Raw genomic sequence first — 57,671 nt, 5'->3', positions numbered from 1 at the left:
CACTATATGTACAATGATTTGTTTTTTTGTAATTTTGCAAACTATCACAAAAAAATAATTTTTGATTTTCACTATTTATCAAAGCTTCATCTAAAATGGCTGGAAAATCCTTACTTTCTTTAAATAAAAACTGATTTTTGAGTAAGGCCAAAGAAGCATTAATGAGCTCTACCTCACTTTTTGCTTGGATAAGTTTAGCATCATTTTTTCCAAAAGAAAAATACGGATAAGCAATTGTGCTAAGAATAGCAATAATCATCATACAAAAAATAAGCTCTACTAAAGTAAAAGCTTTTTTTACTTGCATTTATTGTATTTCTTCATCGATAGTGTTTATAAGTTTGTTGAGTTCTTTTTTTAAGATATAATTTTCATAGCTAAGTTTTACAAAAGCATTAATGAAATTTGCAAGTTCTATCTTACCTGTGCCTCCAGAAATTAAAGCAATCTCATCTTCAAGATGATTCGCAAATTCATTACTGCATGTTACAACAAAGTCTTTTGCATAGACATTGATTGTAACTTTTCTTTGATTATTGTTTGCCAAGAACTGCCTCTATTTTTTTGATCACATCTTCACTTTCAATATTTTTATTTTTAAGCTCTTCTTCCAAACGCGCAATTTGATTGTTTTTAGCTTCATTTTGTGCTTTTACGCTTACTAATTCATTTCTTAAATTTTCATTTATTTCACATACTTCATTATATTTAGCCAAAAGCTCATTTACTTTATCTGTCATTGTGTTGATTATTCTTTCATCATACATAATTTTTTGCCTTTATTGATTTTATATTTTAGAGTATTTTAAACACATATTGTAACAAAAAAAAATTTAATTTTGCATAGCTTTTTGTTTTAAAATTTAAATTTTTAGAAAAAATTTTGTGTAAAATTAGTAAAAATACAAGTTAGGAAAAATTATGTTTGAACTTACTAGCGAATTTAAGCCAAGTCCTGATCAAAAGCAAGCTATTGATGGTATAGTAAAAAGCATTAAAGCAGGCAATAAATACCAAACCTTGCTAGGTGTTACAGGTAGTGGAAAAACTTTCACTATGGCAAATATCATTAAAAACTTAAACATGCCTACTCTTATCATGAGCCACAATAAAAGCTTATGCGCGCAACTTTATAGTGAATTTAAAGGCTTTTTTGCAAATAATCATGTGGAGTATTTTATAAGCTATTATGATTATTATCAACCCGAGGCTTATATACCAAGAACCGATGTTTTTATAGAAAAAGACAGCTCTACTAATGAAGACTTAGAAAGATTAAGACTAAGCGCAAGTGCTTCGCTTTTAAGTTATGATGATGTTATTTGCATAGCTAGTGTTTCAGCAAATTATGGTTTGGGAAATCCAAGTGAGTATGTGGGTATGGTTTTGATTTTAGAGCTTAATATGCAAATAAATCAAAAAGAACTTTTAAAAAAACTTGTAGATATGGGTTATAAACGCAATGATAATTTCTTTGACAGAGCTGATTTTAGAGTCAATGGAGATATAGTAGATATATATCCAGCTTATTATGAGGATGAAGCTATTAGACTTGAATTTTTTGGCGATGAACTTGAGGCGATGTATCATTATAATATCTTAGAAAATAAAAAAGGTAAAGACTTAAAAAAATTTATACTTTATCCAACTAGTCAATTTAGCGTAGGTGAAGCTAGACTTAAAGAGGCTATAAAAGGTATAAAAGCTGAATTAAATAAACGCCTTGCTTATTTTGAAAATGAAAATAAACTCGTAGAAGCACAAAGACTAAAACAAAGGGTAGAATTTGACCTTGAAATGCTTCAAAGTACTGGTATGTGCAAAGGAGTTGAAAATTATGCCTTGCATTTAACAGGGCTTAAGAGTGGCGATACACCTTATACGCTTTTTGATTATTTTGCCATTAAAAATCAAGATTTTTTAGTCATTGTAGATGAATCTCATGTATCTTTACCACAATTTCGCGGAATGTTTGCAGGGGATAGAAGCAGAAAGCAAACTTTGGTTGATTATGGTTTTCGCTTGCCAAGTGCCTTAGATAATAGACCTTTGATGTTTGATGAATTTATTAATAAAAATTGTAAATTTTTATTTGTTTCAGCCACACCTGCACCTTTAGAACTAGAATTAAGCAAAGAAAATATTTTTTATCAAATCATGCGTCCAACAGGGCTTTTAGATCCTAAAATAGAAATCAAAGATAGTGAAAATCAAGTAGAAATTTTATACGATGAAGCTAAAAAAGTTATAGAGCGTAATGAAAGAGTTTTAATAACCGTTTTAACTAAAAAAATGGCTGAAGAGCTTAGTAAATACTACTTGGAACTTGGCTTAAAAGTAAAATACATGCACTCAGAAATTGATGCAATTGAGCGCAATGAAATCATCCGTGGTTTAAGAAGTGGTGCTTTTGATATTTTAATCGGGATTAATCTTTTAAGAGAAGGACTTGATTTACCTGAAGTTTCCCTTATAGCGATTATGGATGCAGACAAGGAAGGCTTTTTAAGAAGCACCACTGCACTCATTCAAACGATGGGACGCGCGGCTAGAAATGTCAATGGAAAAGTATTGCTTTTTGCTAAAAAAATCACAAAATCTATGCAAGAAGCTATCGATACTACCAATGAAAGAAGAACCCTACAAGAAGCTTATAATAAAAAGCACAACATCACACCAACCTCAGTAAAAAGAAACATAGAAGAAAGTTTAAAACATGAGCTTGAACAAGGAGAAATTTATCGTAAAGGCAAAGAACTTGAAAAAATGCCTGCGAAAGAACGCGCTAAAATAGTAAAAGAATTAAGAAAACAAATGCTAGAAGCAGCTAAAAATCTTGAGTTTGAGAAAGCAGCAATGCTTAGAGATGAAATTAATAAATTAAGAACTTTATAATCCCTTAAAATAAGGGATTATTTATTTGCTCTTTCTATATACTCTCCACGCACAGTATCAACACGGATTACTTCCCCCTCTAATACATGGAAAGGAATTTGCACTACTGCACCTGTTTCTAAAGTAGCTGGTTTTTTGTTTGAGCCTTGAGTATCACCTTTGAAATTTGGCGCTGTTTCAATAATTTTAAGTTCCATTACTTGAGGTACTTCCACACCAATTGCTTTTCCATTGTGAAATAAAACATCTACCATGGTTCCATCAAGCATCCATTTTTTAGCTTCACCCACATCTTCATCGCTAATTGCAACTTGCTCATAAGTTTGGGTATCCATAAATTGACAATTTTCACCATCATCGTATAGATATTGCATTTGTTTTTCTTCTAAATTTGGAGATTCACATTTATCCCCTGCATGGAAAGTTTTTTCCAAAACCTTACCATCGATAAAAGATTTAATTTTAATACGAACAAAAGCAGGACCTTTTCCTGGTTTTACATGTTGATATTCTACAATTTTAAAAGGAATACCATCAATTTCTATTTTTAAACCTTTTTTTAAATCTCCCATTCCATAAGAAGCCATATATTTTCCTTAATCTTAAAATTAAAAAATAATTGTAACAATTAAGGCTTATAAAAAGCCTTAAATTTCTGCATATTCTGCAAAAATACAAGCATCAATAGCTCTTAATTCCTCAAGCAAAGCTTTTGAAATTTTTGTATCAAGCAAAATTACAGCCAAAGCTTTTCCAAAGCCATTTCTACCAAGTCTAAAATCAGCTATATTGACATTATTTTTGGCTAAAATTCCGCTAACATTAGCAATAACTCCTGGTATGTCATTATTGTTTAAAATTATCATTTTCCCTTTTGGTTTAAAATCTACATCAAAACCATTTAACTCTACTATCCTTTGTTCATTTTCACCAAAAATAGTCCCTGAGATAGAAAGGTTAGAATTATCTGTAATTACTTTTATAGTGATTTTATTACTATAACCACTACTTGGTAGAATACAAGAAGAAAGTTCTACGCCCTTATCTTTAGCTACAAAATGTGCGTTAATATAATTAATATTCTCACCTAAAATTCCTCTTAAAACACTCACTGTTGCAAAAGTTAGTAAAGACTCATTATACTCGCTAATTTGTCCTTCGCTCTCAAGTTTAATAGCCTTAATAGGAGTTTTATCAAGCTGAGCAGCCAAAAAGCCCATTTTGGAAATAAGCTCAATATAAGGTGCTACAAAACTTGGTAAATCTTCAGTTTTAATCGGTAAATTTAAAGCATTAGGATAAGAAATTCCTCTTGCAGCATTTAAAGCTTGCTCGCATGCTTGGATAGCGATATTTTCTTGACTTTCTAAAGTGTTTGCACCAAGATGAGAAGTAACAGAAACATTTTCAAAGTCTAAAAATGGATGATTAGTTGCTGGTTCTTTATTAAACACATCGATACCAAGCCAAGCTATTTTACCACTTTTTAAACCTTCACACAATGCATCTTCATTATAAAGACCACCTCTGGCACAATTTATCAATCTTACCCCATCTTTCATTTTAGAAATTTCTTCAAAAGAAATCATATCTGTTGTTTCTTTTGTTTTTGGCGTATGTATGGTAATAAAATCACTTTGAGTTAAGATTACATCTAAAGAACTCACACACTCTATACCCAAATCAGTCATTTTAGAAGCTACCACATAAGGATCATAAGCTATAACTTTCATACCAAAAGCTTTTGCACGTACAGCCACTCTTGAACCTATATTACCAAAACCTATAACTCCTAAAGTTTTATTCATAAGTTCAACACCATACCACTTTTCTCTTTCCCATTTTCTTTGTATTTTTAAAAAATTATGAGCATTTACAAAAGATCTTGCAGAGCATAATAAATGATTCATAGTAAGCTCAACTGCTGCTATGGTATTAGCCGTTGGTACATTCATTACTATAATGCCTTTTTTAGAGCATTCATCTATATCAACATTATCAACCCCAACGCCTGCTCTAACTAAAGCTTTTAAATTAGAACATGCATTGATAAATTTCAAATCCACATCCGTTGAACTTCTAGTAATAGCAACATCTACATCATTTAATTTTGTTAAAAGTTTATCTTTAGGCAAATGTGCTGCTTCGATAAGCTCAACATCATCAGCTTTTCTTAAAAGTTCTACGCCTTTGTCTAATATCGCATCACATACAATAATTTTTTTCATAACCAAACCTCCTTTAATTTTGCATTTATGTTGTAAATTTTTAATTTGTCGATCAGTGTATTTAATACTTTTTCATTATTTGTATCTAAATAAATTGCCACTTCATCTTTACTCTGTGTTAAAGTGTATTTGATAAAAAAAGAATGCAGAGTTTGCTTTAAACAAAACATAGAATAAACATCATTTTTATTTACATCGAGCATATAAAATTTTTGTTTTGGCTTTACTACAGAATCATCCATATTAAAACTCATATAAAATTCATTTGCTGCTGGAGAAAAATCATTGATTTTAATATTTGAAAGTTTATCTTGCCAAGTTTGTGGTAACTCTTTTTTTATTTCATCAAAAGAATATTTAACATTTTGTGAGATAGGTAAATTCCCAATATCTACATATCTCACCATAAAAATAAAAGCAATAAATAAAATTAGGCTTAAAAAACCTAAAATACCATAAAGGGTATATTTTTTCATTTTTTATTATAAAAGTTGATCTTTGATAATATCACCTAAAGTTACTTTGTCATTATCATTGATTTCATTTAATGCTTCTCTTTCTTTCATTCTTGCAAGGCTTTTTACGCTTAAACGAATTCTATTTTTCTTTTCATCAATGAAAACAATCAAAGCTTCTATTGTATCACCTACTTTTAAACTTGAAAAATCAATATTACCTAAATCCTCTTTATGAATAAGCGCATCAACGCCTTCTTCAAGCTCTACAAAAACTCCAAAATCTTTAATATCTCTAATTTTACCAAAAATAACATCATTTACTTGGTGTTTTTGAGCATAAACTTGAACAGGACTTTTTTGTAATTCTTTAGTACTTAAAGAAATTTTTTGATTTTCTTTATCTAGTTTAATGATTTTAACTTCTACAACATCACCAACTTTATACATATCTTTACATTTATCACTTCTATTCCAAGAAGCATCTTCATTATGCAACAAACCTTCTAAATTAGCAATTTTTATAAAGGCACCAAAATTAGTCACGGAAGTAACACTGCCTTTTAGCACATCACCTACTTTATATGATTTTAAAAACTCATCAAAAGGTTTTGCTAATAAATTTTTTAAAGAAACCCTAAGCCTTCTTTCTTTAGCATTAATTTCAATCACTTCCACATCAAGCTCTTGACCTTCGTTAATATAGTCTTTTGGATTTTTAGCATTTTTATCCCAAGAAATTTCACTTATATGTAAAAATCCTTCTATATCATTTCCTAAATCTACAAAAGCACCATATGGTTCTATATTTGAAACCGTAACTTTAATAGTATCGCCAACTTCTAAACCATCTTTAATTTCATCCCAAGGATCAGGCATGGCAAGTTTTATAGATAAAGAAAGATGTTTTTTATCTTTATCATATTTAATCACTTTTACAGGAACCTTATCGCCCTCATTATACAATGAACTAGGATTTACTGGCCCTTTGTAAGAAATTTCACTATAGTGAACCAAACCATCAACACCGCCTACATCAACAAACATACCATAGGTGGTGATTTTTTTAACAATACCTTCTATAATTTCTTCTTGATTTAATACATTTGAGATAATCTCTTTGCGTTTTTTTCTTTCCTCATCTACTATTTTTTTTCTAGAAACTACTATGCTTTGAGCTTCTTTATCTATTTTGATGATTTTAACTTTGAAAGTTTTATTGATGATGTTATTTGAATCTTTAAAGCTACTTTGTGATTTTGGTAAGAAAAATTCTACTCCATTTTCATCCACAGCCACAAAGCCACCTCTATTTTTACCAATGATTTTTACATCAAACATGCTTTCATCATCTTTATAATTATCAATGAATTCTTTAACTTTTTGCTTTCTTAAAGCTTTTTTATGAGAAAGTAAAGATCTGCCACCGCGAGAACCCACTATAGCAACTTCTAATGTATCGCCTTCTTTGAAGATAAATTCGCCTTTGTCGTTTTGAATTTCTTCCATTGCTAAAATACCTTCTGATTTTTGCCCTACATTTACAAATACTTCATCGCCTTTAATCGCGACAATTATACCCTGTGTAGTTGCCTCCTCATCAGACTTAAAAGATTCTTCAAGCATTTGCTCAAAATCTTCTTCTATGATAATATCCTCTAGTCTGTTTTGAACTTTTTTGTTCACCTCGCTCATCGTGGTCCTTTGTTTTAAATTTTAATTCTTGATTATAGTATTGTTTTCTTTAAACTTAGTTAATTTTGGTGTATTCTTTGATTTTTTCCAAAACCAAGTCAATCACCCAATCTGGTGTAGAAGCACCTGCACTAATACCACATTTTTCTTTGCCACTAAACCATTCTTTTTGAATCTCTTTTTCATTTTCGATTAAATAACTATTCTCACAGTAATTTTTTGCTATTAAAAAAAGCTGCTTAGTATTAGCTGAATTTTTTCCTCCAACTATTATCATTACATCACTTTTTTTAGCAAGCTCATTGATTGCTTCTTGATTTTTAAAAGTCGCATCACATATGGTATTAAAAACACGCACTTCTTTAACTCTAAGCATTAAAAAATTCACAATCTCCATAAATTTTTCTATCTTTTTTGTAGTTTGTGATACCACTGCAATTTTAGAAGGCAATTTAATATCAAATAATTCTTTTTCATCAAGCACTACATAAGCCTTAGTACTTACATAACTTCTCACCCCTTTTACTTCAGGATGATTTTCATCTCCAAAAATTACAACTTCATAGCCTTCATTGCTCATTTGCTCACAAATTTTTTGAGGTTTAGTCACAAAGGGACAAGTTGCATCAAAAATTTCTATATCTTTTTGTTTTAATTTTTCTAAATCTTGCTTTGTAATACCATGGGTTCTAATGATAGCTTTTTTTTCTGTGCTTAATTCATTGATATCATTTAATGTTTTAACATTATAATTTTTCCAAAGTCTTGTGATTTCTTCATTATTATGGATTAAAGGGCCTATGGTAGCTGCATCTTTAATCTGTTCAGCCTTTTTAATAGCTCTTTTTACCCCAAAACAAAATCCATAGCTTTTTGCTAGTTCAATCTCCAATTTTAGCTCCTATTTGCTTTAAAATCTCAATAAAATTTGGAAAAGAAGTTTTAATACATTCACTATCATCCACTTCCATTCCACATCTTAAACCTAAAATTAAAAAACTCATCGCAATTCTATGATCTCCAAAGCTTTCTATTTTAGCACTTTTAGCTTCGCCGCCTTCTACTTCAAAACCATCTTCAAATTCTTTTACCTTTATGCCACATTTTTGCAAATTTAATACAATTGATTTGATTCTATCGCTTTCTTTTACGCGCAATTCTTTAGCATTTTTTATAATGCTTTTTCCTTTTGCACAAGCAAAAGCTATAGCCAAAGCTGGAATTTCATCAATCAACCATGCGATATTTTCACTCACATTTACCGCCTTTAAAGGCGCACTTTCAACACAAATTTCTCCAATACTTTCAAAATCTTCATTGATAACATTATAGGTGATTTTTACACCCATTTTTTCTAAAATTTTAAAGGCTTCAATGCGTGTTTTATTTAACAAAACATTTTTTAAAACTACTTTTGAATGAGGTAAAATACAAGCAGCTAAAGCAAAATAAAAGGCCGATGATGGATCATTTGGCACACATACTTCAAATGCTTTTAATTTTTCTTTTAAAGGATTTATTTTGATAAAAGTTTTTTCCTCATTTAAATATTCAATACAAGCTCCCATTTTATTAAGCATAATCTCACTATGATCTCTTGAAAGCTCAATTTCTTTAAAATAACTTTCTTTTTTGGCAAATAAAGCTGCTAAAATTAAAGCTGATTTTACCTGAGCTGAAGCAATATTACTACTAAAATCAAAACCATCCAACTTAGCTCCTTGTATACAAATAGGTGCTAAATTTGCATTAGCTCTTCCATAAATTTTAGCCCCTAAACTCATCAAAGGCTCACTTACACGTTTCATCGGCCTAGCATTTAAATAACAATCCCCACTAAGTACAAAAATTTCATCTTCAATAGCGCTTAAAAGACCTATTAAAAGTCTCATAGCTGTACCTGAATTGCCACAATCTAAAACACAATTTGGAGATTTTATATATTTTGGAGCTTTAATGTAAATTAATCCATCAATTTCTTCAACCTCAGCTCCTAAAGCTTGAATGATTGCTAAAGTATGTAAAGTATCTTGGGCTTTTAAATAATTTTTAATTTTGCAAGTTCCTTGAGTAAGCAAAGAAAAGATAGCAAAGCGATGAGATATAGACTTATCAGAAGCTATATCTTCAAGCTCTGCTCTAAAAGAGCCAATAGGACTGATTTTCATCGAAGTTTTAAACCATGCTCATCATCTAAAGCTTTGATGATTTTATCAATATATTCAAGGATAATATTATCTTCTAAGGTTTTTTCAAAATCTCTAAATACTAAATTAATAGTCAAGCTATAAAAATCGCCTAAATTCTCATCTGTATATAAATCTACCACTCTAAAACTTTCTAATCTTTCAATATCTAATTTAGCAATAGTGTGTTTGATTTTTTCATATTCAAAACCCTTAGGTATAACTATACTTAAATCCCTGCTCATAGATGGAAATTTAGAATAAGCTTTAGCGATTTTAAAGTCTTGTTTTAAACCTTCTAAATCAAGCTCACAAATATAAGTTTTAGTCAAATCTCTTTTATTTTCTATACTTAAATGCACTCTACCTACAAAACCTATGCGCTTACCGTTTTTATATACATTTGCTTGCTCATATGGGCTTAAAAATGCGTATTCTGATTTTTGCAAACTAAACTCACCTATAATGCTTTTTAATTCTGCTAAAAAAGTATAAAAATCTACAAAAACAGGTTTAGCTTTATTTGTGATTTTAGCTTCTTCTTTGTAGCCACTAAAGATCATTGCAAATTTAGCATGCTCGTTTGAAAACTCATCAAAAACACTGCCACACTCAAAAAGTTTGATTTTCTTTTTTGAATTTCTTAGATTAAAGCTTGCTGCATTTAAAAGATGATTTATCAAAGTACTTCTTAAAGTATTAAGCTCATTGGTGATAGGATTAATAAGCTTATTTTTAATGCATTTAAATCCTAATTGACTTAATTCTTCTTCATTATCTAAAACATAATGCACACTTTCAAAATATCCATTACTACTTGCTTTTAATCTTAAATTTTTAAGCTCTTGATAATCAAAATATACTTTATTTAGGCGATTTTTTTCTTTAAATTCTAAAGCTTTTGATGGGATATTATCAATGCCAATAATTCTTACTATCTCTTCACTAATATCAGCTATATTTGCTATATCACTGCGATGAAGTGGGATTTTGATATTAAATTGTTCATCATTTACTACACTTATTTCAAAGCCTAGCTTTTTAAGAATTTTTACTAAATTATTTTTATCTATAGGCATACCAATGATTTTATCAATTTCTGCACCAAAAATACCAATAATATTTGCTTCATTTTCTTTAAAAACTTGTTGACTTCCTGAAAAAACGCTCATCGCGCTAATTTTTAAACACTCATTAAATAAATACTCCATTCCCAAAGAAAGCTTAGGCTCACTACCTCTTAAAGAACGATATATAGTATCATTTTTCTTTTTATAAAAGGCTATTGCATTTGCTATAGTTTGAGGATGAGTATAACTTGCTTCTATAATGATGATTTTACTTTCATCATTGATTTTAAATTTATCTTCTTGCTCTATACCTGCTAAAGCAATCAATTCATCTTTATAATAAACTCCATATTCTCCATGTTCTTGAGTTTTAATTTCTAAGATAATCTTTTCATCGATTTGACAATCTTGACAAAGCTTATGAAAATCATAAGCACAAAAAATCACCCCACTTGCATGAGTTGCATAAGTTAAAAGATTTTCTATGTTGTTGTTTTTATATAATTCAATCAAAGCAAGACGAATTTGTATCGTAATATTTAGCTTAAATTCTTCTTTAATCTCTAATGCTTTATAAGCAAAAAAGCCTTCAACATCGCTTTGATTTTTAACACTTAGTATTCTTCCTATACCTACGCTATTTTCACTTTCTTTTAAAGGATTTAATTCTTTTAAATTTAAATCAAGTGCTGCACTTAAATCTCTAGCGACACCATATAAACTCAAGCAATCCCCGCGATTTGGAGTAAGTTCTATTTCAATTAATTCATCATTAAAAAGTTCATAATCATTTAAGGCTTTTCCTAGAACCAATTCCCCCATGCTTTCATCTAAAACCATAATACCTTCATTGCTTTTTCCAAAACCAAGCTCACTAGAAGAGCAAATCATACCCATAGATTCAACTCCTCTAAGTTTGGCAGGTTTTATCTCAAGTCCATTTGGAAGCACTGCACCCACTAAAGATACGGCTACAAATTGATCTTTATCAACATTTTTTGCCCCACAAACAATTTGTAAAATTTCATTCCCAACATCTACTTTACAAATATTCAATTTATCTGAATTTTCATGTTTAACTTTTTCTAAAACCTTACCTACTACAACTTTTTGAGGAGCTTTAACACTTTTGAAACTATCAACCTCTAATCCTATGGAATTTAAAGTATTTACTATAGTTTGTGTTGATATTTCACTTAAGTCAATCCATTCATTTAACCAATTTCTACTAATAATCATCTAAATTGCTCCAATAATCTTAAATCACCTTCAAACATAGAACGCAAATCAGGAATTTTATGTAAAAGCATAGCAAAACGCTCTACGCCCAAACCAAAAGCATAGCCACTTACATTTTTATAGCCAACAAATTTATAAACATTAGGATCAACAACGCCACATCCTAAAACTTCAAGCCATCCTGTTTGCTTACAAACCCTACATCCACAACCTTTACAAAACACACAAGAAATATCTACCTCAGCAGATGGCTCTGTAAAAGGAAAAAAGCTAGGTCTAAAACGCACTTTTACATCACCAAACATATGTTTTAAAAAATGTTCTAGCATATCTTTTAAATTTGCAAAATTTACCTTATCACCCTCTTCTACCACAAGTCCTTCTACTTGATGAAACATAGGCGTATGGGTAATATCAAAATCTCTTCTAAAAACTGCACCTGGTGCTATCATTCTAATAGGTGGTTTTTGAGATAGCATAGTTCTAATTTGAACTGGAGAAGTTTGGGATCTAAGCAAGGTTTTATCTTCAAAATAAAAAGTATCTTGCATATCTCTTGCAGGATGATTTTGTGGTAAATTTAATGCTTCAAAATTATGAAAATCATCCTCGATCAAAGGCCCTTTTTCTATGCTGAAATTTAAAGCTGTAAAATATTCTATGATTTTATCCATAGTTTGCATGATTGGGTGCAAAGCACCTGCATTTGAAGTTTCATCAAAAAAGCTAAAATCTTGCACATCTTGCTTCATTTTTTCATTTAAAGCTTTTTCTTCTAATTCTTTTAATTTTATTTGATAAGCTTCATTAAATTCATCTCTTGCTTTATTTAAACCATTAGCAAATTCTTTTTTTTCTTCACCTTGCAAATCTTTTAACTTTGCAAATTCTAAAGTCAAAATACCTTTTTTTCCTAAAACACTTACTTTTATATTTTCAAGTTCTGCTAAAGTACTTGCAGAAGCAATTTTTTCTATCATATCTTGCAATTTTAGCTCCAACTAAATTTTTTTTAAACATTCTAATGTAAAATTATTTAAAATTAGCAAAAATAACAAAAAAAGGACTACTAAATGAGAGAAAAAACCGTATTTGAACTAATTATAGAAGGAAAAATCCCTGCTAATAAAGTTTTAGAAAGTGAAAAATTTTTAGCTTTTCATGATATCAATCCTAAAGCACCTATTCATATTTTAATCATTCCAAAAGAGCATTTTGAAAACTTTCAAGAATTAAGACCTGAATTAATGAGCGAAATGACACAATTCATTCAAGAACTAGCTACTCTTTTAGGACTTGATAAAAGCGGGTATAGATTAATCACAAATTGTGGAAAAAATAGCGGACAAGAAGTTTTCCATTTACATTTTCATATGTTAGGTGGATTTGAGCTTCCAAAAAATAAAGAAACCCAAATCAATCCTGAATCACTATTCTAAAAAGAGCTTAACTCTTTTTAGATAGCAGGACCAGCTAATTTAAATTCTGCTCCTTCTTTTACATCTTCATAGCGTTTGAAATTTTCTATAAACATTTTCGCAAGCTTTAATTTAGTTTCTTCATAAGCTTTTTTATCCTCCCAAGTATTAATAGGATTTAATAGCTTACTTTCTACACCTGCTAATTCTTTTGGAACTGCAAGATTAAATAAATCATAGTTTTCAAACTCACAATTTTGTATGCTACCATCTAAAATCGCATTAATGCAAGCTCTAGTAGCTTTTATACTCATTCTTTTGCCTACACCATAAGCTCCACCGCTCCAGCCGGTATTTACTAGATAAACATTCACATTATGCTTGCTAATTTTTTCGCCCAAAAGTTTTGCATAAACAGTTGGGTGTAATGGTAAAAATACTTCCCCAAAACAAGCCGAAAAAGTCGCAACAGGCTCAGTAATACCTCTTTCAGTACCTGCTACTTTAGCAGTATAACCACTTAGAAAATAATACATTGCTTGTTCTTTACTAAGTTTACTAACCGGAGGTAAAACGCCAAAAGCATCCGCTGAAAGGAAAATGATATTACTAGGATGACCTGCGCTAAGACTTGGCTCGTGATTTAAAATATGTTCTATCGGATAAGAAACTCTAGTATTTTCAGTTTTAGAACCATCATTAAAATCAACACTTAAATCATCTTTTAAAACTACATTTTCTAAAAGTGCATTTTGCTTTATAGCTCCATAAATTTCTGGCTCACTTTGAGGGTCAAGATTGATACATTTTGCATAACAACCTCCTTCAAAATTAAATACACCCTCATCATCCCAACCATGCTCATCATCGCCTATTAATTTTCTTTTTGGATCGGTTGAAAGAGTAGTTTTACCTGTACCACTAAGCCCAAAGAAAAGCGCTACATCACCTTTTTCTCCAACATTAGCACTACAATGCATAGAAAGTTTATTTTCTAGTGGAAGCCAATAATTCATCATAGAAAAAATTCCTTTTTTCATCTCTCCACCATACCAAGTTCCACCAATTACTGCTATATTTTTTTCTATGTTAAAAATGACAAAAACCTCTGAATTTAAACCATCTTTTTTATAATCTTCATTAATACATTTGCAAGCATTATACACCACAAAATCAGGTTTAAACTCACTAAGTTCTTCTTCTTTTGGACGAATAAACATATTTTTTACAAAATGTGCTTGCCATGCAATTTGAGTTACAAAACGCACAGCTTTACGACTTTTTAACGAAGCTCCACAATATGCATCTTGGATATAAATATCACTATTACTAAGTTGTTTTTTAGCTTTTGCTAAAAGCTTTTCAAATAATTCCTCACTAATAGGCTGATTAATCTTACCCCAAGCAATGTATTTTTGCGAAGGATCTTGTTTTACAAAATATTTATCTTTAGGACTTCTTCCAGTAAAAATTCCTGTATCTACACTAAAGGTACCATTTTTAGTACATACACCTTCATTATTGTTTTTTTCGTGCTTTAAAAGCTCATCATAACTAAGATTGTGAAAAACTTGTCCGATATTTTCTAAGCCTAAATTTTCTAAACCTTTCATCTTTACCTCCTTATTTATAAGTCATTAAAGCTTGACCTTCACTTACGCTCTCACCAGCATTTACTAAAAGTTCTGCAATTTCTCCATCTTTACTTGCACTAATCTCAATTTCCATTTTCATAGCTTCAAGTACAGCTACAACTTGACCTGCCTTTACACTATCATTTTCTTTAACTAAAATTTTAAATACATTTGCATTCATACTTGCAACAATAGCATTATCATTTACTTGAGTTTTTGCAACTTTTGCATTATCTGCACTTACTTTTACAGCACTTTTAACATTAACATCTCTATCAAAACCTGCACTTACTTCTACATGGTATTTGTTACCATTAACTGAAACGGTAAATTGATTTTCATCGATAAGACTTGATTTTAATTTGCTATTTTTTCTAACATTAACCTTAGCTTCGCCTTTTAAGAAAGCTATGCCTTTTTCTTTACAAGCTGCAACGATAAAAATATTTTCTTCACTTGTTTCTAAATTTTCTTTTTCTAATAAGTTTTTAATATAAGCTATACTTTTGCTCTCATCAGCATCAGCAATATCTGTGGCTAATTTTGTAGTTGGTTCTAATTTTAATTGCTCGCTTGCAAGCTTAATTACTTCAGGATCTGGAGCAACGGGAGTTTTTCCAAAATACCCTAAAACCATTTTTCCATATCCATCTGCAATTTTTTTCCAAGGACCAAACATTACATTATTAAAAGCTTGCTGGAAATAAAACTGCGATACAGGAGTAACAGAAGTACCATAACCACCTTTTTCTACTACTTCTTGCATAGCTTTTATAACTTGAGGAAATTTATCTAAAATATTATTATCTCTCATCATTTGTGTATTAGCAGTTAATGCTCCACCTGGCATAGGTGAAAAAGGTATTAAAGGATTCACCGCCGTTGCTTCAGGTGGTAGAAAATAATCTTTTAAACAATCTTTTAATACTTCTTCGTATTTTAAAATTTTTTCTTCATCTAAACCAAGATCAAAATTGCTTCCTTTTAGAGCATGAAGCATTGTTAAAATATCAGGTTGAGAAGTACCGCCACTAACAGGAGCTGCAGCTAAATCTATACCATCAACACCTGCTTCTAAAGCCGCTAAATAGCATGCTATGCTTACCCCTGCGGTTTCATGCGTATGTAATCTTATATGCATATTTTCAGGCAGGTTTTTTCTAGCCATTTTAATAACTTCATAAATTTTATTTGGATTTGAAGTTCCGCTTGCATCTTTAAAACAAATACTATCAAAAGGAATTTGAGCTTGTAGGATTTCTTTTAAAATTCTTTCATAAAATGGCACATCATGCGCACCTTTACATTTTGGAGGTAAATCCATTAAAGTAATGGTAATTTCATGTTTTAAACCATGTTTAACTATACATTCTCCACTAAATTTTAAATTATTTACATCATTTAATGCATCAAAATTTCTTATTGTAGTTGTGCCGTGTTTTGCAAACATTTTTGCATGCAAATTGATAATTTCTTTACTACCTGTATCAAGTGCTACGGTATTAACCCCTCTTGCAAGAGTTTGTAAATTTGCATCTTTTCCAACGATGGCTCTAAATTTGTCCATCATTTCAAAAGCATTTTCGTTCAAATAAAAAAATAGACTTTGGAATCTAGCTCCACCACCAAATTCAAAATGCTTAATATCTGCTTCTTTAGCTGCTTCTAGGGCAGGAAAAAAATCATTCATTAAAACTCTAGCACCATAAACAGATTGAAAACCATCCCTAAATGTGGTATCCATCACATCAATTAACTTTTTAGCCATAATTTTTCCTTATTTTTACATCTTTGCAATTATAACTCTACTTTCTTAAAAAATAAATTTATAAAATTTGATTTAACATAATGATAATAATCGCAATAGGTGCAACGAATCTAAGTAAAAAATACCATACTTCAAAAATACTTCTACTCATAAACTTAGAAAATAAATTGTAAATTTTTATTTTTTCCACAAAAAATCCTACGAAAATAGCACTTGCAATAGCTCCAAGTGGGAGCATAAAATTAGAAGTTAATTTATCTAAAATATCAAAAAAACTTAAACCAAAAAAACTAAAGCTAGCCCCATAATTAGCACTAAAAGATAAAATACAACTCATTCCCAAAAGAAAGACTACAAAGCCTATAAAAACCAAAGCTTTTTTTCTTGAAATTTTATATTCATTTACAAGATAAAAAGTAAAAGGTTCTATCATAGAAACTGCTGAAGTAATCCCTGCAAAAAATAAAGCTAAGAAAAAATAAAAAGCTAAAAAATGTCCAAAGATAGCACCTAAATTAGAAAATAAAGTTGTTAAAGATATAAATACAAGCCCAGCTCCTTCTGCAGGATTAGCATTAAATTTAAATATAAAAGTAAATACAATAAGTCCCATCATCAAACCTATACTGATATTTAAAAGCACAATTATGGCCGAACTTGTAATTAAATTTGTATCGTCTTTTAAAGAGGCTGCATAAGTGGTAATACAACCTATACCTAAACATAAAGTAAAAAAAGCAAGACCTAAAGCTGTTAAAACAGAGTTTAAACTAAGCTTGGTAAAATCAGGATAAAACAAATAAACAAAAGCTTCCTTAAAACCATCTTGAAAAAAACAATATACTAGCATTAAAACAAGCATAATAAACAAACTTGGCATAATCCAAACATTAAGTTTTTCTATACCGCTTTTAACCCCTCTTGAAACAACAAACAAGGTAAGAAAAAAAGCAATTAAAAAATACAAACTACTTTCTAAAATACTATTTTGTATTAAATTTCCAAATAAAGCTCCTGCTTCTTGAGTATTACTAGGTAGATAATAAATCGAAGTTATCATATATTTTAAAACCCAACCCATAATAACAAGATAAAAAGATAATACAAAAATTCCACCGAGCATAAAAAATCCAGCAAATTTCCATTTTTGAGCATATTTAGTTGCTAAGCTTTTATAAGCATTTACAGGATCACTCTGACTTAATCTTCCCATAGCAATTTCAGCCAAAAATACACAAAATCCTATACTAATAGTCAAAAGCAAATACAAAAGCACAAAAGCAAAACCACCATTTTGGCCTACTAAGGTTGGAAATTTCCAAGCATTTCCAAGCCCTATAGCTCCACCTGCTACTGCTAATACAAAACCTATTTTAGAAAATTTATCATTCATTTTAATACCTTAGAAAAAAAGCTGTCTAGCCATAATTAAAATAACCGCTAATGGAGAAACGTATCTTAAAAAGATATACCAAATTTCAAAATATATCCCACGCATAAATGGGTAAAATAAAGTTTGTAAAGCTTCTTTTTTAAGCACAAAACCCACAAAAAATGCTGTAATTAAAGCAGAAATTGGCATTAGCAAATTTTGTATGAAAAAGTCTAAAATATCAAAAAAACTTTTCCCAAAGAAATTTAAACTTGGCGCGCTTACATGATAAAAAGAAAGTATAGATAAACTTCCAAGAAAATAAACAATCATACCCACAAAAACCAAAGCTTTTTTTCTTGAAATTTGATAACGATTTATAAGATAAAAAGTAAAAGGTTCTATCATAGAAATAGCCGAAGTAATCCCTGCAAAAAATAAAGCTATAAAAAAGGCTATGGCTAAAACATTTCCCAAAAATCCTAACTTTGCAAAAAGCGTTGTTAATGATATAAATATAAGTCCTGGACCTTGTTGAGTAGGATCAGCTCCGAATTCAAATATAAAAGTAAATACAATAAGTCCCATCATCAAACCAATGATAGTATTAATAATGATAATATTTAAAGCACTACTTATAAAATTTGTTTTATCGGGCAAACTTGCTGCATAAGTTAAAATCACACATACACCTAAAGACATACTAAAAAATGCAAGCCCTAGTGCATCTAATATAGAATTAACACTTAATTTTGAAAAATCAGGTACAAATAAAAACTCACTTGCTTTAGAAAAACCATCCATACTAAAAGAATATCCAAGCATTAAAATAAGTAGTATAAATAAGCTTGGCATCATCCAAACATTGAGTTTTTCTATACCACTTTTAACACCTTTTGATACTACATAAAAAATTACTATAAACACAAAAGTAAAACATATAAACTGAGATAAAACATCATTAGAAAGTAAATTTCCAAAAATAGCGCCTGCTTCATTTGTATCTTTAGGTAATTCAAAAAACCCAAAATAAGCATATTTTGCTATCCAACCTATAACAACACTATAAAAAGACACTAGAATAATAGCACCAAGCATAAAAAATCCTGCGAGCGACCATGCTCTTTTATTTTTTGGCGCTAAAGTATGATAAGCATTTACAGGATCTTTTTCACTAAGTTTTCCTATACTAAGTTCAGCCAAAAATATTACAAAAGCCACACCCAAGGTTAAAAGTAAATATACCACCACAAAAGCTGAACCGCCATTGTTACCCACTAAAGTTGGAAATTTCCAAGCATTTCCAAGTCCAACAGCTGAACCTGCTACCGCTAATACAAAGCCTATTTTAGAAAATTTTTCATTCATCTTTTAACCTTAAAAAAATAATTGTTTTGCCATGATTAAAATCACAGCTAAAGGCGAGATATATCTTACAAAAAAATACCAACACTCAAAGTATTTACCCCTCATATAAGGATAAAATAAAGTTTGTAAAGCTTCTTTTTTAAGCACAAAACCTACAAAGATTGCACCAAATAATCCACCTAAAGGCATCATTAAATTTGAAGCAATAAAATCTAATATATCAAAAAAACTTTTTCCAAAAAATTCTAAAGAATCTTTACTCCACTCAATTCCTGATAAAATACACAAACTTCCCAAAAAATACACAATGAAAGCTATAAAAATCAAAGCTTTTTTTCTTGTAAAATTATAAGAATTGATTAAATAAAAGGTTAAAGGTTCTATCATGGAAACTGCTGAAGTAATCCCTGCAAAAAACAAAGCTATAAAAAAAGCCACAGCTAAAATATTTCCCAAAGGTAAAAAGCCAATTGGGTCAATATTTGAAAACAAACTCATCAAAGATACAAAAATCAAACCTGGACCTTGCTGAGCTGGATCTCCATTAAATTCAAATATGAAAGTAAATACAATAAGTCCCATCATAATACCAATAATAATATTAATAATGATAATGTTAATAGTGCTTGTGATAAAATTTGTTTTATCAGATAAACTTGCAGAATAAGTTATAATCGAACCCACTCCAATAGATAAAGAAAAACAAGCAAGCCCTAATGCACTTAAAAATGCTCCTACACTAAGCTTAGAAAAGTCCGGAGAAAATAAAAACTCACTTGCTTTAGAAAAACCATCCATACTAAAAGAATATCCAAGCATTAAAATAAGTAGTATAAATAAGCTTGGCATCATCCAAACATTGAGTTTTTCTATACCACTTTTAACACCTTTTGATACTACATAAAAAATTACTATAAACACAAAAGTAAAACATATAAACTGAGATAAAACATCATTAGAAAGTAAATTTCCAAAAATAGCGCCACTTTCTTCTATACTTTTTGGTAAAGGAAAAAACCCAAAATAAGCATACTTAACAATCCATCCTATTATCACGCTATAAAAAGAAACAATCAAAATAGCACCTATTAAAGAAAAACCAACTATAGACCAAGCTCTTTTATGTTTTGGAGCTAAAGTATAATAGGCATTTACAGGATCTTTTTCACTAAGTTTTCCTATGCTAAGTTCAGCCAAAAATATTACAAACCCTACCCCCAAAGTCAAAAGCAAATATAAAAGTACAAAAGCTGAACCTCCATTTTGTCCTACCAAAGTTGGAAATTTCCAAGCATTTCCAAGTCCAACAGCTGAACCTGCTACCGCTAATACAAAGCCTATTTTAGAAAATTTTTCATTCATAAAGATAACCTTAAATTTATAAAACTATAAAAAACTTTTAATGTAGCTAAAAAAAACTTTAATTTATTTTAAAATATATAATATTAATTTAAATTTCAATAATTTTAAAGTTATATTTGTATATAATTTCGCTTTTATAAATCACGAGTAGGGATACGCAAGCCGAAAGGATTTAAATTTTTACAAGGAAAAACTATGAAAAAAATCGTATTTTTAATGCTAGCTTTAAGCGGTTTTGCATTTGCAGCTGAAGGTTCTATGAATCAATGGTTAGCTTCTTTTTCTATCTTAGCAGCAGGTTTAGGACTTGGTGTTGCAGCTTTAGGCGGAGCTATCGGTATGGGTAATACTGCAGCAGCAACTATAGCAGGTACTGCTAGAAACCCTGGTCTTGGTGGTAAATTAATGACTACTATGTTTATTGCTTTAGCGATGATTGAAGCTCAAGTTATTTATGCGCTTGTTATTGCTCTTATCGCTCTTTATGCTAATCCATTCCAAGCATTAGTAGCAGCTTAAAATTTTCAAAGCCCTCTTGTGGGGCTTATGCGGTTATGGTGGAATTGGTAGACACGCCATCTTGAGGGGGTGGTGCGCTCAGCGTGTGCGAGTTCAAATCTCGCTAACCGCACCATTTTTATTTTTTAAGGATTATCAAAACAAAATGACTTTCTATATTTTAGTCAGTGCAATAGCTTTTTTAATTCTTTTTTTTGCCATAAAAAAATATACTCTAAAACTAGATGAACAAGCCTTACTTGAACCTATTAAAAATGATATTTATCCTGAATTTTGTGATCTAATTAACGAAGAAATAAGAAATATAAAAAATAATCTTTTACAAAATACCTTTACACTCCAAGATGAAAATTATAAAGATGAATTTTTAGAGAATTTAAGCGATATGAGTAGAAAACTTAATCATATCCAAACAATGAATTTAAGTAAAAGAAATAATGCTTTATGGGAAGAAACACTTTTTGGATTTTTAAAAGAGCTTGAAGAACTTAACAAACAATATCTAAATGACAATGAGAAAATTAACGATGAAATAAGAAATTCTCTCCAAGAAAAATTTTATAATTTAACAAAAAGCTAATATAAACAAATTATTTATTTTAAAAAGCACTATATAATTCCGAATTATTTTATAAAGGGGTTTTATGTTTATCAACAAGAAAAAAATTAATGAACAAATTACTCAATTAGAGCAATCTAATCAAACTTTTCAAGATATACTTAATGCTATTAGCAAAACTATGGCCATGATAGAATTTCAAACAGATGGAACTATTATTAATGCTAATGAAAATTTTCTAAAAACTATGAATTACTCTTTAAATGAAATCAAAGGTAAACACCATAGTATGTTTTGTTTACCAGAGGTTGTAAAGTCACAACGCTATGTTGATTTTTGGAGAGATTTAAAAAGTGGTATATCAAGAAATGGACTTTTTAGACGCATTGCAAAAGGCGGGAAAGATATTTATCTTGAAGCCAATTATCTTCCTATTTTAAACCAAAACAATGAAGTGTATAAGGTTATTAAATTTGCAAATGACATTACTCAAAGAAACTATGAAATGCTTGATCTAAAAAACACCATAGATGCTGCTAATCGTTCTATGGCTATTATTGAATTTAATCCTTATGGAGAGATTTTAAATGCTAATGAAAACTTCACTCAAACCATGGGTTATTCACTAAGTGAAATCAAAGGAAAACACCATAGTATGTTCTGCGAGGAAAAATTTAGAAATTCCAAAGAATATACAATTTTTTGGGAAGAGCTAAGAAGTGGTAAATTTCAATCAGGAAAATTCATACGCTTTGGTAAAAACAACAAACTAATCCATTTAGAAGCAAGTTATAATCCTATCAAAAATGATGATGGAGAAATTTACAAAGTTATTAAATTTGCAACAGATATTACCGAACAAGTTGTAAGAGATGAGGAAAAATTAAAGCTCATTAGTGAATTAGCTGAACAAAATGATAATCTCACTCAAGAGGGCGATAGTGTTATAGAAAATACGGTTCAAAATATTCAAGGCATTGCTGATATGATGAACAATAGTAGCAATCTCGTATCATCATTAAATGAGCAATCAGAAGAAATTAAAAATATTATTCAAACCATTAGCGATATAGCCGATCAAACCAATCTTTTAGCTCTAAATGCGGCTATTGAGGCAGCGCGTGCAGGTGAGCATGGTAGAGGTTTTGCTGTTGTTGCTGATGAAGTTAGAAATCTAGCTGAAAGAACTGGACATTCAGTAAATGAAATCACTACTACCATTAATTCTATTAGAAATGTAACAGCTGAAGTTGTACAAAGCATTAAAGATGGCTTAAGTGGCGTAAATCAAAGCGTGGATTTAGCCAAAGAAGCTAGAGAATGTATGGAAAAAATTAGAAATAGCTCAGCTCAAGTAGCTCAAGCTATGCAAGATAAATAAAAGTTTTTAGCTTAAAGGCTAAAAACTTTTCCTGCTATAAAACTTTTTTCTACCTTACCTTGCAAGATATCATTTGCATATAAATCTTCTCCATTAAAAGAAAGTTTTTCATCAAATACAACTAAATCAGCATCAAAACCAAGTTCTATTTTACCTTTATTTAATCCTAAAAATTGCGCTTGATTATAGCTTGTAAAATCACATAATTCTTTCCAAGTTAAGATACCTTCTTTTACTAAATATGTAAAACATAAACTCATATATATAGCTATGGCATTAACTCCAAAATCTGCTTCATCAAAAGCCAAATCTTTTTTAGTGTTAGGAGTATGCAAAGAACTTAAGAAAGTAATTTTCTTATCTTGAAGCAACTTTTTAAGATTTGTTACTTCATCTTTTGTTCTTAATGGAGGTAAAATTTTTGCTTGAGTGTTAAAATTTTCACAAGTACTTTCATCTTTGATTAAATGATGGATTGAAATTTCACTATATTGATCATGCAATAATTCAAATGATCTTGCAATTGCTAAAGAGCTAAAACAAGCTTTATTTTTATAAAATTCCACTAATTCTTTCATTTTTGCCACTTCACTAGTTTCAGCTATATTACTAATTCCTATAAGTCCTAATTCAAAACTTATTTGTCCATCGTTCATCACTCCATGATCATCAAAACTCTCATCAAAACACTTTAAAAACACCGGAGTTGATTTCATATTAGCATATTGCATACATTGCCTTAAATAATTTGCACCCAAAGTACTTGAAAGCTCTAAGCCTTTTGCACCCATATCAATTAAGGTAGCAATATTTTTTAATTTTTCTGTTTTATCTAATACATTAATAGTAGGTAAAACATTAATATCTAAAGATTTTAATTTATCAAAATAAAGCGCATAGCCTTGAGTGTTAGCTTCTAAACTATCTTTTAAAACAATAGTCCCTACCCCACCTTTTAAGCATGCTTTTTCAAGATCATATAATTTATCTATACTAAATTCATTATCAAGCAAACTAACATTTAAATCAATAAACGAAGGAAGTAAAGTTTTGCCTTCTATATCAACAATATACTCATCATTTAAATCATTAGCAATTTGAGTAATTTTCCCATCTTCTATTTTAAGATCAAGCTTTTGCTCGCCATAAATTTTTGCATTTTTGATGATCATGATATTTCCTCCTTTGATGACATCAAATCTTTTAAAGATTCCCAAGCATTCTTACCCTCTAGCATTAAGACTACTTCGTTAACAATCGGGGTATAAATTTGAAATTGTTTCGATAAAGAATGTATAGCATAAGCAGTTTGCACTCCTTCAGCTACCTCGCCAAGTTCCATTAAAATATCTTTTATATTTTTGTCACTAGCCAAACTCAAACCTACTCTATAATTTCTTGATAAGTTACTTGAAGCTGTTAAAAATAAATCTCCAGCCCCACTAAGCCCTAAAAATGTTTCTTCTTTAGCATTAAAAAATTGTCCAAAGCGGTGCATTTCTACTAAACCTCTTGAAACTAAAGAAGCTCTTGCATTATTGCCTAAATTTAAACCATCGCAAACTCCACTTGCAATTGCTAAAACATTCTTATATGCACCACAAATTTCAGCACCTTTAACATCAGAACTTGTATAGGTTTTAATATAATTTGGAAAAAAACTTGCAAATTGATTACAAAGCTCTTGATTTTTACCACTAACAACCAAAGCACAAGGTTTTTTTTCTAAAACTTCACTTGCAAAAGAAGGACCACTTAAAAAACAAAGTCTATCACTACTTATAAACTCGCTAAAAACCTCATCCATAAATTTTAAACTTTTACAATCAATACCCTTAGAAGCTACAAGAATTTTTTGATTTAAATCTTTAAAATTATTTGCAAGCCATTCATGCATTCCTTGAGCATATAAAGCAAAAACTAAATATTCATATTCTAAAGCTTCTTTGGTACTAACAAAATAAGAAAGATCTTTTTCGTGAAAAGAAGTTATTACACATTCATTTTTAACGCTCAATGCATCATATAAAGCACTTCCCCATTTTCCTGCACCAACAACTGCTATTTTCATATTTAACCAAGTTTTGCTTTTAAAATTTCATTTACCTTAGCAGGATTAAATGCACCCTTACCTGCTTTCATTGCCTGACCGACAAAGAAACCAAAAAGTTTATCTTTACCACTTTTATATTCAGCTACTTTATCTTCATTGTTTGCTAAAATTTCATCAATAATCTTTTCAATAGCACCATCATCACTTACTTGTTTTAAACCAAGTTTTTCAATAGCATCATCAATTTCAACTTCTGTATTTTCAAATACATAAGCTAAAATATCCTTACCTGCTTTAGCACTAATAACACCTTCTTCTATACGTTTGATCAAAACAGCTAATTTTTCTTGTTTTATAGGTGAATTTTCTATAGTCAATTCGCCTTTTAGAAGCCCCATTAACTCTGTCGTAAGCCAAGTAACACAAAGTTTTGGATTTAATTTTTGATTAATTAGATACTCAAAATATCTACAAAGCTCTAATGAAGAAACAATCACTTCACTATCACTTTCTTTAATACCCAATTCACTCACAAATCTAGCTTTTTTCTCATCAGGAAGTTCAGGTATATCTTGATTTAGCATTTCATCATCTAAAATTACAGGTAAAAGATCAGGATCAGGGAAATATCTATATTCAGCAGAATCTTCCTTACCTCTCATACTTCTAGTAACTAAATTAACCGTATCAAATAATCTTGTTTCTTGCACAACTTCTTGATCGTATTTTCCATCTTCCCAAGCTTCACTTTGGCGTTTTACTTCATACTCAATCGCCTTTTGAATAAAACGGAATGAATTTAAATTTTTAATCTCCACTCTAGTATAAAGCTTATCATCACCCTTTGGACGAATACTAACATTAGCATCACATCTAAAACTACCTTCTTGCATATTTGCATCTGAAATATCTAAAAATCTTATAATAGAATGTAATTTTTTCAAATAAGCCACTGCTTCATCGGAACTTCTAAGTTCAGGTTCACTGACAATTTCAAGCAAAGGCGTGCCTGCCCTATTTAAATCTACTTTTGAAAAATTACTCTCATGTATATTTTTTCCTGCATCTTCTTCTAAATGAGCCCTAGTGATACCTATGCGTTTATTTTCTCCATTTACATTGATAAATAACTCACCATTTTCCACTATAGGAATATCAAATTGCGAAATTTGATAAGCTTTTGGTAAATCAGGATAAAAATAATTTTTTCTATTAAAAATACTTTTTTTATTTATAGTTGCATTAACTGCTTTTCCAAATGCTATGGCTTTTTTTACCGCTTCTTGATTTAATACAGGTAAAGCACCTGGTAAAGCTAAACATGTTGGGCATACATTAGTATTTGATTTTTCTCCAAAAGAAGTCGCACATGAGCAAAAGATTTTTGTTTTTGTATTTAATTGTGCATGAACTTCAAGTCCTATAACAACTTCAAACATTAAAATTTTCCTTAGAATTTTTTGTTTATTCTAGCGTTTTTTATTTCAAAAAGAGTTTAAAAAAGAATAAAAGAAGAAGATTAAAAAAGAAAAAAGCAAAAAATATTTTTTGCTTTTTAAAAATTAATGATGCTCATCAACTACAGTTGCACCTGCTAAATAAACATAAGTTAAAATCATAAAAATAAAAGATTGTAAAAATGCCATAAAAGTTAAAAGCATATAAGCAGGCAATGGCGCAACCCAAGGCACAAGAGCTAAAATAACTGCTAAGAATAAATCATCTCCCTTGATATTACCAAATAAGCGGAAAGATAAAGAAATAACTCTTGAAAAATGAGAAACCACTTCTATAGGAAACATCAAAGGTGCTAGAATTTTCACAGGTCCCATGAAATGTGCAAAATACTTAAAAAATCCTTGAGTTCTAATACCTTCAAAATGATAATACACAAATACTATAATAGCCAAAGAAGCACTAAAATTTAAACTTGCTGTTGGAGCTTCAAAACCAGGGATGATTCCTATGATATTACTAAAAAATACCATAAAACCTATAGTTGCAACTAAAGGTAAATATTTTCTAGCAGCTTCATCGCTACCCATAGTATCCCTACCCATGCTTAAAATGCCTTCCATATAAGCTTCAGCCAAATTCTGACTACCTCTTGGGACAATTTGCATAGATCTTGTAGCAAGTTTTGCTAAAATCAAAGAAATCACAACCACTATACCCAAATGAAAAAAGTATGCAAAAGTGTGGCTAGAATCTATAAAAGAACTAAATAAAAATAAATCTTTCATTAAAAATCCTTAGCAGAATAAATATTTCAAAGCTAATATTATAAAAAAAAATTGCTTATATTTTAATGAAAATTCATTTTATTAGCGCAAAAATATCCACCCAAAATTGCACCTGTAAAACCACCTCCAGGAAATATAAAAGCATTAGCAAAATATAAATTTTCTATACTTTTACTTTTATAATGCAATCTATATTTAACCCCTTCTTGATCTTGAGAAAATCCATAAATTGTACCCTCATAAGCTTTAGTATATCTTTGTATAGTTTTTGGCGTGGCTAATTCTTGATGGATTAAGTGTGAACTTAAATTTGGAAAAATCTCATCAAGCCTTTGCACTATGGCTTTTAATACTTCTTCTTTTTTAGTTTTATAATCTTGCTTATTTAAATCCCATTCACTATAATTTGAACTAAAAGCTACAACACCTATATATTTATCGCTAGCCAAGCCACTATCAACCTTAGAATAATTCACAAAAGCCATAGGCCTTTGTTTAATATCTAGTTTTAAAATATTAGTGTTTTCATATGAGCTATTTAAAAAATCATCTTCGAATATAAAATTACAATAATCCATATTTTCATAAATTTTAGAAATATCTTTATCATAAATAAAATAAGCGCTCACTAAAGAACAAGCACGCTTTTTAGATTCTATTGCTTTGATTTCTTGGGTTAAATTTAACTCTTTAAGCAAGTCTTTATATACGATTAAAGGATCGCAATTTGCGATGATATTTTGCGCATGGATGGTATGTTTTTGATTATTTTGAATGTATTCTACTCCATAAGCTTTTTGTTCTTTTGTGAGTATTTTAACAACTTCAGCCTTAGCTAAAACCTGCCCTTGATTTTCTTTGATAACCTCAGCCAAAGCATCACTTAAAGCTTGTGAGCCACCTTTAATATACACCCCACCATCATAATAATGCTTTTGAGCAATGCCATGAAAACTGAAAATAAATTCTTTACTATCATGATGATAATAACTCATATTTGCATTTAAAATCTTTTTTAGCTTATCATTTTTAATATAAGCATTTAAAACATCATAAACTTTTTTATTAAACAATCTATTTTTAATAAATATCCAAGCAGTGTCAAAAGGAAACAACAATAACTCACTTAATTTTAAATCCCAAGGAAATCTTCGAATAGCATAAGCTTGCGTTTTTATAGCTTTAAAATATTTATCTATACCTTTGCACTCTTGCGGAAATTCTTTTTTCAAAACTTCTTTTACTTTTTCTATACCATGAGGTAAAGTTAGATTATAATTTTTACTTTTAATACTCCATGCACTTGGTAAAGGTAAAATTTGAATTTTATTCTTTATACCAAGCTTATCAAAAACCAAATGCTTCATATCAGTTTTTGCTTCACCTAGGTCCATCTCATGAAGTCCCGCATCAATCAAAGCGCCTTTTCTTTTAAAACAAGTAGCACAACCACCAATTAAAGAATGCTGTTCTAAAACTAAAACCCTTTTTCCATTTTTAGCTAAAAAAGCGCCTGCACTTAAACCTCCAAGTCCCGAACCTATAATGATTACATCAAATTTTACATCCATTCTAAAACCTCACGCAATTCTTTAGCTACAAAACATTTTAAGCCAAGTTCCTCCATAGGTTTTACAGGTACTATGGCATTTTTAAATTTTTGCATTTTAGCTTCTTTTAAACGCACATCAAGTGAAAATACTTCTTTGATTTCACCATTTAAACTAAGCTCACCCACAAAAACACTATCTTTACTCAAAGGGCGGTTTTTAAAACTTGAAATAATTGCTGCAACCACCGCTAAATCTGCTGCAGTTTCACTAATTTTTACCCCACCACTTACATTAATAAAAACATCATAATGCCCCAAGGGAATTTCAAGCTTTCTCTCTAGTAAAGCTATGAGCATATCTAAACGATTTTTTTCATAGCCTGTTGCACTACGCTTTGGATAAGCACTCTCACAAACTAAGGCTTGAATTTCTAGCACTAAAGCTCTGCTTCCTTCCATCACTACACTCAAAGCGCTACCACTTACTGCCTTACCACGCGTAAAAAATCTATTAGCTATATCTTTAGCACTAATCAAGCCCTTGGAAGTCATTTCAAAAATACCAACTTCGGAAATATTTCCAAAACGATTTTTAAAGCCTCTTAAAATTCTTATTTCTTTATTGGCATCGCCTTCAAAATAAAGCACTACATCTACCATATGCTCTAAAATTCTAGGTCCAGCTATAGCCCCATCTTTAGTGATATGTCCTATGATAAAAGTGCTAATATTATTGGCCTTAGAATAGCGCATTAATTCAAAAGTAATTTCTCTAACTTGAGTGATACTACCTGCCGCTGAAGTAATTTTATTGGAATATAAAGTTTGAATAGAATCAATAATTAAAATTTCATAATCTTTTTTAGAAAGCTCGCTTAAAATATCTTCTAAGCAAAGCTCAGTAAGTAAAAATAAATTCTCACAATTTGCATTTAAACGATCTGCACGCAGTTTGATTTGAGATTTACTTTCCTCGCCACTTACATAAAGCACTTTTTTACCACTTTTAGCCAAATTCGAAGCAATTTTTAATAAAAGTGTGGATTTTCCAACCCCAGGTGAACCCCCAATTAACACCAAAGAACCCACAACAAGCCCGCCACCTAAAACTAAATCAAGCTCATTATCATCAGTGCTAATGCGTGTGAAATTTTCTGCTATAACATCATTTATACATACTGCATAACTTGGAGTACTTGAGAGTGAATTTAACTCTTTTAAAACCTTAATTTGTTCTTGCTTTAGCTCAACAAAACTATCCCAAGAACCACATTCAGGACATTTGCCTAGCCATTTACTTTGTTGATTTCCACAAGCTTGACATTCAAATAAAATGTGTTTTTTAGCCATAAATTAAGCAAAAATCTCTTCAACTAAAGTTTTAACATATTCACTAGGGTTAAACTCATGAATTTGTCCTAATTGTTCCCCTACTCCTACATATAAAATAGGAAGTTCAAGCTCTCTTGCTATGCTAAATAAAGCTCCACCTTTGGCAGTTCCATCAAGTTTTGTAATAATCACTCCATCAAGTTTTACTAAATCATTAAAAGCTTTTGCCTGCAAAATTCCTGCCACACCTTGAGTGCCATCAAGTACAAGGATTTTTCTATGAGGAGCTCCTTGCATAGCTTTATCACTTATGCGGACAATTTTTTCAAGCTCATTAGCAAGATTTTTTTGATTTTGCAAGCGTCCTGCTGTATCTAAAATAACCCTATCATAGTTTTTTGCCAAAGCTTTAGAAATAGCATCATAAGCAACTGCCGAAGGATCATGTCCTTGTGAAGTAGCTATGATATCTATATTTAATTTTTGTGCCCATAATTTTAACTGCTCTATGGCTCCTGCTCTAAAAGTATCACAAGCCCCAAGTATAACTTTTTCACCATTTTCTTTATGCAAATGTGCCATTTTAGCAATGCTTGTGGTCTTACCTACCCCATTTACACCTAAAATCAAATCCACAAAAGGCTTAGCATTAGCAAGTTCAGGCTTATCATAAATAAAATAAGTCCCCATGACACGCTCTAAATCAGCCTTTTTAACCTCATCACTTGGAGGAAGATAGTAAATAATCTCTTCAACTATCTCATACGCCACATCAGCTTCTAAAAGCATTTCTTCAAGCAAATCTTTAGTAATGATTTTATTTGAAGCCTTAACTAAATGAATACTTTCTAAGGTTTTTTTCAAACCATTTTTTAAAAATCCAAACATTACATTATCGCTTTTTGTATATCTATATCTAACATTTCTTCAGGAATTAAACCTAAATACTCTTTAACTTTTTCGCCCTTTGCATTAAATAAAACCATTGTTGGAATAGAGCTGATATTTAAAACTTTAGAAAAAATAAAACTATTCTCTCCTAAAACCGAAGAAAAATTCATCTTTTCTTTTTGTATAAACTCCAATAATTCTTGTTTTTTATCTTCTTCTAAAAAAAGCGCTATGACTTCAAATCTATCTTGATATTTTTTATTTAAATTATTTAAATGTGGAATTTCAGCTTTGCATGGCTCACACCAACTTGTAAAAAATACAAACAACTTAGCTTTTGCTGTATCATCAAAATTAAATTCTTGTTCATGGTATTTCACATACATTTTTCTACCATCTAAAAATTTCAAAGTAAAATCAGTATTCTCACTTTGACTTAAACTTGCATTATCAGTATTTTCATTACTAGAATTTTCTTTATCACTTGAGCATGAAGTAAAAAAAATCATAGCAAAAATTGCTAAAAAAATTTTAAATTTCAAGTCATATCCTTATGATTTTTTAAGCTTAAAAGTATAACATAAAAAGTTAAAAAACCAAGGAAAGCTTTGATAAAAAATGACTTTAGAATAAAACAGAAATTTAAAATGAAATCGAAACTAAAATTTCAATACAAAAGAGATTTTTTAGTTTTTCAAGAAGTAAATAAAATTTTAAAATCTTGTAAAAATTACAAAAATATCCTTATATATATTCCTTTAAAATATGAAATTAATCTTTATAAATTCAGACATTTTTTAACAAAAAAATACCGAATTTTTGTTCCATTTATGCAAGATAAAAGTTTAAAGGTAGTAAAATTAAGGTTAGCTCTTGATAAAAAGAGTTTTGGGGTATATGAACCAAAAGATTCTTTTTTGCAAACTCGTATAGATGTTGCAATCATCCCTGTTATAGGAGTAGATGCAAAATTAGGAAGAGTTGGTCATGGCCAAGGATTTTACGATAGGTTTTTTGAAAATATTTCTTATAAAAAACCTTTAGTTATTTTCACACAAATGATGGATGCAAAATCTCATCAAATTTTTAGTCAAGACCATGATATAAAAGGAAATTTTTATATAAACCCTTATAAAAAATATTTTAGGAAAGTTAAAAACAATGATAGAAATATTAGTCGCATTAATAGCCGTTTTCATAGGCGGAGGGATTGGATATATAGTCGCCAAAAAGATTAATGATGCAAATTTCAATATCTTTTTAGAGCAAGCAAAAGCAAAAGCAAAAGCCATTGAATATGAAGCTGAGCTAACACTTAAAGATGCTAAAAATTCAGTTGCTGAGGCTGAATTTGCAGCAAAGAAAAAATTTGATGAAAAAATTCAAAAACTACAAAAAGAGCATTCTATTAAGCTAGAAGAACTCAACAAAAAAGAACAAAATCTTCATTATCAAGAAAAACTTCATGAAGAAAACAAAAACAAATTAGCAAAAGAGCAGCAAACTATAAAAGCTTTACATGAAGAAAATGAAAATTTAAAACAAAGCTACGAAACAAAGTTAAATGATGTTTTAAAAATTCTTGAACATTCAGCTGGTCTCACACAAGAAGAGGCAAAAAGTATAGTCTTGCAAAAAGTAGAAGAAACCTCAAGAGCTGAAATTGCTCATATTGTTAGAAAATACGAAGAAGAAGCTAGAAATGAAGCCAAAAGAAAGGCTAATTTTATCTTAGCACAAGCTACTTCAAGATTTGCAGGAGAATTCGCTGCTGAAAGGTTGATCAATGTAGTAAATATCAAAAATGATGAGTTAAAAGGACGCATTATAGGTAAAGAAGGGAGAAATGTTAAAACCTTAGAAATGGTTTTGGGTGTTGATATTATCATAGATGATACGCCTGGAGCAATTATAGTAAGTTGTTTTAATCTTTATAGACGCGCCATTGCTACAAAGGTGATTGAACTTTTAGTTGAAGACGGTAGAATACAACCTGCAAAAATAGAAGAAATTCATGAAAAAGTTTGCAAAGAATTTGAAGATAATATCTTAGAAGAAGGTCAAACTATAGTAATGGATTTAGGACTTAATAATATCCATCCTGAAATTGTTAAATTAATAGGAAAATTAAGATATAGAGCAAGTTATGGACAAAATGCTCTAGCACACTCTTTGGAAGTAGCGCATTTAGCTGGAATCATAGCAGCTGAGTGTGGTGGCGATGAAAAACTGGCAAGAAGAGCTGGAATTTTACACGATATAGGCAAGGCTTTAACGCATGAATTTGAAGGTTCTCATGTAGATTTAGGAGCTGAACTTTGCAAAAGATACAAAGAACATCCTATAGTGATTAATGCGATTTATGCTCACCATGGACATGAAGAGGCTACAAGTATAGAATCAGCTGCAGTTTGTACAGCAGATACACTAAGCGCTGCACGCCCTGGAGCAAGGCGTGAGGTTTTAGAGGCCTTCTTGAAACGAGTTAGCGAACTTGAAGATATAGCAAAAAGTAAAGAAGGGGTTAAAAAAGCTTATGCTATTAATGCTGGTAGAGAAATTAGAGTTATTGTTAATGCAAAATTAGTCAATGATGATGAGTCTGTGCTTTTAGCTAAAGAAATAGCTGAAGAAATTCAAGAAAAAGTTCAATACCCTGGTGAAATAAAAGTTAATGTCATCAGAGAGCTTAGAGCTGTTGATTTTGCAAGATAAGGTTTTTCATGCAAGAAATGATTGATAATCTTAGCACTTATGGTTATTTGATTTTATTTTTTTATTCTTTTGGTGGAGGAATGGTGGCCATACTTGCTGCCGGGGTACTTTGTGCAAGTTCAACTAAACTTGATTTGCATTTGTGTATATTTTTAGCCTTTTTGGCTAATACCATAGGTTCAACCCTATTATTTATTCTAGGAAAATATTATAAAAAAGACATAATGCCTTATTTTAAAAATCATAAAAGAAAAATCGCGCTTGCTATGATAAAAATCAAAAAATATGGAGATTTACTTTTAGTAGTGCAAAAATTTATTTACGGGGTAAAAACTATCATTCCTATAGCAGCAGGCCTTTGCAAATTTAGCTTTGTAAGATTTTTTATCATCAATACCCTAGCTAGTTTAATTTGGGCTATAATACTTGGTTATGCTGGATTTATTTTTGGAAACACCTTAAAGGAGGCTTTTGAAATTTTTTCAAATCATCCTTATATAGCACCTGCCTTTATAATCACTTTAATTTTTATTATATGGTTATACTTATCACGCTTTTCTAAGAAAAAATGAATTTAAAATTCTCTATAAAAGATTCTTATAGAGAATTTTTAATTTTATTATTATGTTTTTTAGCAATTTTTAGCCTAAATCTCACTTATGAGTATAAAAAATACCAAAATTTTAAACTCACAAAACATTTATTGCTTAAAAATAATATCATTATATCTAGCTATCAAAAAACTAATAAAAAAGGTAAAAAATACCAAGTTTTTAAAATTAAAAATTCTGATTTTGTTTTTTACACTACTAGTTTTAAAGATCTAAATTTAAGTAAAAATGATATTATAAATCTTAGGATTATTACTAAAAATATTAACTTTAAAGATTATCTTAGTAAAAATTTTTTTGTACCAAGTTATGATTTTCATAAAACTAATGCTCAAAAAGAAAATATCTTAGTGGAGTATTTTTTAAATCAACATCAAAATGAAAAAATCAAAGAATTTTACGGGGCTTTATTCTTTGCAAAAAATGTATCAAGTGAACTTAGAAATGATGTAAATTTTTACGATATCGCGCATTTAATTGCTATTAGTGGATATCATTTGGGCTTGTTATTTAGCTTTTGCTTTTTGATTTTTGCTCCTTTATATGCCTTTTTTCACAAACGATATTTTCCTTATAGAAGTTTAAAACTTGATATTAGTATTTTTGCTTTCTTGCTTTTAATTTTGTATATATTTTTAATAGACTTTAGCCCTTCTTATATAAGAGCTTTATGTATGAGTATTTTTGCTTTTTATCTATTTAGCAAAAATATTAAAATTTTGAGTTTTAAATTTTTATTCTTAAGTGTAATTTTATGTATAAGCTTATTTCCAAATTTATTATTTAGCGTTGGCTTTTTGTTTTCAAGTTTAGGAGTATTTTATATTTATTTATATTTACATCATTTTAAAGATAATTTTTCAAAAAATTATATTCATATTATTTTTATAAATTTTTGGACTTTTTTAGCAATGATAATTCCTGTATTATATTTTTTTCCACTTATTAGTTTTCAACAATTTTTAGGTATACCTTTAAGCATATTATTTGCTTTATTTTACCCTATAAGTTTATTACTGCATTTATTATCTTATGGAGATGTATTAGATGAAATATTATTAGCATTATTTGATTTTAAATTAAATAGTATATTGTTTACACATACCATTAGAAATTTATCTTATTTATATATTTTTATCCTTCATGGCTATTTTTCATCGTTATTTAGCTCTTTTTGTAATTTCTCTTGGTTTTATTCCCTTTATTTTCTTGATTTAAAATCAAATAAACCCTTAAACCCAAAAGATAAATAATCCAAGAAATATAAATCCACAAAAAGAAAAACAATATCACAGAAAAAGAACCATATACATTTAAATAAGTTTTATTATATACAGCATAATACACAAAAATCATCTTAGAAATATACCAAATCACAGAAGCACCAAAAGAACTAATAAGCAAAGTTTTTAAATCACCTTTTTTACTCACTGAACTTGAATAAGATGTAAAAAACAAAGCCCATATAATCACATAAGGTAAAATCTCAAAAAAATTTAAAGCAATATTAAAATCATCTAAGGTTTTTTGTATAAAACCTGAAATGTAAAAACTCACTCCAAGTCCAAGTGGAGTTAATGTTGCCAAAGTCCAATAAGAACTTATACTATGCCAAAGACTTTTAGAGTCTTCTTCTAAAAGCTTATTAATAACATAATCATAACCTGAAAAAAATGCTAAAGAAGTCAAAGCCATAGCTAAAAGACCAATTAAACCAAGATTGACACTATTTTTTAAAAAAGTGTTAATATATTGTGTTATTAATTCTTGTTGAGTTGGGATTAAAAAAGTAAAAATTAAATTTTTAATTCTTTCTTGATACATTTCAAAACTTGGAATTTGAGTAAAAACCCAAAAACATAAAAATAAAAGCGGTATTAAAGATAAAATAGTATAAAAACTCAAAGCTGCAGCATAATTTAAAATTTCTTTATCTCTTATGCTTAAAAGAATTTTTATGAAGTTTTTAAAATTCATCAAAGTCCCATTTTAAAAGGATTAAGTATATTATTTGGATCAAATGCTTTTTTGATATTTCTCATCAAGTCCATTTCAGCTTCACTAAAAGCAAGCTTCATAAAAGGAGCTTTTGAAATGCCTATACCATGCTCCCCACTTAAGGTTCCACCTAAAGAAACTGTAAGCTTAAACACCTCTTCTACAGCTTCGTAACCTTTTTTAACCAACTCAGGATTATTTTTATCACTTACCATTACATTAGTATGCACATTACCATCGCCAGTATGACCAAAACAAGGGATTTTAAAACCATATTTTTTAGAAATTTCAGCTATGCCTTTTAAAAGATCAGGTAGTTTTGAACGCGGCACTGTAATATCTTCATTAAGCTTTAAATTTCCATACATTGCTATACTTTGAGAGCAGTTTCTTCTAGCAAACCAAATATTGGCTGCTTCTTGCTCATCTTTTGCTATTTTAAACTCTCTTACGCCAGATTCATAAAAACTCTCTTGCAAAATTTTTAAATCTGCTTCAATAGCCTCTTCTACATTGCCATCTACATCAGCGATTAAAATCGCACCCGCATCCATAGGTAAGCCTTTTTGGAATTTTTGTTCTAATGCTTGTATGCTTAATTGATCTAAAAATTCCATAGATACAGGAGTCACACCTTTAGCTAAAGTTTTATAAACTGCATTCATTGCTTCATCAATGCTGTTAAAAATCCCCATAGCTGTCTTTTTAAACTTTGGCAAAGCTACTAGTTTTAAAGTAATCTCACTAAGCACAGCCAAAGATCCCTCACTTGCTATTAAAATTCCAGCTAGATTATAACCCGCTACATCTTTTATAGTTTTTTTACCTGCTCTAATGATTTCTCCATTAGGCAAAACAGCTCTTAAAGCCATTACATAATCTTTAGTTATACCATACTTAGCAGCTCTCATACCCCCTGCATTTTCGCTTACATTTCCCCCTAAAGAAGAATACTCCATACTAGCAGGATCAGGTGGATAAAATAAACCATATTCTTTTGCTTTTTCTTGTAAAGCCATATTTATCACACCAGGCTGCACTACTGCAACTAAATTTTCAAGATCAATTTCTAAAATTTTATTCATATGTTTTTCAAAGCTTAACACTACTCCACCATTAATAGCTAAGCTTCCACCGGTAAATCCACTACCTGAGCCCCTAGGAATAACGATGATTTTATTTTCATTACAATATTTTAAAATTTGACTAATATCATTTTCATCTCTTGGAAAAAGCACTCCATCAGGTAAATAATGCTTTTTAGTAGCATCATAACTATACGCTCTTTTGTGGATAGGATCAAAATGAGCATTTTCAACCTCTAAAAGATCTTGAAAAAATTTTTGATGGATTTCTTGCATTATTTTTCTCTAGTTAAGCTAATTAATTTTTCATAATATACATAATAATTTCCAATTGCTTCATCATTTAAGCTAAAAATATCGCTTTTATAACCTGTAATTCTTGAATAAAATGGAATTTGCAAACTTTGAGCTTGAGGTATGTTAAATTCTTCTATCTTGCCAAAATCTTGACAATCAACTATCTCAGCTTTATTTTCTAAAGCTACCACTAAAAGCCCAACAGCATTTTTTGAACAAAAAGATCTAAAATCTGATCTTCTTGGAGTTTGGCGGTATTCTTGTATCATATGAGCACCAAATAAATCAGGGTGTAAAAAATAAAGTCCATTTAATTTTTGAGCTATAAAATCATACACATTTTTATCAGGAGCTATAATCAAGGCTCTATCATATAAATAATTTAAAACTATTTTATCGCCTACTTGTGGCAATACATTTGGTAAAGGCATAGCATCTTGAGCTAGCATATCAAAAACTTTAAATTGTAATTTAACTAAGCCATTTTCACGCCCTATCACACTAGCTCTTGCAATAATTGATTTTTGTGTATCAATTTCATGCACAACTATACCACTTGAGTGCAATAAAATTCTAGGATCATCTTTTATATAACCATAAATATCATCTACTTTTTCAAGTTTTGTTTGTATTAAATCAAAATTTTTAGCTTGCAAAAATGCTAAAAAACAACAAAGTATTAAAATAATTCTTGACAACTGATGCTCCTTAAAAAAGTGTAAAAATTAAATTATATTGTATTTTCCTTACAAAATTGTAAGAAAAATTAAGTAAAATACAAATTTATGTTTAAATTTTAGAAGGCTTTAAAATACCATGAAAAAAATTTTCATATCTTTACTTATATCGATAAAACTTTTTGCTATTTCAAGTGTTGAAGAACTTTCTTGGGAGAATGGCAAAACTTTACTTGATTTTTTACAAGATCACTCCATACCTTTAAATTTATACTATAATCTTGATGCTGAAGATAAAGAACTAAGTGCAGAAATTGCAAGTGGCATTAAATACCAAATGTTAAAAGATGATCAAGGAGAATTAGAACAGGTTTTAATCCCAATCAGTGATGATTTACAAATTCATATTTACAAAAACACTGAAAATAAATTCGTATTAAGTTTTACTCCAATTTCTTATACCAAAGAAAAAAGAACTATTCGCGTAGCTATTAACAATTCAGCTTATCAAGATGTTTATGATGAAAGTGGTAGCGTAACCTTAGCAAGAGCTATGGTAAGAGCTTTTAAAAATAGTGTTAATTTTAAAAATGTTAGAAAAGGCGATAGTGTAGTATTAATTTATGAGCAAAAAAGAAGACTAGGAAGACTTTTTGGCGATATTAATATCCAAGCAGCTTTAGCTAATATTAGAGGTAAAGAATATTCTGTATTTTTATATAAAGATTCTTATTATAATGCTCAAGGAAAAGAGCTTGAAAATTTCTTTTTAACTAAACCTGTCAAATATACAAGGATTTCAGATCGTTTTACTAGAGCAAGATACCATCCTATATTAAAACGCTATAGAGCACACCTAGGTATTGACTATGCAGCTCCAACGGGTACTCCAGTTAAAAGTGCAGGAGATGGAACGATTAGCTTTGTTGGGACAAAAGGTGGTTATGGTAAAGTTGTTCAAGTAAAACACATGTCAGGCTATATGACTTTATATGCTCATCTTAGTCGCTTTGCAAAAATCAAACGCGGACAAAAAGTTAAGCAAGGACAAGTGATTGCTTATGTAGGCTCTACTGGTATGAGTACTGGACCACATTTGCATTTTGGACTTTATCTAAATAATAAAGCAATTAATCCTGAAACTATAGTTAAAATTCCAAAATCAAGCTTAAGTGGAAAAAACAAAGAAGAATTTTTAAAAATGGCAAAAGAGTATGAAAACCGCTTGCAAAGCATTGATGAAAATTATAAAAATCCACCAAAAGAACAAAATATAGAAAATTCTATGGAGCTTTGAGATGATGAATGATTTTTTAGAAGCACAAGAACTTTTAAAAAATACTTTCAAAGATCAAAGTACCTATGAAATCAATGAAGCCTTAAAAACTATCAAAAGGCATGATGAAGAGCTTTATTTAAAAACTCTTAAATCTTTTGATACTTACACACTTGCAAATGTAGCTACTATAACGCCTGAACATATCTTAGAAGATATTTTAGAAAACTTAAGCATTATAAAGATTGCAAAAGCAGTAGAAGAGCTTGAAAGTGATGATGCAACAGACTTAATTAAGCGTTTTGAAGAGCTAAATCCACAAAAAACTTTAGCTATTTTAAACCGCTTAAGTTCAGAAGATAAAGAAGAAATTTTACGCCTTAAAAATTATGATGAAAATACTGCTGGTGCTTATATGCAAACAGAAATTTTCACAGCCTCTATTAATGAAAGTATAGAAAAGGCCATTAAAAGATATAGAATTTTAAAGCATTCAGGACAAGTAGATCAAATTTTTCAAGTTTATATCATAGATAAACAAGGAAAACTTTGCAATGCTATCAACCTAAGCGATCTCTTGCTTTGGGATTTTAAACTAAGTTTTGCAGATATTATTAAAAACAACAATGAAAAATATAAATGTTATAGCATTAAAGATCATGAAGATATACAAAAGGCTATTGATATAGTAGAAGATTATGATTTAAGTGTTTTGGCTGTTATAAATGATGATGGAGTGCTTTTGGGTAGAATTACTTATGATGATATTCATGATTTAATCCAAGAAAATGCAACAGAGCAAATTTATAATTTAGCCGGAGTTGATGCAGATGTTGAAGAAGAAAGTGCTTTTAAAGCAGCTAAAGCAAGAGCTTTTTGGCTCATGATTAATCTTACAACTTCATTAATTTCAGCTAATATCATCAGTCTTTTTTCAGGTGAAATAGAACAACTTGTAGCTCTAGCAGTACTTATGCCTATTGTAGCTTCCATGGGAGGTAACACAGGCTCACAAGCCTTAGCGGTAACAGTTAGAAAACTCTCACTCAATGAAGTAGAATTTAAAGATGCTAAAAAAGTTATATTAAGAGAGAGTGGAATTTCTTTATTAAATGGGCTTATATTTGCTAGCGTTATGAGTATTATAGCTTTTATATGGTTTAAAACAGCCCTTTTAGGACTTGTTATAGCTTTGTCAATGCTAATCAATCTAGCCTTAGCCGGTTTTGTAGGCTCTTTTGTGCCATTAACTTTGAAAAAATTTAAAATTGATCCTGCAGTAGGTTCAAGTGTTGTAATTACTGCAATTACTGATGGTTTGGGTTTTTTCAGCTTTTTACTCTTAGCTAAGATGATTTTATTATAAAAAGGAAAATTGTGTCAAGCATTATATATAAAAAACAAAACATAAAACTCACAGGAAATCAACTACAAATTGGCGATAATGCTCCAAAAGTGACTTTAAAAACTAAAAATCTTGCCTCAGTAGAAATAGCACCACCTGGAAAAACTCAAATTTTACTAACTTTTCCTAGCTTAGACACTCAAGTATGTTCCAAACAAGCTAAAGAAACTAACAAAAGATTGGCATCTATAAAAAACATTGAAGTGATTGTTATTAGCATGGACTTACCTTTTGCTATGGATCGTTTTTGTGCGACTGAAGGAATTGATAATATCATAGTTGCAAGTGATTTTGTCTTTAAAGATTTTGGCACTAATTATGGAGTATTAATACATGATAGTATATTTGCAGGATTATTGGCAAGATCAGCTTTTATAGTTAAAGATGAAAAAATAATATACAAACAGCTCGTAAAAGAGCTGATGGGAAAAATTGATTTTAAAGATTTAGAGCTTTTTATACAAAACGATTATCGCTATTCTTTAAATTAACCTTCAAAATTGGTAACTATAAAATCTTCTTTTGGGGCTTCAATAAAGCACGATTTTTCTTTTAAGAAAAGCAAATCCACATGCCCTACAGGACCATTTCTATTTTTACCTATAATAAGCTCAGCTTTTTCTTGCACAGGATTTGGCATAAATTTTCTCTCATAAGTTTTGCCTTCATTTTTGGCTTTATTTTCTCTTTCTTTTTCTTCTTGTTCTCTATAAACCTCATCTCTATATACAAATAAAATCGTATCTGCATCTTGTTCTATAGCACCACTCTCTCTTAAATCACTAAGCATAGGTCGTTTATTTGCTCTACTTTCTAATGAACGATTAAGCTGTGAGAGTGCCACTACTGGCATATTTAATTCTCTTGCTAAAAGCTTTAAACCTCTTGAAATTTCACTCACTTGTAAATGCCTATCATTAAAAGCTGAGTTACTCATCATAAGACCGATGTAATCAACTACACAAAGCTCAATACTCTCATCTTGAGCCTTGATTTTGCGTAAAATTGAACGAATGTCTGCTATGCTAGCATAACCACTATCGTAAATATAAAGATTTTTTTGCGCATATTCATTACAAGCATCACCTACCCTACTCCACTCATCATCGTTTAAATCTGCGATTAGAATTTTTTGCAAAGGAATGGAAGTTTTTGCACTGATTAATCTTTGCATGATTTGCGTAGCAGGCATTTCTAGTGAAAACATCACAACGCCTTTATTTTGTCTTAGTGTTTTTTCTATAAAATTAAGACAAATTGTAGTTTTTCCCATACCAGGGCGTGCAGCGATGATTACAAGATCGCCGGGTTTAAAGCCTTTTGTCATTTTATTAAGCTCACTAAAACCTGTATCAAGTCCCAAAATATCTTTATTTTCAGCTTCTTTTTGCTTTTTAAACTCATCCATAAGCTCAGACATCACCATAGTCATATCTTTAATACTATTACTATTTACACGGTTTGTAAGATTAAAAATTTCTTTGCCTATTTCATCTGAGATTTGAGAAATGCTTTTATCTTCATTTACCCTTGTAGGTATAGTATAAGCAAAATTTAAAAGTTGGCGTCTAATGGATTTTTCTCTTAATTCATAAGCGTATTTACTCACATCTGCTATGGAAGTAGTAGCTAAAACTTCAGCTAAAATTTGCTCATCTACTTTTTTATGTTTTCTTATAAAACTTGCACTTATAGGCTCGCCTGCATTCACACAAGCTAAAATAGCTTTATAAATATCTTGATGAGCTTTGAGCGAAAAATCATTAATTTCAATATCTGAAGAAATACTAAAAAAAGAATCTTCGCTATATATACAAGAACTTAAAATCGCCCTTTCAAGATCTAAATCAAAATGTTCATTATTTTGACTCATACATGCTCCTAATTATAAATTTGCAAATAAATCAGTTGATAAATACCTCTCGGCTGTATCATTTAACATAGTCAAGACTTTTTTATCAGGGTTTTCTAAAGCAATTTTTCTAGCCATATATACATTTGCACCACTTGAAATTCCTGCCATTATGCCATTTTTACCAAGCTCTAAGGCTGTATTTATAGCATCTTCATTGCTTACACAAACTATCTCATCTATAATTTTTTGATTTAAAATTTTAGGGATAAAATTTGCACCTATACCTTGAATTTTATGGCTTGCAGCGGTATTTTGGCTCAAAAGTGGCGAAGATGCGGGTTCTAAGGCTATGATTTTGACATTAGGATTATGTTCTTTTAAAATTTCTCCTACCCCGCTAATAGTCCCGCCTGTACCAAAACCTGCTAAAAAAATACCAAGATCAGGCAAAGCTTTTAAAATTTCTAAAGCAGTATTTTTTCTATGTGCGTTTTTATTGTTGATATTTTCAAATTGACTTACCATAAACGAATTTGGAATTTCACTCAAAAGCTCATTAGCTCTATCAAGCGCTCCTTGCATACCTTTGCTTGCTTGAGTAAGCTCTAGCTTTGCACCAAAAAAACTCATCATTTTTCTACGCTCAATACTCATAGACTCAGGCATAGCTATGATAAGTTTAAGCTTTAAGCTTGCACAAATCATTGCTAAAGCTATGCCAGTATTGCCACTTGTAGCTTCTATAATGGTTGTTTCTTGATTGATTTTACCTTCATTTAAAGCTTGTTTTATCATCTCCACAGCCGCTCTATCTTTTATAGAATGACTTGGATTAAAATACTCGCATTTAGCATAAAGATTTGGAGCAAATTCTTTTAAAGAAATAATCGGGGTATTACCTATACAATCTAAGATATTATTATAAACTGACATTGTCTTCCTTTAATATTTTTAAAAACAATATCAAAAGAAAATTAATACTTAACTATGAAGAAAAACGCAAAAGTTTTTTAACTTTTGCGCAAAGAATTATTTTTTAGCTTTTTTAGCAGTTTTAGCAGCAGCAACTGCGTCTTTAAGGTTTTTACCTACTTTAAATTTAGCAACTTTAGTAGCAGGTACTTTAATAGTAGCACCAGTGCTTGGTACTCTAGCTTCTCTAGCAGCTCTTTCAGCTACAGAAAATGTACCAAAACCGATAAAGCTAATGCTATCACCTTTAGCTAATACATCAGTAATAGTAGCGATTACTGCATCAGTAGCTGCAGTTGCATCTTTTTTAGTTAGCCCAGCAATTTGAGCAACTTGAGAAATAAAATCTGCTTTAGTCATAAAAAGCTCCTTGATTAAAAATGATTGTTAAGTTTAACACATTTATCAAGCTTTTGCAAGAGGTTTTCACGCAAAAAAAGCTTTTATTTACACTATTTATCTAAAATACCGCTTGCTTTTATTTGCTCAATTAAAGGATTTGAATCATAATTTTTGATTTTTTCTTCCATAATTTTAAAATACTCATCCATATTTTCAGGCGTTAAAATGTTTGTTTGGTTTTTAATAGCATCAAGTTGCATTGAATTCATGTCTATATTATAGTGATTTAAGTCTTTATAATTTGCAATATCATCTGCATAATCTAAATCATCAAATCCATATATTTTAACATTTTCAAGTGTTTTTGACTTTAAAATAATATATTTTACCAAATCTACCCATTGTTGGTAATATTGAAAATCAACCTGTGCCATCTTGTGATAAACTCTAGAATAAGTTGGTAAGATTAAAGAAAACTGGACATTTGGATACATTTTAGCATAGTTAAATATGTAAATATCAATATGATTTTTTAAAACATTAAGATCTATACTCGAATAATCATGTATGTAATTTCCATTGTATAATTGCACAATTTTTTTAATATCCTTTCGGACACCCTCTTCTATATTTTTAATCCAATTTCCAATCCCTCCAAGTTATTTTTGTGCAATTGGGCTTTTAATCCATTTTGGTAAATTTTCTAACTCAGTATCATCTCCAACACATTTTTTATTACTAGAAAATTTCAATGCGCAGAAAATAAATTTTTTATTAAGATAAATTTTTAAATCATTATAGGTGTTTTGATCATATAAATAGCTAAAATTAGAAAAATTTTGAAATTTTACATCCATAATTGCAAATTCATCTAAAGATATTACTAAATGTTTAATAGTATGTTTTTTCAATATATAGTCTAAAATAATCTTTCTTTGTTCAAAAGTGCTTCCACCTATTGATAAATTGATAAATTGCCCTCCAAGTTTAGAAGTTGCTTCAAAAGATGAAGTATTTTGAAGCATTGAAGTTCCAAAAATTATAGAATCAAATTTATTGTGATCGATTATACCTTTGGAGCTAATAGTTAAATCATTGTAATATGTTTTTTTCTAAACCAAGGTTCATGATAAAGTTGCAATGGATCATACACATAAAGTAAAATTCCTAAAAACAATATAAAAGGCAAAGGTATTAATAAAGAATAAATTACAAATTTTTTATATGATTTAAACATTTTTATCCTTAGAAATTAAAATAAATAAATTCAGTATAAGCAACTACTCCTAAAGTTATCAAAGCTATATATAAAAAAAGCATGACCAATAAAGAATTTATATAACTAGTTTTAAACTTTTCAAGTTTTTCAATACTATTTTTAAACCCAATACATAAAATCATACAAACGATGATATAAATTAAAGTTTCATTGCTACCACTAATTTGCGCTAAAGATTCTTTCATTCTATGCCATTTTATTGGTAAATCTACCCAAGTTAAACCAAACATAGCTTTTAAAAGATTTATAGCACCTTGAAGATTTTCGCTTCTAAAAAATATCCACGCAAGATTAATAAAATTAAAAGTTACAAACCATACAAATATTTTATAAACAATATTTTCTTTAAATTTGGCATTTGGGGTTATGAAAGTATAAATTCTATGAATAACCATAGCTAGTCCATGCAATACTCCCCATATCACAAAACCCCATCCAGCTCTATGCCATACTCCACTAACAAAAGCTACTATAAAAAGATTTCTCAAATTTATAATCTTAGAAACCCTATTACCACCTAAAGGTATATATAAATAATCTTTTAAAAATTTACCTAATGTTATATGCCATCTTCTCCAAAAATCACTTATATTTAATACTTTATAAGGAAAGTTAAAATTAATAGGAAGTTTTATACTAAAAAATAAAGCTATACCTATAGCCATATCGCAATATCCACTAAAATCAAAATAAAGTTGAAAAGTATAAGATAAAGAAGTTGCCCAAGTTTCAAAAATATTTAAAGTACCTCCATTTTCAACTATCTTAAACCCTGCATTAGCCCAAAGCGCAAAAGAATCAGCAATATATACTTTCTTAAATAAACCCATAGAAAATATAAATAATCCTTTAGCTATATTTTCCCAATTAATAAGAATAGAATTATTCCAAAGCATGCTTTTAAATTGAGACATCATTTCTTTATGATGCACTATTGGACCTGCTATAAGCTGAGGAAAAAATGTTATAAACAAAGCATAATCTAAAATATTTATTTTATATGTATTTTCATTTTTAAACCTTCTATATTTGTTCTTTTATAACAATCTACTAAAAAAGCAATTTGCTGAAAAGTAAAAAAAGATATAGCTAAAGGTAGTAATATATGTGGCAAAGGAATATTAAAATCTAGTTGGACTATTTGAAAAAATACATTAAAATTTTCTAAAAGAAAATCAGTGTATTTGAAAAAAGAAAGCAAAGCTAAATTAAAAAACACTCCGCTATAAAATAATAGCTTTATCCTCCCCCTATTAAGTAAAATTAAATTTGCAAAATAAAAATTCACACCCATAGAAAGCAATAAAATCAAAACATATTCAACCTTTCAAAAGGCATAAAAAAATAAACTTGCTAAGACTAAAAATAATTTTGCACTTTGAATATGATTAAATTTTTTAAGCATATAAAATATAATTAAAGTTATAGGTAAAAATATAAATATAAATTCATAAGAACTAAAAACCATTCACACTCTTAAAATATTTTTTGCTAAAATTATTACTACTTCAGGCTTTAAGTCTTTCATGCATTTGTGGTGTTTTAAAGGACAGACCTTTTGCATACAAGGCATACAAGCTAAATTTAAATGTGCTATTTTAGTATTTTCTTGCCAAGGCGAGGTTTGACTAAATTTAGTCGAGCCAAAAATAGCCACCGTTTTCACCCCATAAACTGCACCTATATGCATAGGACCACTGTCGTTTGTGATGAGCAAATCAAGCATAGAAATATTTTTACATAAAGTATAAATACTAGTTTTACCACAAAGATTTTTTGATTTGATACCTTCTTTTAGAAGAAAATGCTCAATTTCATCACAAATTTCTCTCTCACTTTCTACTCCAAAGATTAAAATTTGATGAGTTGAGCTAAATTCTTTTGCTACCCTTGCAAAATAGCTCGCTTCCCATCTTTTAGCACTTCCAAAATGCGCACCCGGGTTTATACCTAAGATTTTTTGAGTTGATTTTGCTTTTATAGGGAGTTTTAAAGAATTTGAAGTAGCTTTAAAATTTAAGGCTTTTTCTATGAAATTTAAGTATTTTAAGACTTGGTGTTCTTCTTTTAGAATATTTTTATCAAAATAAAATCTTTTTTTTGCTTTGATTAGATTTAAAATGATCTTACTTGAAAATGCCGAGCGAAATGAAAAAGCTAGATCAAATTTACCAAGATTTTTTCTAGCTTTTAAAATTTGCTTATATCTTTGCTTTTTATTTTCTACTAAAATTTGAGCATTTTCAAAGCGTTTAAAAAGCTCTGTGCTCACAAAAGAACCATAAAAAGTAAATTTAGCTTGAGGGTATTTTTCTTTTATAGCATAAATAGCCGCACTAGCCATCACTGCATCGCCAAGCCAAGTAGGAAGGTTGATAAAAATATTCATGATTTTCCTTAAAAATAAAAGCTATAATTATACCAAAAAATAAAGAGCTAAAATGAGTCAAATTTCCATCATACTACCAACATATAATGTGGAAAAATATATAGCTAGAGCATTAGAAAGTTGTATAAACCAAACTTTTAAAGATATAGAAATCATTATAGTAGATGATTGCGGTAATGATAAAAGTATAGATATAGCTAAAGAATATGCTAGTAAAGATGATAGGATAAAAATCATACATAATGAAGAGAATTTAGGAACCTTTGCTAGTAGGAATATAGGTGTATTAAATTCAAGCTCACCCTACATTATTTTTTTAGATCCTGATGATTATTTAGAGCTTAACGCTTGTGAGTTTGGGCTTGAAAAAATTAAAAATGTAGATATGGTAGTGTTTGATGCGTATGTGCATAGGGTGAAATTTAAGAAATTTTATAGATTTAAGCAAGATGAGCTTTTTAATAAAGATGAATTTTTGGAATTTTTACTCAAGCAAAAACATTTTTGCTGGAGTGTTTGGGCAAAAGTATATAAGAAAAATTTGATTTTAAAAAGCTTTGAATATGTTGATTTTAAAGAGAGGCTTTGCTATGGAGAGGATGTGCTTTTTAACTATGTAAATTTTCTGATTAGTGAAAGTTTTTTTATATCGAAAGAATGTATATACCGCTATGAATTTAATGAAAATGGTAGATATGAAAACAAAAATAAAGAAATTTTATGGCAAAATTACATGCATAAAAAGCAAAGTTTAAAATACATTAAAAAATTAACTAATATTTTTCAATATAAGCATTTTAATAAAAAAATATTAGAAGTTTTAGAAAAAGAAATTTTAGGGTTAGAGAGTAGGATTTAAATATACTCACTTTTTAACAACAAACTAGCCATTTTAAAATCATAATCCGTATCAATATCTATAGAATAAATAGACTCCATTTTGTAAGCAAAGCTATTTGGCATAAAAAAACCTTTATATTGCATAAATTCTTTTATTTTTGCTATATAAATAGCACCATTAAGTCTGTAATGTTTCTCTAAATCTTGTGAGCGTAAATTTTTAATCTCTGAAGGCAAAAATAAATCCATAGCGCCATTTTCTGGTATAGTATTGCTCCAAAGAGGAGAGTGTTCACACTCACAAACACTAATTACAGAATTAGCGTTTTTCTTAAAAAATAAATCCAATGCCTCATCAATATGTTTATTATTTCTCAAAGGACTTGTAGGTTGTAACAAAACAATATATTTAAAACTAATATTTTTATCAGCATAAAAATCAATAATATTTTTTATAACATCAAAAGAAGATGATGTATCATCTGATAAAGATCTATCTCTTAAATAAGGCACTTGCGCTCCATATTGCATTGCTATCCTTGCATATTCTTGAGAATCTGTGCTAACCATGACATTTTTTATATATTTAGACTTTAAAGCAGCTTCAATACTCCATGCGATTAAAGGCTTGTTTTTTAAAATTTTAATGTTTTTATGAATAAGACGCTTACTTCCACTACGCGCAGGAATGATTGCCAAAATATCATTTAAACTATTCTTAATTATTTGCATCAATAATCGCCTTTTCATATTCTTCAAGTCTTCCTATATCAATCCAATAATCTTGTAATATATAAGAATTTATTTTTAATTTTTTATCTAACAATCGCTTAATCAAATTAGGCATATCCAAATACACATCTTTTTTGATATACTTTAAAACTTCTGGTTCTAATACATAAATTCCAGCACTAACTAAAAATTTCTGCATAGGTTTTTCTTCTATATCTTTTATATCATTGTTAGAAATTTTCACAACACCATAAGGAATTTGATGCTCAAATTCTCTAAGTACCACACTCATCACTGCTTTACTTTTTTTATGCTCTTGAATAAGTTGATCAAAATCAAGTTTAGTTAAAATATCTCCATTCATAACAATAAATGATTTTTTCATATTTTTCACCAAAGACAAAGCCCCGGCAGTGCCAAGTTTTTGTTTTTCTTTAATATAAGAAATTTCAACACCCCAACTTTTGCCTTCTTGAAAATAATCACAAATAACTTCTTTTTTATAATTTACACAAAATATAAACTTTTTAAAACCTTGTTCTTTGAAATTTAAAACAATATTTTCGAGTATTGGTTTTTTACCTATTTTTAACATAGGTTTTGGAGTATTTTTGGTAAGTTCACCCAATCTACTTCCAAGACCTCCAACCATTAGAACTACTTCATTTTCAAAACTTTTTTCTTTAAGAATTGAAGCAATAGATTTTATAGCTATGACTTCATTTTCACTATTTAAGACAGGAAAATCATAAATATCAGTTTGACTAGCTAATTTTAAAAGCTCTTCTTTACTTGTATTTTCTTTAATAGTTAGCGAATTCTTAGTATAAATTGTTTCTATACTATCTTCAAGCTTTTTGCCATTTAACAAAGCTCTTCTAATGTTAGAATCACTAATTACACCTAAAAATTTATCATTTTCTACCACCAAAGCTATTCTAACACGCTCACTACCTATAATTTTTAAAGCTTCTTGTATGCTTGCATTTTTAGCAAGTTTTAATTTTTCAATACTCATTGCATATCCACAAATTTTTTATATAAAATTTTTTCCAAAGAAATATTTTTTAAAATATCCTTTATCATTAGACTTGTATTTTTACCTTCACACTCAAAAGGATTAATGAAATTTTTTAGCCTATCTTGATATTCTTTGGTATTAACATACAAAAACGCTTGTTTTAAATGATAAATATCACAATTTATAATATTATCAGCAAAAATTCTTCCTTCTTGCCTGTTGCCTATATTGATACAAGGAATTCTTAAAAAAGGACTTTCGCAAATTCCACTAGAGCTATTTCCTATAAGCATATTTGCTATTTTCATTAAACTTAAGTATCTTTTAGAGCCCAAATTATCAAATAACTTTGCTTTATGAGATTGTTTTATACAATACTCATTTAAAAGCTCATTAATATATAAGCCATTCTCATCAGCATTTGCTTTCGTAAAAATTAAAGTAGAATTTTCCAAATTATCTAAAAATTCAAGCAATAATTTTATTTCTTTTTTAACGCTTGATTTTTGTATCGTTTGAGGATGATAAGTTATTAAATATATATTTTCATCAAATATCAAATTCAATTCTTTTTGCAAATCTTCCTTGTTTAAAAAATTCATATTATTGATATTTTCTCTCCCTAGAGAACCTACATTAAAAACTCTATCTTTACTTTCTCCAAGTTGCAAAATTCTATTTGCATAAGTTTGAGTACTAGCAAAATGCAAATGCGCCATTTTACTAATAGCATGCCTAATGCTATCATCAATAGCTCCCAAGGTAAGCTCACCTCCACAAAGATGCGCTAAGGGAATTTGCATTACCAAACAAGTGCTAGCACAAGAAAGCATTTCATATCTATCGCCTAATATCACCACAATATCAGGTTTTAATTCTTCAAAAGCTTCACAAAGTGAAATTTGTAAAAGCCCCATACTTTTACAAATACCTACACCATCATTGTTATTAAGCAAAATGGGAATTTTTTTATTTACTTTAAATTCTTTTTCAATCTCTTGATAAGTAAAACCAAAATCTTGACTTAAATGAGCTGCTGTAACAATAAGCTGCAAAGTTAATTCATTATCTTGTTCAATGTATTTGCATAAATTTCTTAATAAATACCATTCAGCTCTAGTACCACTAATAACACAAATTTTTCTATTCATCAATTAACTCATCTTCAGCATAATCTCTACTAGCAATTTTACCTAAATATTTATCATATTTCATAGCACAAATTCCATCCCCTGGTCGCTTTGTGGTAAGATTTTCTTCACTAAAACATTCGCCCTTTTTTATAACTTTTTTAGCTACAAGAGATTTTCTAGCAATGGCTTTGTTTTTACTTTCGCTTTTGCTTGGAATTTTAACACCATCTCCAAAAGCTTGTTCTAGCTCTCTTATGGATTTAATCATAGCTTTTAATTCTTCAGGTTCTAAGGAAGCTTGATGATCAGGCCCTTGCATACTTTTATCTAAAGTAAAATGTTTTTCTATCACACAAGCTCCCATAGCTACAGCTGCTATAGGTATAGTTATACCCAAAGTGTGATCAGAATATCCTACGGGCAAGCAAAAGGCTTTTTTTAAAGTTTGCATAGCTCTTAAATTTACATCTTCAAAAGGTGTAGGGTATTCTGTATTACAATGTAAAATAATGATTTTATCTCTTTGAGTGCCATTTTGCACCAAAATATCTAAAACTTTTTCAATCTCACCTAAAGTGGCCATTCCTGTCGATAAGATGATATTTTTATTAAAACTAGCAATTTTTTTCAAGTAAGGAAGATTAGTTAATTCTCCGCTTGGAATTTTAAAAATTTCTATATCAAATTTTACAAGCAAATCAATACTTTCTAAATCAAAAGCAGTGGAAAGAAATTTAATATTAAATTTTTTACAATGTTCTATTAAAATTTCATGATCTTGTTTAGAAAGTTCCAATTTTTTAACCATATCAAGCTGGCTTTGATTTTCATCAGTAGCTTGGAGTTGATACTCTGCTTTTTTGGCATTTTTACTTATACAATTTTCAGCTACAAAAGTTTGAAATTTTACAAAATCAGCCCCAGCTTCACTGGCTACTTCTATAAGCTTTTTAGCTAAATTTATATCACCATTATGATTAACTCCAGCTTCTGCTATAACAAGGGTTTTATTGTATTTCATTTTTTAATTTATATTCTCCAAATTCATTCTTATAAAATAACTCTTTATTATAATGCTTTTCTACTATACTCCAAAATTTAGATTTTGAAATACCTAAAAAACTACAAAAATCTTCTATGCATTTATTATCCAAATTATGATCTTTTTGTTTTACTATTTTTACAGCTTCATCTCTGCTTAAAAGTCCATATCTTACAAATCTAGCAGCATAATCACTAGTCATAGCATGACCAAATTTTGGATATTTCATCCAAGCATGTAAAATATAAGCAATACTATCAACTTGATCAAAATTTTCAGCACAATGCTTCCTGTCCCATTCCCCATTTAAATCACTAAACCCTCTATTTTTAGCAAAAACATAATTAGAATAAGAATTCCACTTAACAAAATAACTTAAATATATAGGATCTAACTTGCCAATATCGTCTTTGCTAGGATCAAAAAACAATTGCAAATTCTCTTCCTTTATTTCATCATCTATAAATTCATTAATATCCAAATCACTTGCTACCCCATTTAAAAAAATACCACTTGCATCAGAAGTTTCAATGTTGTCATTCCCGCCATATTCATATGAAATATTTTCCCCATAGACAAGCAAAGGTGTATTAAATTTCAAAGCCATAGCAAAAGGGTAAGAATAGATTAATCTATCTATAAACCAGGTAGGTTTTCCATACTTTTCAAAGGTTTTCAACATAACTTTTTTTTGAGTTTTTATATCAGGTTTTAAGCTTATAAGATGACAGCCAAATTCTTCAGAAATATTTTTTAAATTTTTCTTCCCAGCTTCAGTCATAGTAAAATTATCTTCTACGCTAAATAAAATAGGATTCATTCCTAATTTTTCTTTCATAATATGTACTTGAAAATGAGAATCTTTGCCCCCACTTACCGCAATAGCGCAATCATACTCATACTTACCATTCATTCTTCTATATTTATCACAAAGTTTTTCTAATTCTTTAAATCTAGCTTCATAATCAATATTTTCTTTATTTTTATGATTTACACAAGCTGAACAAATATTTTTACCATTTTTATCTTTACTAAATTTTATCCCTGGTCTCGTATTTGGCATTACGCAATAATCACAATATTTCATCATTATACTCCTTTCATATATACTATACTATCTTCGCCTAAAATACTACCATGTTTTAAATGAGTATTTGACCCCAAAAAACTATGCTGCTTTATCAAACAACCCCCATTAACAACACTAGCTGTACTAATATGACAAAAATTTTCAATTATAGCATCATGTTCAACTAATGCCTTTGAATTTATTATACAACCTTTACCTATCTTGACATTTGTATTTACCAAGGCATGATGCATTATTATAGTTGCCTCATCAATAAAAGATCTTTTTGACACATGAGCAAGCGGCGAAATAATAGTTGGCAATCTAAAACCTATAGTTTTCAACTTATCATAAATTTGCACTCTCGGCAATGAAGTTTTAATTTGTCCAATACCAATTAAGGCATATTTATATTCTTTAAATAATTTTTTTAAATCATCATCATTCCCAAGCAATGGATAATACGCACTTTCTATATCATTATCCACAAAACCAGCAATTTCAAATTTACCTTCAAGCTCTATAACATCCATACATGCTCTTGCATGTCCTCCAGCTCCAATAATGATTATTTTTTCTTTCACAAAAATCCTAAATATTATAAATATCACTTTTATATTTTTTTAAATTTAAAGAACTACTAAACCACTCTATAGTTTGAGCTAAACCTTTTTCTATATCATATTGTGGTGAAAAGTTAGTAAGGCTTTTGATCTTGCTATTGTCACACCATAGCCTAAATACTTCACTATTTTCGGGTCTAACGCGTTCATTTTCTGTGATAAATTCTACATTTGATTTCATAAGTTTTTTAATGAGTTCTAAAGTATCTTTTATGCTTATTTCATAATTTGATCCTATATTTACCACTTCACCTATAGCCTTTTGACATTTAGCTAACTCTAAAAACCCTAAACAAGTATCTTTCACATAATTAAAATCTCTAGTAGGACTTACATCTCCAAGCTTTATTTGTTTAGCTCCATTTGCAATTTGAGTGATGATAGTTGGGATCACCGCCCTTGCGCTTTGCCTTGGGCCATAGGTATTAAAAGGTCTTGCTATGGTCAGTGGGAGATTGAAAGCATTATAAAAACTCATTGCCATAGCATCAGCACCTATTTTGCTTGCTGAATATGGACTTTGTGCTTGCAAAGGATGTTTTTCATCAATAGGCACATACAAAGCCGTACCATAAACCTCGCTTGTACTTGTATGAATAATACGCTTTACATTATTTTCTAATGCACTTTGGCAGATATTTAAAGTACCCTTTATATTAACATCTACATAACTATCTGGAGCAACATAAGAAAAAGGTATGGCTATTAAAGCCGCCAAATGAAAGATGATTTCTATATCTTGAGTGATATTTTTACAAAAATGTGGATCTCTAATATCTCCACAAACTACTTCAATATCTTTTAAACACTCTATATCTTCAAGCCAACCCCAATAATTAAAAGAATTATACTGACTTAAAGCTTTAATTTTATAACCATAAAACAAAGAATCCTTGTCTTTGCTTTGTGCATAAAGCATTTCAACTAAATGCGAACCTATAAAACCATCTGCACCTGTGACTAATATATTCTTACTCATAATTCTTCTTTAAATATTTTACTAAAGTTGCTTTTTACAAACTATATTATATAATAAAAATAAAAATAAGGAAAATAATGAAAAAAATAATCCTAATAGATCTAGATTTACAGTTAATAGAGCAATTTTTATCTTTTAACAAATATATTAAGATAGATATGTTAATTACCAATGATATAAAAAGAGCCAAGGAAAAGTATAAAGAGTTTGTAAAATTTTTTTATCCGCAAGGACAAATCAGAGAAAAAATAAATAATATTCATAAAATAAATTATGATTTAAAATATGAAGAAATATTAAAATTTAGATCAACTCAATATAAACTTGAAAAATATTACCATAGATATTATCTAGATACTGGTGTAATACAAAATTTATATTATAAAGCACTTTCTTTCTGGCTTGATTATTTTAATAACAACCACATCGATATGATATTTTCCGATCAAATAGAGCATGGTGGTGATTGGGATAGCATTCCTTTTGATATTGCTTTAAAACACAACATCCCAGTTTATCTACTATCAATATCTAGTGATTTTAACAATCAACAAATCTATCAACTATTGCATTTAAATAGTCATAGTTTTAAAAACATAAAAAATATCAACAAAACTAAAGTAAACCTCTATAATTTTTTTAACAATTCAACATCAAATAAAAAAATAGGAATTAAAAATCCTTTAAAATATTTTTATAAAACAAAAATAAAAACCCTACCTAGAATAATTCAAAGAAAATTGGGAGGTATATATTTAGAGTACAACTTAATTAAAAACAAAGAAATGTTTTTTCTTTCAAAATATGAAATATATAAACAGTCTATATATATAAACAATCTTCGAAAAATATATAAGAAAATTTCACAAAAAGCTGATTTTGAAGATAATTATATATACTTTCCATTACACCTAGAACCAGAAGCTTCAATTATGAATAGAACAACACTATCATCTCAATTGTTTATTATTGAACTCCTATCAAATTTATTGCCCAAAAATTGGAAAATTTATGTCAAAGAACACCCGCAACAATTTTTTTGCTATGAAAACGAATTGCCATATCTAAACAATATTCATTATTTTAGAAGCTTAAAATTTTATGAATTTTTAGAACAAATGTCAAATGTAAAAATTATAGATATAGATACGAACTCTACTGAACTTATAAAATATTCTAAAGCTACATGTGCAATAGCTGCAACATCTCTAATAGAAGCAGTTCTATTAAAAAAACCTATTATAAATTTTGGTGAAAATACTAATTTTATTGAATTACTCAATGAATGTTTTAATATTCGCTCTAAAGAAGATTTAGCAAAAGCTATTGATAAAATTCAAAAAAATTTTATTCCCAAATATGATGATTTAGATTATATTTTAGAAAACTACACTTTTCTCCAAACAAATAATACAAAAGAAATACAAGATATAATACAAATTCTTTTATAATTTCTTAATATAAAAATAATTTCTAAAAATCACATATCTGATTTTAGAAATTTTATAAGGTTTTAATAGTTGTAATTTCTCTTTAATACACAAAGGATCTTTACCAATTTTTTTAATTTTAAATGCATTTTTGATATAAAAGTATAAAATAACATCTCTTAATAGTGAAGAAATTTTTTTATCATGATAATTTTCTATAAATCGCACTAATTCTAAACTAGTTTGCACCCAACTAGCGCATTTAAAATACTCTTTTGCTAAAGTTGCATTCTCTTCAAATGCAATAAATATATCTTTAAAATATGGAAGAATATTATCTTTGGTAATTTTTTTATCTTGATTTGTCAAAGAATTAGCTCGAATTCTATAATAATAAAATATTTTAGGATAAATATAAATATCCTTAGCTTGCGAAAAAAGCAAAATTCCAAATAAATGATCTTCAGCAAAAATACCATCTTTAAATTTTATTTTTTTATCTATTATATGATTAAAATTTATCATACCTGAACAAGCAAAAGAAAAATCTTTCATCTTGCTTCTTGCTAAATGTCGCAACCATTCTAATGGAGTAATCTTTTTTTCTTGTTTTATATTAATATCTTTTAATCTACTACTTTGACTTTGATTTTTACAAGATATTTCATAGTATTTTGCTTC

General features: G+C 29.2%; 55 protein-coding genes, 1 tRNA gene and 2 pseudogenes (1 of these 58 running past the window's edge). 15 read left to right on the top strand and 43 right to left on the bottom strand.

The window, feature by feature from the left end; genetic code table 11:
* The 3 genes in view from L8T82_RS05420 to L8T82_RS05410 are tightly spaced (each overlapping or abutting the next) and all read right to left on the bottom strand, a layout consistent with a single transcriptional unit that may run on beyond the window.
* A protein-coding gene (locus tag L8T82_RS05420) for a type II secretion system protein (RefSeq protein ID WP_263661199.1) crosses the window boundary here: on the bottom strand, positions 1-307 show its 5' portion. Its footprint begins 164 nt before the window's first position; 307 of the gene's 471 nt are visible here — the first part of the coding sequence; it begins with the start codon at positions 305-307; the stop codon falls past the left edge of the window.
* Positions 308-547 (bottom strand): hypothetical protein, encoded by a 240-nt coding sequence (locus L8T82_RS05415; RefSeq protein WP_133319896.1) that lies wholly within the window; start codon positions 545-547, stop codon positions 308-310. It abuts the gene before it with no gap.
* Positions 534-767 (bottom strand): hypothetical protein, encoded by a 234-nt coding sequence (locus tag L8T82_RS05410; RefSeq protein ID WP_012661890.1) that lies wholly within the window; start codon positions 765-767, stop codon positions 534-536. Before L8T82_RS05410 ends, L8T82_RS05415 begins: the two co-directional genes overlap by 14 nt.
* A 154-nt stretch (positions 768-921) precedes the next feature.
* Here L8T82_RS05410 and uvrB point away from each other — a divergent pair, with 154 nt between their 5' ends.
* Positions 922-2,895: an excinuclease ABC subunit UvrB gene (uvrB, locus tag L8T82_RS05405; RefSeq protein WP_133319895.1), complete on the top strand. Its 1,974-nt coding sequence runs from the start codon at positions 922-924 to the stop codon at positions 2,893-2,895.
* 17 nt (positions 2,896-2,912) lie between these two features.
* Here the strand turns inward: uvrB and efp are convergent, their stop codons facing one another.
* From efp to pheS, 8 genes are read right to left on the bottom strand one after another with little or no spacing between them, the layout of a single operon-like run.
* A complete protein-coding gene (efp, locus tag L8T82_RS05400) occupies positions 2,913-3,482 on the bottom strand; it encodes an elongation factor P (protein WP_039618934.1) in 570 nt (189 codons plus the stop codon).
* A gap of 60 nt (positions 3,483-3,542) precedes the next feature.
* Positions 3,543-5,123 (bottom strand): phosphoglycerate dehydrogenase, encoded by a 1,581-nt coding sequence (serA, locus tag L8T82_RS05395; protein WP_263726050.1) that lies wholly within the window; start codon positions 5,121-5,123, stop codon positions 3,543-3,545.
* Positions 5,120-5,599, bottom strand: a complete 480-nt coding sequence (locus L8T82_RS05390) for a hypothetical protein (RefSeq protein ID WP_133319893.1) — start codon at positions 5,597-5,599, stop codon at positions 5,120-5,122. Before L8T82_RS05390 ends, serA begins: the two co-directional genes overlap by 4 nt.
* 6 nt (positions 5,600-5,605) lie before the next feature.
* On the bottom strand, positions 5,606-7,273 hold the full coding sequence (locus L8T82_RS05385; protein WP_263726049.1) for a 30S ribosomal protein S1: 1,668 nt from the start codon (positions 7,271-7,273) through the stop codon (positions 5,606-5,608).
* 55 nt (positions 7,274-7,328) lie between these two features.
* Complete coding sequence (locus L8T82_RS05380) at positions 7,329-8,165, bottom strand: 4-hydroxy-3-methylbut-2-enyl diphosphate reductase (RefSeq protein WP_263726048.1); 837 nt, start codon at positions 8,163-8,165, stop codon at positions 7,329-7,331.
* Complete coding sequence (aroA, locus tag L8T82_RS05375) at positions 8,155-9,441, bottom strand: 3-phosphoshikimate 1-carboxyvinyltransferase (RefSeq protein WP_263726047.1); 1,287 nt, start codon at positions 9,439-9,441, stop codon at positions 8,155-8,157. The genes L8T82_RS05380 and aroA overlap by 11 nt, the downstream gene beginning before the upstream one ends.
* A complete protein-coding gene (gene pheT, locus L8T82_RS05370) occupies positions 9,438-11,768 on the bottom strand; it encodes a phenylalanine--tRNA ligase subunit beta (RefSeq protein ID WP_263726046.1) in 2,331 nt (776 codons plus the stop codon). The genes aroA and pheT overlap by 4 nt, the downstream gene beginning before the upstream one ends.
* Positions 11,765-12,757, bottom strand: coding sequence for a phenylalanine--tRNA ligase subunit alpha (gene pheS / locus L8T82_RS05365; RefSeq protein ID WP_039668703.1), 993 nt, complete (start codon positions 12,755-12,757; stop codon positions 11,765-11,767). The genes pheT and pheS overlap by 4 nt, the downstream gene beginning before the upstream one ends.
* An 84-nt stretch (positions 12,758-12,841) precedes the next feature.
* Here pheS and L8T82_RS05360 point away from each other — a divergent pair, with 84 nt between their 5' ends.
* Positions 12,842-13,207 carry a histidine triad nucleotide-binding protein gene (locus tag L8T82_RS05360; RefSeq protein ID WP_220555324.1) on the top strand — a complete coding sequence of 122 codons (366 nt, stop codon included), beginning with the start codon at positions 12,842-12,844 and terminating at the stop codon, positions 13,205-13,207.
* Positions 13,208-13,224: 17 nt separating this feature from the next.
* Here the strand turns inward: L8T82_RS05360 and pckA are convergent, their stop codons facing one another.
* The 5 genes from pckA to L8T82_RS05335 are packed head-to-tail and all read right to left on the bottom strand — an operon-like array spanning position 13,225 to position 20,690.
* Positions 13,225-14,799: a phosphoenolpyruvate carboxykinase (ATP) gene (gene pckA / locus L8T82_RS05355; RefSeq protein ID WP_263726045.1), complete on the bottom strand. Its 1,575-nt coding sequence runs from the start codon at positions 14,797-14,799 to the stop codon at positions 13,225-13,227.
* A gap of 10 nt (positions 14,800-14,809) precedes the next feature.
* A complete protein-coding gene (locus L8T82_RS05350; protein WP_220566683.1) occupies positions 14,810-16,588 on the bottom strand; it encodes a biotin/lipoyl-containing protein in 1,779 nt (592 codons plus the stop codon).
* Between the two features lie 58 nt (positions 16,589-16,646).
* Complete coding sequence (locus tag L8T82_RS05345; protein WP_133319885.1) at positions 16,647-17,981, bottom strand: sodium-dependent transporter; 1,335 nt, start codon at positions 17,979-17,981, stop codon at positions 16,647-16,649.
* Between the two features lie 9 nt (positions 17,982-17,990).
* Positions 17,991-19,328 carry a sodium-dependent transporter gene (locus L8T82_RS05340; RefSeq protein ID WP_263726044.1) on the bottom strand — a complete coding sequence of 446 codons (1,338 nt, stop codon included), beginning with the start codon at positions 19,326-19,328 and terminating at the stop codon, positions 17,991-17,993.
* A gap of 9 nt (positions 19,329-19,337) precedes the next feature.
* Entirely contained in the window at positions 19,338-20,690 is a 1,353-nt protein-coding gene (locus L8T82_RS05335; RefSeq protein WP_258108779.1) for a sodium-dependent transporter, read from the bottom strand.
* 195 nt (positions 20,691-20,885) lie between these two features.
* Here L8T82_RS05335 and L8T82_RS05330 point away from each other — a divergent pair, with 195 nt between their 5' ends.
* The 4 genes from L8T82_RS05330 (at position 20,886) to L8T82_RS05315 (ending at position 23,149) form a co-directional block, all read left to right on the top strand.
* Positions 20,886-21,209 carry a F0F1 ATP synthase subunit C gene (locus L8T82_RS05330; RefSeq protein ID WP_012661906.1) on the top strand — a complete coding sequence of 108 codons (324 nt, stop codon included), beginning with the start codon at positions 20,886-20,888 and terminating at the stop codon, positions 21,207-21,209.
* Positions 21,210-21,238: 29 nt separating this feature from the next.
* Positions 21,239-21,324 (top strand) — tRNA-Leu (locus L8T82_RS05325).
* Positions 21,325-21,354: 30 nt separating this feature from the next.
* A complete protein-coding gene (locus L8T82_RS05320) occupies positions 21,355-21,789 on the top strand; it encodes a hypothetical protein (protein WP_220566681.1) in 435 nt (144 codons plus the stop codon).
* 64 nt (positions 21,790-21,853) lie between these two features.
* Entirely contained in the window at positions 21,854-23,149 is a 1,296-nt protein-coding gene (locus tag L8T82_RS05315) for a methyl-accepting chemotaxis protein (protein ID WP_257928992.1), read from the top strand.
* 11 nt (positions 23,150-23,160) lie between these two features.
* On the opposite strand, the gene L8T82_RS05310 is transcribed toward L8T82_RS05315, so the two are convergent.
* From L8T82_RS05310 to L8T82_RS05275, 8 genes are all read right to left on the bottom strand, one after another.
* Positions 23,161-24,321 (bottom strand): metal-dependent hydrolase, encoded by a 1,161-nt coding sequence (locus L8T82_RS05310; RefSeq protein ID WP_263726042.1) that lies wholly within the window; start codon positions 24,319-24,321, stop codon positions 23,161-23,163.
* Positions 24,318-25,220 carry an NAD(P)H-dependent glycerol-3-phosphate dehydrogenase gene (locus L8T82_RS05305; protein ID WP_133319694.1) on the bottom strand — a complete coding sequence of 301 codons (903 nt, stop codon included), beginning with the start codon at positions 25,218-25,220 and terminating at the stop codon, positions 24,318-24,320. Before L8T82_RS05305 ends, L8T82_RS05310 begins: the two co-directional genes overlap by 4 nt.
* Before the next feature lie 2 nt (positions 25,221-25,222).
* Positions 25,223-26,641: an Asp-tRNA(Asn)/Glu-tRNA(Gln) amidotransferase subunit GatB gene (gene gatB, locus L8T82_RS05300; protein ID WP_133319695.1), complete on the bottom strand. Its 1,419-nt coding sequence runs from the start codon at positions 26,639-26,641 to the stop codon at positions 25,223-25,225.
* A 123-nt stretch (positions 26,642-26,764) separates the two neighbouring features.
* Positions 26,765-27,445 (bottom strand): F0F1 ATP synthase subunit A, encoded by a 681-nt coding sequence (locus L8T82_RS05295; protein WP_133319696.1) that lies wholly within the window; start codon positions 27,443-27,445, stop codon positions 26,765-26,767.
* A 62-nt stretch (positions 27,446-27,507) separates the two neighbouring features.
* Positions 27,508-29,016: a phytoene desaturase family protein gene (locus tag L8T82_RS05290; RefSeq protein ID WP_263726041.1), complete on the bottom strand. Its 1,509-nt coding sequence runs from the start codon at positions 29,014-29,016 to the stop codon at positions 27,508-27,510.
* Positions 29,007-30,347: a DNA repair protein RadA gene (gene radA / locus L8T82_RS05285; protein WP_220566675.1), complete on the bottom strand. Its 1,341-nt coding sequence runs from the start codon at positions 30,345-30,347 to the stop codon at positions 29,007-29,009. Before radA ends, L8T82_RS05290 begins: the two co-directional genes overlap by 10 nt.
* Before the next feature lie 3 nt (positions 30,348-30,350).
* Complete coding sequence (gene ftsY / locus L8T82_RS05280) at positions 30,351-31,217, bottom strand: signal recognition particle-docking protein FtsY (protein WP_133319699.1); 867 nt, start codon at positions 31,215-31,217, stop codon at positions 30,351-30,353.
* Entirely contained in the window at positions 31,217-31,762 is a 546-nt protein-coding gene (locus L8T82_RS05275; protein WP_133319700.1) for a TlpA family protein disulfide reductase, read from the bottom strand. Before L8T82_RS05275 ends, ftsY begins: the two co-directional genes overlap by 1 nt.
* A 66-nt stretch (positions 31,763-31,828) precedes the next feature.
* Here L8T82_RS05275 and L8T82_RS05270 point away from each other — a divergent pair, with 66 nt between their 5' ends.
* From L8T82_RS05270 to L8T82_RS05255, 4 genes and pseudogenes are all read left to right on the top strand, one after another.
* Positions 31,829-32,458 carry a 5-formyltetrahydrofolate cyclo-ligase gene (locus L8T82_RS05270; protein ID WP_263661216.1) on the top strand — a complete coding sequence of 210 codons (630 nt, stop codon included), beginning with the start codon at positions 31,829-31,831 and terminating at the stop codon, positions 32,456-32,458.
* Positions 32,382-33,935 carry a ribonuclease Y gene (gene rny, locus L8T82_RS05265; protein WP_263660211.1) on the top strand — a complete coding sequence of 518 codons (1,554 nt, stop codon included), beginning with the start codon at positions 32,382-32,384 and terminating at the stop codon, positions 33,933-33,935. The genes L8T82_RS05270 and rny overlap by 77 nt, the downstream gene beginning before the upstream one ends.
* 8 nt (positions 33,936-33,943) lie before the next feature.
* Positions 33,944-34,507, top strand: coding sequence for a DedA family protein (locus L8T82_RS05260; protein ID WP_263661217.1), 564 nt, complete (start codon positions 33,944-33,946; stop codon positions 34,505-34,507).
* Positions 34,504-35,764: pseudogene (locus tag L8T82_RS05255) on the top strand (ComEC/Rec2 family competence protein). The gene L8T82_RS05260 and the pseudogene L8T82_RS05255 overlap by 4 nt, the downstream one beginning before the upstream one ends.
* Here L8T82_RS05255 and L8T82_RS05250 read toward each other — a convergent pair.
* Genes L8T82_RS05250 through L8T82_RS05240 form a run of 3 tightly spaced genes read right to left on the bottom strand, consistent with a single transcriptional unit; the run spans position 35,711 to position 38,615 of the window.
* Positions 35,711-36,523 (bottom strand): YihY/virulence factor BrkB family protein, encoded by an 813-nt coding sequence (locus L8T82_RS05250; RefSeq protein WP_133319705.1) that lies wholly within the window; start codon positions 36,521-36,523, stop codon positions 35,711-35,713. The pseudogene L8T82_RS05255 and the gene L8T82_RS05250 sit on opposite strands and share 54 nt — an antisense overlap.
* Positions 36,523-37,905, bottom strand: coding sequence for an FAD-linked oxidase C-terminal domain-containing protein (locus L8T82_RS05245; protein WP_263726039.1), 1,383 nt, complete (start codon positions 37,903-37,905; stop codon positions 36,523-36,525). Before L8T82_RS05245 ends, L8T82_RS05250 begins: the two co-directional genes overlap by 1 nt.
* Positions 37,905-38,615 carry a plasminogen-binding N-terminal domain-containing protein gene (locus L8T82_RS05240; protein WP_375154839.1) on the bottom strand — a complete coding sequence of 237 codons (711 nt, stop codon included), beginning with the start codon at positions 38,613-38,615 and terminating at the stop codon, positions 37,905-37,907. The genes L8T82_RS05245 and L8T82_RS05240 overlap by 1 nt, the downstream gene beginning before the upstream one ends.
* A 127-nt stretch (positions 38,616-38,742) precedes the next feature.
* Between L8T82_RS05240 and L8T82_RS05235 the strand changes: the two genes are divergently transcribed.
* Genes L8T82_RS05235 through tpx form a run of 3 tightly spaced genes read left to right on the top strand, consistent with a single transcriptional unit; the run spans position 38,743 to position 41,775 of the window.
* Positions 38,743-39,900, top strand: coding sequence for a M23 family metallopeptidase (locus L8T82_RS05235; RefSeq protein WP_133319708.1), 1,158 nt, complete (start codon positions 38,743-38,745; stop codon positions 39,898-39,900).
* 1 nt (position 39,901) lies between these two features.
* Complete coding sequence (mgtE, locus tag L8T82_RS05230; RefSeq protein WP_133319709.1) at positions 39,902-41,245, top strand: magnesium transporter; 1,344 nt, start codon at positions 39,902-39,904, stop codon at positions 41,243-41,245.
* 11 nt (positions 41,246-41,256) lie between these two features.
* Positions 41,257-41,775, top strand: coding sequence for a thiol peroxidase (gene tpx, locus L8T82_RS05225; protein ID WP_263726037.1), 519 nt, complete (start codon positions 41,257-41,259; stop codon positions 41,773-41,775).
* Here the strand turns inward: tpx and L8T82_RS05220 are convergent.
* From L8T82_RS05220 to waaF, 8 genes are all read right to left on the bottom strand, one after another.
* Positions 41,772-43,157, bottom strand: a complete 1,386-nt coding sequence (locus L8T82_RS05220; RefSeq protein ID WP_263726036.1) for a replicative DNA helicase — start codon at positions 43,155-43,157, stop codon at positions 41,772-41,774. The genes tpx and L8T82_RS05220 overlap by 4 nt on opposite strands.
* 12 nt (positions 43,158-43,169) lie before the next feature.
* Complete coding sequence (cysK, locus tag L8T82_RS05215) at positions 43,170-44,072, bottom strand: cysteine synthase A (protein WP_263664830.1); 903 nt, start codon at positions 44,070-44,072, stop codon at positions 43,170-43,172.
* Positions 44,073-44,168: 96 nt separating this feature from the next.
* Complete coding sequence (locus tag L8T82_RS05210) at positions 44,169-44,471, bottom strand: HU family DNA-binding protein (RefSeq protein WP_263679118.1); 303 nt, start codon at positions 44,469-44,471, stop codon at positions 44,169-44,171.
* A 92-nt stretch (positions 44,472-44,563) separates the two neighbouring features.
* Positions 44,564-45,046: a hypothetical protein gene (locus L8T82_RS05205; protein WP_263726035.1), complete on the bottom strand. Its 483-nt coding sequence runs from the start codon at positions 45,044-45,046 to the stop codon at positions 44,564-44,566.
* Between the two features lie 66 nt (positions 45,047-45,112).
* A complete protein-coding gene (locus tag L8T82_RS05200) occupies positions 45,113-45,478 on the bottom strand; it encodes a hypothetical protein (RefSeq protein WP_263726034.1) in 366 nt (121 codons plus the stop codon).
* A 62-nt stretch (positions 45,479-45,540) separates the two neighbouring features.
* Positions 45,541-45,690, bottom strand: a complete 150-nt coding sequence (locus L8T82_RS05195) for a hypothetical protein (RefSeq protein ID WP_263726033.1) — start codon at positions 45,688-45,690, stop codon at positions 45,541-45,543.
* 8 nt (positions 45,691-45,698) lie between these two features.
* Positions 45,699-46,706 carry an MBOAT family O-acyltransferase gene (locus L8T82_RS05190; RefSeq protein ID WP_318530096.1) on the bottom strand — a complete coding sequence of 336 codons (1,008 nt, stop codon included), beginning with the start codon at positions 46,704-46,706 and terminating at the stop codon, positions 45,699-45,701.
* 494 nt (positions 46,707-47,200) lie between these two features.
* Entirely contained in the window at positions 47,201-48,121 is a 921-nt protein-coding gene (gene waaF, locus L8T82_RS05185) for a lipopolysaccharide heptosyltransferase II (RefSeq protein ID WP_263726032.1), read from the bottom strand.
* Between the two features lie 52 nt (positions 48,122-48,173).
* Here waaF and L8T82_RS05180 point away from each other — a divergent pair, with 52 nt between their 5' ends.
* Positions 48,174-48,980: a glycosyltransferase family 2 protein gene (locus L8T82_RS05180; protein WP_263726031.1), complete on the top strand. Its 807-nt coding sequence runs from the start codon at positions 48,174-48,176 to the stop codon at positions 48,978-48,980.
* Here the strand turns inward: L8T82_RS05180 and L8T82_RS05175 are convergent.
* Genes L8T82_RS05175 through L8T82_RS05145 form a run of 7 tightly spaced genes read right to left on the bottom strand, consistent with a single transcriptional unit; the run spans position 48,977 to position 55,560 of the window.
* Positions 48,977-49,693, bottom strand: a complete 717-nt coding sequence (locus L8T82_RS05175; protein ID WP_133319717.1) for a cytidylyltransferase domain-containing protein — start codon at positions 49,691-49,693, stop codon at positions 48,977-48,979. The two genes, L8T82_RS05180 and L8T82_RS05175, sit on opposite strands and share 4 nt — an antisense overlap.
* Positions 49,680-50,711, bottom strand: coding sequence for a nucleotidyltransferase family protein (locus tag L8T82_RS05170; protein WP_263726030.1), 1,032 nt, complete (start codon positions 50,709-50,711; stop codon positions 49,680-49,682). Before L8T82_RS05170 ends, L8T82_RS05175 begins: the two co-directional genes overlap by 14 nt.
* Positions 50,708-51,868: a UDP-N-acetylglucosamine 2-epimerase gene (neuC, locus tag L8T82_RS05165; RefSeq protein WP_263726029.1), complete on the bottom strand. Its 1,161-nt coding sequence runs from the start codon at positions 51,866-51,868 to the stop codon at positions 50,708-50,710. Before neuC ends, L8T82_RS05170 begins: the two co-directional genes overlap by 4 nt.
* Complete coding sequence (gene neuB / locus L8T82_RS05160; protein WP_263726028.1) at positions 51,858-52,868, bottom strand: N-acetylneuraminate synthase; 1,011 nt, start codon at positions 52,866-52,868, stop codon at positions 51,858-51,860. The genes neuC and neuB overlap by 11 nt, the downstream gene beginning before the upstream one ends.
* Positions 52,855-53,976, bottom strand: a complete 1,122-nt coding sequence (locus tag L8T82_RS05155) for an N-acetyl sugar amidotransferase (RefSeq protein ID WP_263726060.1) — start codon at positions 53,974-53,976, stop codon at positions 52,855-52,857. The genes neuB and L8T82_RS05155 overlap by 14 nt, the downstream gene beginning before the upstream one ends.
* A gap of 2 nt (positions 53,977-53,978) precedes the next feature.
* A complete protein-coding gene (locus L8T82_RS05150) occupies positions 53,979-54,542 on the bottom strand; it encodes a NeuD/PglB/VioB family sugar acetyltransferase (protein ID WP_263726027.1) in 564 nt (187 codons plus the stop codon).
* Between the two features lie 7 nt (positions 54,543-54,549).
* Complete coding sequence (locus L8T82_RS05145; RefSeq protein WP_263726026.1) at positions 54,550-55,560, bottom strand: NAD-dependent 4,6-dehydratase LegB; 1,011 nt, start codon at positions 55,558-55,560, stop codon at positions 54,550-54,552.
* Between the two features lie 77 nt (positions 55,561-55,637).
* On the opposite strand from L8T82_RS05145, the gene L8T82_RS05140 reads away from it, so the two are divergent.
* On the top strand, positions 55,638-57,011 hold the full coding sequence (locus L8T82_RS05140; RefSeq protein ID WP_263726025.1) for a hypothetical protein: 1,374 nt from the start codon (positions 55,638-55,640) through the stop codon (positions 57,009-57,011).
* Here the strand turns inward: L8T82_RS05140 and L8T82_RS05135 are convergent.
* Positions 57,006-57,671, bottom strand: a pseudogene (locus L8T82_RS05135) (glycosyltransferase family 2 protein); the annotation flags it as partial. The gene L8T82_RS05140 and the pseudogene L8T82_RS05135 sit on opposite strands and share 6 nt — an antisense overlap.

The sequence above is a fragment of the Campylobacter sp. IFREMER_LSEM_CL292 genome, from assembly GCF_025771615.1.
GTDB lineage: Bacteria > Campylobacterota > Campylobacteria > Campylobacterales > Campylobacteraceae > Campylobacter_D > Campylobacter_D lari_D.
Note: the sequence above shows the minus strand (reverse complement) of the source record. Positions and strands in the feature narration are given on the sequence as shown.

Excerpts from the sequence above, each read along its gene's own strand:
- L8T82_RS05310 (WP_263726042.1), bottom strand. The coding sequence starts at position 24,321 with ATGATCATCAAAAATGCAAAAATTTATGGCGAGCAAAAGCTTGATCTT.
- gatB (WP_133319695.1), bottom strand. The coding sequence starts at position 26,641 with ATGTTTGAAGTTGTTATAGGACTTGAAGTTCATGCACAATTAAATACA.
- L8T82_RS05345 (WP_133319885.1), bottom strand. The coding sequence starts at position 17,981 with ATGAATGATAAATTTTCTAAAATAGGTTTTGTATTAGCAGTAGCAGGT.
- L8T82_RS05390 (WP_133319893.1), bottom strand. The coding sequence starts at position 5,599 with ATGAAAAAATATACCCTTTATGGTATTTTAGGTTTTTTAAGCCTAATT.
- L8T82_RS05175 (WP_133319717.1), bottom strand. The coding sequence starts at position 49,693 with ATGCAAATAATTAAGAATAGTTTAAATGATATTTTGGCAATCATTCCT.
- L8T82_RS05180 (WP_263726031.1), top strand. The coding sequence starts at position 48,174 with ATGAGTCAAATTTCCATCATACTACCAACATATAATGTGGAAAAATAT.
- L8T82_RS05155 (WP_263726060.1), bottom strand. The coding sequence starts at position 53,976 with ATGAAATATTGTGATTATTGCGTAATGCCAAATACGAGACCAGGGATA.
- pheT (WP_263726046.1), bottom strand. The coding sequence starts at position 11,768 with ATGATTATTAGTAGAAATTGGTTAAATGAATGGATTGACTTAAGTGAA.
- L8T82_RS05220 (WP_263726036.1), bottom strand. The coding sequence starts at position 43,157 with ATGAGTCAAAATAATGAACATTTTGATTTAGATCTTGAAAGGGCGATT.
- uvrB (WP_133319895.1), top strand. The coding sequence starts at position 922 with ATGTTTGAACTTACTAGCGAATTTAAGCCAAGTCCTGATCAAAAGCAA.
- serA (WP_263726050.1), bottom strand. The coding sequence starts at position 5,123 with ATGAAAAAAATTATTGTATGTGATGCGATATTAGACAAAGGCGTAGAA.
- radA (WP_220566675.1), bottom strand. The coding sequence starts at position 30,347 with ATGGCTAAAAAACACATTTTATTTGAATGTCAAGCTTGTGGAAATCAA.
- L8T82_RS05245 (WP_263726039.1), bottom strand. The coding sequence starts at position 37,905 with ATGCAAGAAATCCATCAAAAATTTTTTCAAGATCTTTTAGAGGTTGAA.
- L8T82_RS05290 (WP_263726041.1), bottom strand. The coding sequence starts at position 29,016 with ATGGATGTAAAATTTGATGTAATCATTATAGGTTCGGGACTTGGAGGT.
- mgtE (WP_133319709.1), top strand. The coding sequence starts at position 39,902 with ATGATGAATGATTTTTTAGAAGCACAAGAACTTTTAAAAAATACTTTC.
- L8T82_RS05295 (WP_133319696.1), bottom strand. The coding sequence starts at position 27,445 with ATGAAAGATTTATTTTTATTTAGTTCTTTTATAGATTCTAGCCACACT.
- L8T82_RS05360 (WP_220555324.1), top strand. The coding sequence starts at position 12,842 with ATGAGAGAAAAAACCGTATTTGAACTAATTATAGAAGGAAAAATCCCT.
- L8T82_RS05200 (WP_263726034.1), bottom strand. The coding sequence starts at position 45,478 with ATGCTTCAAAATACTTCATCTTTTGAAGCAACTTCTAAACTTGGAGGG.
- efp (WP_039618934.1), bottom strand. The coding sequence starts at position 3,482 with ATGGCTTCTTATGGAATGGGAGATTTAAAAAAAGGTTTAAAAATAGAA.
- L8T82_RS05330 (WP_012661906.1), top strand. The coding sequence starts at position 20,886 with ATGAAAAAAATCGTATTTTTAATGCTAGCTTTAAGCGGTTTTGCATTT.
- L8T82_RS05170 (WP_263726030.1), bottom strand. The coding sequence starts at position 50,711 with ATGAGTATTGAAAAATTAAAACTTGCTAAAAATGCAAGCATACAAGAA.
- L8T82_RS05335 (WP_258108779.1), bottom strand. The coding sequence starts at position 20,690 with ATGAATGAAAAATTTTCTAAAATAGGCTTTGTATTAGCGGTAGCAGGT.
- rny (WP_263660211.1), top strand. The coding sequence starts at position 32,382 with ATGATAGAAATATTAGTCGCATTAATAGCCGTTTTCATAGGCGGAGGG.
- neuB (WP_263726028.1), bottom strand. The coding sequence starts at position 52,868 with ATGAAATACAATAAAACCCTTGTTATAGCAGAAGCTGGAGTTAATCAT.
- L8T82_RS05260 (WP_263661217.1), top strand. The coding sequence starts at position 33,944 with ATGCAAGAAATGATTGATAATCTTAGCACTTATGGTTATTTGATTTTA.
- L8T82_RS05250 (WP_133319705.1), bottom strand. The coding sequence starts at position 36,523 with ATGAATTTTAAAAACTTCATAAAAATTCTTTTAAGCATAAGAGATAAA.
- L8T82_RS05235 (WP_133319708.1), top strand. The coding sequence starts at position 38,743 with ATGAAAAAAATTTTCATATCTTTACTTATATCGATAAAACTTTTTGCT.
- L8T82_RS05315 (WP_257928992.1), top strand. The coding sequence starts at position 21,854 with ATGTTTATCAACAAGAAAAAAATTAATGAACAAATTACTCAATTAGAG.
- L8T82_RS05350 (WP_220566683.1), bottom strand. The coding sequence starts at position 16,588 with ATGGCTAAAAAGTTAATTGATGTGATGGATACCACATTTAGGGATGGT.
- L8T82_RS05385 (WP_263726049.1), bottom strand. The coding sequence starts at position 7,273 with ATGAGCGAGGTGAACAAAAAAGTTCAAAACAGACTAGAGGATATTATC.
- L8T82_RS05210 (WP_263679118.1), bottom strand. The coding sequence starts at position 44,471 with ATGACTAAAGCAGATTTTATTTCTCAAGTTGCTCAAATTGCTGGGCTA.
- L8T82_RS05195 (WP_263726033.1), bottom strand. The coding sequence starts at position 45,690 with ATGTTTAAATCATATAAAAAATTTGTAATTTATTCTTTATTAATACCT.
- L8T82_RS05340 (WP_263726044.1), bottom strand. The coding sequence starts at position 19,328 with ATGAATGAAAAATTTTCTAAAATAGGCTTTGTATTAGCGGTAGCAGGT.
- L8T82_RS05140 (WP_263726025.1), top strand. The coding sequence starts at position 55,638 with ATGAAAAAAATAATCCTAATAGATCTAGATTTACAGTTAATAGAGCAA.
- waaF (WP_263726032.1), bottom strand. The coding sequence starts at position 48,121 with ATGAATATTTTTATCAACCTTCCTACTTGGCTTGGCGATGCAGTGATG.
- L8T82_RS05145 (WP_263726026.1), bottom strand. The coding sequence starts at position 55,560 with ATGAGTAAGAATATATTAGTCACAGGTGCAGATGGTTTTATAGGTTCG.
- L8T82_RS05410 (WP_012661890.1), bottom strand. The coding sequence starts at position 767 with ATGTATGATGAAAGAATAATCAACACAATGACAGATAAAGTAAATGAG.
- L8T82_RS05305 (WP_133319694.1), bottom strand. The coding sequence starts at position 25,220 with ATGAAAATAGCAGTTGTTGGTGCAGGAAAATGGGGAAGTGCTTTATAT.
- aroA (WP_263726047.1), bottom strand. The coding sequence starts at position 9,441 with ATGAAAATCAGTCCTATTGGCTCTTTTAGAGCAGAGCTTGAAGATATA.
- ftsY (WP_133319699.1), bottom strand. The coding sequence starts at position 31,217 with ATGTTTGGATTTTTAAAAAATGGTTTGAAAAAAACCTTAGAAAGTATT.
- L8T82_RS05320 (WP_220566681.1), top strand. The coding sequence starts at position 21,355 with ATGACTTTCTATATTTTAGTCAGTGCAATAGCTTTTTTAATTCTTTTT.
- pckA (WP_263726045.1), bottom strand. The coding sequence starts at position 14,799 with ATGAAAGGTTTAGAAAATTTAGGCTTAGAAAATATCGGACAAGTTTTT.
- cysK (WP_263664830.1), bottom strand. The coding sequence starts at position 44,072 with ATGTCAGTTTATAATAATATCTTAGATTGTATAGGTAATACCCCGATT.